A 40774-nucleotide genomic window follows, 5' to 3' on the forward strand; every position below is an offset into this window, starting at 1 on the left:
CGCGTACGTCGCCGAGCCGCAATGGCCTGCCGACGCCACCCCCGACGCCCGCGTCCTCCAGCTGACCTGCTCGCCGGTCCACAACTCCATCCCCCTCACGATGCGGCTCGGCTTCCGCTTCGGCTGGAGCGGACTGGGGCGGGCGATCGGCCGCCGGCTCCTGCGGCACGGTCGGGCGGCCGGTCCGGCCGTGGACTGGCGCCGGACGGGTGGCCCCTGGTTCGGCAACCAGCTGATGACGCTGACCATGCGCGGCCGGGAGGCGACCCTGCGACTCGAACAGGCGCAGGCCGTACGCGGTGGCAGTCCCCGTCTGACGACCGTGGAGGAGTCCCTGCTCACGCCCCGCCAGCCCCCTCCTCACACCCGATGAGCCCCCTGCCCACCCCCCGACCACCCCTTCTCGCGCCCCGATAAGCCCTTTCCGTCCCCCTGTTGCCCGCGTTGTCCCTGATGCTCGTGACGCATCCCACACCCGGTGCCGATCACCCGCACCGGGGGTCGGCTCGCGCACCGTACGACGGCATGATGAGGCGGACCGTCCGCTTCCAGTAGGCGGTTTGCTGCCCTGCGCCCCACATGCCCGGGAGTCACACCTTTGTCTGCAGCACCCGCGCAATCCGCACACGTCTCCGTCGCCCTGATCGGCGCGGGACCCCGTGGCACCAGCGTCCTGGAGCGCCTGTGCGCCTCCGCACCCGAGCTGCTCCCGCCCGGGGCGCGCCTCACGGTCCATGTGATCGATCCGTCGCCGCCCGGTGCCGGCCGCGTCTGGCGGACCGCGCAGCCGTCGGAACTGCTGATGAACACGGTGGCCTGCCAGGTGACGCTGTTCACCGACGAGAGCGTGGAGTGCGCGGGCCCGATACGCCCCGGGCCGAGCCTGTACACCTGGGCCGCCGAGACCGGCGCCGACGAGGTCGGCCCCGACGACTATCCGACCCGGGCCCAGTACGGGCGCTATCTGGAATGGGTCTTCGCCGAGGTGACCGAGCGCGCACCGGAGGGCGTCCGGGTCGAGGTGCACCCGGCCCGCGCCGTCCGTCTCGACGACGCCCCGGACGGCCGGCAGACGGTCACCCTCTCCACCGGCCACACCCTGGCGGACCTGTCCGCGGTGGTCCTCGCCCAGGGCCATCTGCCGGTCCTCGCCGACCCCGCGCACCAGCGCCTGGCCGCGTACGCAGACCGGCACGGCCTGCGCCATGTCCCGCCCGCCAACCCGGCCGACGTCGACCTCGCCCCCGTCCCGCCCGGGGAGGCGGTCCTGCTGCGCGGCCTCGGCCTCAACTTCTTCGACCACATGGCCCTGTTGACCACGGGCCGCGGCGGCCGTTTCGTCCGGACCCGCCAGGGCCTGCGCTACCGCCCCTCGGGCGCCGAGCCGCGGCTGTACGCCGGATCCCGGCGTGGCATCCCCCACCAGGCACGCGGCGACAACGCGAAGGGCCCGTACGGCCGTCACACCCCGCTCGTCCTCACGGACGGGGTGATCTCCCGCTTCCGCAAGCGGGCCGAATCCGGGGACGCCCCCGACTTCCTCGGCGAGATATGGCCCCTGGTCGCGAAGGAGGTCGAAACGGTCTACTACGAAGGCGTGTTGCGGCTCCTGGGCCCCGAAGGAGCCGTGCGGCGGGCCGACTTCCGGGAGCGGTTCCCGGCCACCGCGCACCGGAGCCCCGAAGAGGCGGCGCTTCTCGACGAGTTCGGCATCCCGGACGCCGACCGCTGGTCCTGGGACCGGATCTCCCGCCCGTACGGCGGACGGGTCTTCGCGGGACCGGAGACCTGGCGCGACTGGCTGCTCGCCCATCTCCGCGAGGACGCGGCCCAGGCGGCGCTGGGAAATGTGGACGGTCCGCTGAAGGCCGCTCTCGACGTACTGCGCGACCTCCGCAACGAGCTGCGGCAGATCGTGGACCACGGAGGGCTGTCGGGCGCCTCCCGGCGGGAGCATCTGGACCGCTGGTACACCCCGCTCAACGCCTTCCTCTCCATCGGCCCGCCCCGGCGGCGCATCGAGGAGATGGCCGCACTGATCGAGGCGGGCGTCCTGACGGTGGTGGGACCGCGCCTGGAGGTGCGGGCCGAGGACGGGGCGTGGGTCGCGCACTCCCCCGACGTACCGGGGTCCGCGGTACGCGCGACCACGCTCGTCGAGGCGCGGCTGCCGGAAGCGGACCTGCGCCGGACGGCCGACGAGCTGCTCGTCCGGCTGCTGAAGACGGGCCAGTGCCGGCCGCACACCGTGGACGGTTACGAAACCGGTGGCCTGGATGTAACACCGCGCCCCTACCGTCTGATCAACCGTCAAGGTCGCGCCCACGCCCGCCGGTTCGCCTTCGGCGTGCCGACGGAGGGGGTGCACTGGGTGACCGCGGCGGGGGCGCGGCCAGGGGTGGATTCGGTCACCCTTTCGGACGCGGATGCGGTGGCGCGAGCGGTTCTGCGTGCGGCGGGGCCCGAGTCTGAAGCGGAAGCGGAAGCGGAACCTTGGCCTAATGTTGAACTTGCAAGCATTGATTAGGTCCGCCTAACGTTGGCGGCTCACTCGGTTCCGTCCCCAGGACCGGTCCGCTCCCGGACCGGCCAGACCGAAGGAGTCCCCCACCATGACCGGACACCTCAACAGAGCCCAGCCCTATGCCGTCGGACTGTTCCGCATCGTCGTCGGCCTGCTCTTCGCCTGCCACGGTGCCGCCTCGATCTTCGGCGTCCTCGGTGGCGCGATGGGCGGCGGCACCATCCCCGCCGGCACCTGGCCCGGCTGGTACGCGGCCGTGATCCAGCTCGTCGGCGGCACCCTCGTACTGCTGGGCCTCGGCACCCGCGCCGCGGCCTTCATCTCGTCGGGCTCGATGGCGTACGCGTACTTCGACGTGCACCAGTCGCAGGCCCTGTGGCCGATCCAGAACAGCGGTGAACTCTCCGTCGTCTTCTGCTGGTCGATGTTCCTGCTCGTCTTCACCGGTTCCGGCGCGCTCGGCGCCGACCGGTTCCTCGGCAGCCGTACATCCCCGGCCGCCGAGGACAAGTCCCCCTCGGAGCAGACCCCGGTCGCGGCCTGACCCAGCGCACCACGGCGCCCGTCCCCTTCATCCGGGGGACGGGCGCCGCCGCTTGCGAACCACTAGGACCTGTCCGGTCGATCATGGTGGCGGGCCACGCGCGAGCCGCTCATGCCGGGCTGGTCGTGCAGCACCACGGAGGCGGCCCCACCGCGCCGGAACCCCCACTCGTGCCCGGCGTCCGCCCCCGCCGCGGCCCCGCCGGTCGGCGGTGAAGTCCAGCCAGATCTCGTTGCCCGGGTTCGCGTGCTCGGGGTCCGTCGACGGCTGGACCGGGTCCTTGCGGTGCTGGTAGGGCCCGCCCGCGTCGGCCAGGTTCGCGCCGCACGGCTTCTGGTGCACATGGACGCCGTACGTGTGCTCCGGCTTCACTTCGTCGGTTTCGTCCGTTTCGTTCGTGCGGGATGTCCGGGTCGTCCGCCCTTCTGACGGCGCAGCCGGGTGAACATCTCGTGGCGGACACATGAGCCCCCCGTGGATCTCCCGGCACGGTCCAGGCGTACGCTGTATGGCTGTCACAGGCCGCCCTGCCGCTCCCCCCGACGTCGCGGCGTGGTCGTGCCCACGGGGGAGTTCAGGGGAGTTTTTCAGTGCTTGAGAGTGTGGGGTCGCTGACCGGCAGCCCATGGATCTACGTCGTGGTGGCCGTATCCGTACTGCTGGACGTCTTCCTGCCCGTCCTGCCCAGCGGCGTCCTGGTCATCACGGCGGCAACGGCGGCCGCGGCGGGCTCCGCGACGGGGGCGGGAGTGCCGCACGAGGTCCCCGACATCCTGGCGCTGACCCTGTCCGCGGCCACCGCCTCCGTCCTCGGCGACCTGGTCGCCTACCGCCTCGCCTGGCGCGGGGGTGCGCGCCTTGACCGTGCGATCGCCCGTTCCCGGCGGCTGACCAGTGCGCAGGAACGTCTCGGCGCAGCGCTGTCGCGGGGCGGCGGCGCCCTCGTCGTGATCGCCCGCTTCGCGCCGGCCGGCCGCTCGGTGGTCTCCCTCGGCGCGGGCGCCGCGCACCGGCGGGTCCGGGAGTTCCTCCCCTGGTCCATCCTCGCGGGGGTCGCGTGGGCCGCGTACAGCGTTGCCCTCGGTTACTTCGGCGGACAGTGGCTGGGCGCGACGTGGATCGCGACGGCGGTGTCCGTCGCCGCCCTCTTCGCCGCCGGCGCGGGCGCAGCCTTCCTGGTCCGCCGCCCAGCCCTGCAGGACTAGGCCTGCGGCTTCCGGTCCCCGCTGCCCGGAGCGCGAGGCGGCGACAGCGGGCCGCTCACGCCCGCACCCCCCACGCACCCGCAGTCGCCCACGCACCGAAGGGGCCGTGCCGGTACATCACATGCCCGTCGCCATGCGTGAGGACGGGCAACCGAGCACCCCCAGAAGACAGCACAGCCGGTAGGGCGACGGGCGGATGTACCGGCACGGACCCGACCCACCCACCGGCGCTGGGCGACCACCCACCCGCCGGCACCGGGCGAGCACAGAACGAACCGACCCCGCTCAAGGCGCCCCCGCCAGCGAAACGCGCACGCCGGCCAGAGTCACCCCGCCCGCGAAACCGAAGCTCCCCGCACCTCCAGGCCACCCAGCAACTCCGCCGTAGCCGCCGCGACCGCCTCCACCGCCCGGTCGAAGACCTCGCGGTTGTGGGCGGCCGGGGCACGGAAGCCGGAGACCTTGCGGACGTACTGAAGGGCGGCGGCGTGGATGTCCTCCTCGGTGGCCTCTTCGGGGAGTACGGGCGGACGAAGGGTCTTGATGCTGCGGCACATACCTCCAGTCTCGCGCGCCCGCCCGGTTCCGGCCCGGGAATACCCCCGATACCCCGCCGATTGTGCAGAACATGACCAACGTGGAGATCACCTACGTCGGCGGCCCCACCGCCGTGATCGCGCTCGGCGGCCTCCGGCTGCTGACCGACCCGACCTTCGACGCCCCCGGCGAGTACCCCATCGGCTCGCGCAAGCTGGTGAAGACGGCCGGCCCGGCCCTCCCGGCGACGGAGATCGGCCCGGTCGACGCCGTACTGCTCTCGCACGACCAGCACCCGGACAACCTCGACACCTCGGGCCGGACGTACCTGGACTCCGCACCCCTGACCCTGTCGACGGCATCGGCGTACGACCGCATAGGCGCCCCCGTACGGGCCCTGCCCGCCTGGGAGCACGTCGGCCTCCGCCGCCCCGACGGCCGCACCCTGCGGGTGACCGCGGTCCCCGCACAGCACGGCCCCGACGGCTCAGAACCCCTCGTGGGCGAGGTCACCGGATTCGTGCTGACGGGCGAGGACCTGCCCAAGGTGTACGTGAGCGGCGACAACGCGTCGCTGGACGTCGTACGGGAAATCGCCCGCAGACAGGGCCCGTTCGACGTGGCCGTCCTGTTCGCGGGAGCGGCCCGCACCCCGCTCGTACCGGACGCCCCACTGACGCTCACGAGCGAGGCCGCCGCCCAGGCCGCCGAGATCCTCGGCGCCCGTGACGTCGTACCGCTGCACTTCGAGCACTGGGGCCACTTCACCCAGGACGGCGGCACCCTCACGAAGGCGTTCGCGCAGGCCGGACTCGCCGACCGGCTGCACCTGTTGGAACCCGGTGCGTCCGCGCGGCTGTAGTGGCTGGCATCATCCACGCCGAGGCGGCCACCGTTGCGGGGCCGACCGACGAGAGGACCGAACCGACATGACGAACACCCCACCCGCGGACCGGCTGACGGTGGCGGTACTGGGCCCCGGCGGCGTAGGCGGGCTGCTGGCGGCACTGGTGGCCCGGGCCGGACACCGGGTGATCTGCCTGGCGGGAGACGACACCGTACGGACGCTGCGCGCGGACGGAATCCACGTGCGCAGCGCCCATTTCGGCGACTTCACCGCGGTGGTCGAGGCGGACACGGAACTGCGCGAGCCGGTCGACGCGTGCCTGATCACGGTCAAGCACACGGCGCTGGACGCGGCCCTGGCCCGGGTGCCGGCGTCCGCGCTGGGTGAGACCGCCCTGGTGGTGCCGTTCCTGAACGGCATCGAGCACCCGGCGGCCCTGCGCGACCGCTACGGCAGGGACCGGGTGGCACCGGCCGTCATCCGCGTCGAGTCGACCCGCACCGGCCCCGGGATGATCGAACACGGCAGCCCCTTCGCGGAGATCGACCTGACCGGCGACACGGTGGCGCGCGGACGCCTGGACGCACTCGCCGGGGTCCTCGCGGCGGCCGGCCCCGTGGTCCGCGTACAGCAGGACGAGACGGCGACGCTGTGGGCGAAGATGTCGTTCCTGGCGCCGTTCGCACTGCTGACGACCCGTTACGGACTCCCGCTCGGTGACGTACGCACGCACCACCGCGCGGAGTTGACGGCTCTGGTCGAGGAGACGGCGGCCGTGGCCCGAGCCTGTGGCGCCCCGGCGGACCCGGCTCAGGCACTCGCCCGCTACGACGCGTTCCCTCCGGACACCAAGTCCTCCATGCAGCGCGACGCCGAGGCGGGCCGCGCCCTGGAACTCGACGCGATCGGGGGCGCGTTGCTACGCGCGGCGGACCGGCACGGCGTACCGACGCCGGCGGCGAGGGAGCTGGTGGAGGCCCTGAAGACGCGTTGAGCCGGGCCGGTCGTTGGCCGGTGCCGCAGGACGAGCGGCCGGCCGGTGCCGCATGGCGACCGGTCGGCCGGGACCACGTGACAGGTTGCCGGCCGGGACCACGTGACAGGTTGCCGGCCGGTGCCGCAAAGGCGCCGGCCGACGGACCGATCGGGTGCCGCGAGTCGGTCCCCCGAGCGCGCCAGCCGGTTCCGTCTGCCGAACTGGGGCCTCATACGCGGGGCTTACCGGTGTCGCCACCGGTATCGGCGTGGAGTCCACCGCCCGGGCAATGCCCTCGGCGTTCGCGCCCTTCACCCTCTCTGAATGGCGGCCACCGCCCGGCCCGAAGACTCGTTCGTGTGAAGTCCCCGAAGGAACTCGCATCCCAAAATCGAACAGGCGTACCATTGCCGCGTGGCTGCGACCTATGACTTTCCGAGTGACCTCCTGGCCGGCCAGGAGGAGCTGCATCAGGTCCGGGCGGAGCTCCTGGCCCTGCTCAAGCGGCTCCCCTGGTCGGTGGAGCCCCTGGACGGCTTCAGCGACATCCACGGCTGGCGCAAGGTGGAACGCCCCGCGTCCCCGGGCTGGACGGCCGACGAGCAGGCCGAAGTGGAGAAGCTCCGCCGGCGCGAGCGCGAGCTCGCCGTCTTCGTCACCTGCCACCGCTTCTGGGAGAACGTCACGACCCCTGAGAAGGTCGACGCCCGAAGCAGCCTGAAGCACGCCCACGAGAACCCGACCCCAACTCCGTAACCCCGCCAGGGATCCGCCCCGTTCCGAACGGTGGCCCGATCCCCCTCAACACCGAGACCCCTGACCGCAATCGGCCGGGGGTCTCCGCGTGAAGCGGGACGCAGGGACGAGACCCGGGATACGGGCCCCGGGGTGCGAGGCGAGGCGGAGCCACGGATGCCCAAAAACGAGTTCAGTGCGCCGGAAGGGGGCTGATGGCGCTCTTCGGTCCACGAATGGTCCGGATCGGGGGGCATCAGGAAACCGTCCAGTGTCCGTTCCTCGAAGAGCGGGCGGTGCGAGGCAGCGGGGCCCTCAGCTACCTGCTTCAGGCTCGTCGCCTGAGCGCGCGCCGTGTGCCCGAGCCGCCGTCATGCGCGGTCGGGCGTTGTTCACCTCAACCGCCGCCACCAGCAACACGATCGGTGCCACGGCCGCGATCGTCGCCGCGAAGTCTCCACTCATCCTCATCGCGGCAGTGTGCCCGTCGGCGGACGTGTGCGGGCCGGCTTTCCAGGCCAAGAAACGGTTGCACATCAGTCAGGCAGCGACGCGCGGCAACCACGGTGTGGGCCTTCGTAGGAGCCATTCTCATCGTGCCGGCGGTGGGTTGGTGCATCCGGATGGATCTCACCTGAGGCGCGATGCAGATTTTTCGGAGTTCGGCGGTCTGCGGATGTCGAGAACGTGCCACCGGCTCCGTCCCAGGGACATCAGCGGCCACCACCGGCCGCACGAGGAAGAAGGAGAAGCCAGCATGGCGATTCAGCGGATGGACAACGTCGGCATCGTCGTCGAGGACTTGGATGCCGCCATCGCGTTCTTCGTGGAACTCGGTATGGAGCTGGAGGGCAGGGCGCAGGTCGAGGGCCTCGTCGCCGACCAGTGCACCGGACTCGACGGCGTCCGCTGTGACATCGCGATGGTCCGGACCCCGGACGGTCACAGCCGGCTCGAGCTGGCGAGGTACCGCAGCCCCGCGGCGATCAGCGCCGGGCCGCGCAACCAGCCGCACAACATTCTGGGCACGCACCGCGTCATGTTCGCCGTCGACGACATCGAGGACACCGTGGCCCGCCTGCGCCCTCACGGCGCCGAACTCGTCGGCGAGATCGCCCGGTTCGAGGACAGCTATCTGCTCTGCTACGTCCGCGGCCCGGAGGGCATCATCGTCGGACTGGCCCAGCAACTGCACTGAGAAGCCCGGGAGTATCTGCCCGATTACTGACCTCCGCCCCGACCGGCGGCGCCCCCTTGCACCAGCCGATGCACCCCTCAGGCCCCTCCTCCGTGCCGGCCGCGCCAGTCCATCAGGACCTCGTCGACGACCGTGACCGCAGCCGAGAAGGACCAAGGCCCAGGTCCCCGGGCACCTACCCGCTGACCTGCGCCTCTCTCATGTCCCGAACCTGGTGGGCGCGGACGGTTTCGAACGGCCGACATCCGCCTTGTAGGTTCGATCGAGCGGCTCTGATACGGCCCTTGCAGTCCTACCGGCATGACGTGTGTGATCGCTCAAGGCCGCCTACGTTCGCGGTCGTTGATGTCAGCTGGTGATGTCAGGTTGGATGGTTCGATGGAGCGCATTGAGGCCGAGCTGTTCACAGACGGCGGCAACGACGCCGTGGTTCGCATGCCCGGCAGGCAGTTCCCCGGGATCCTGGTACAGGGCGACGCCCTTCACATCCTCCGCAGCGACGTTGCCGAGGTGGTGGAGGCCTGCGAGCGAGGCGACCTGGAGGAAGCTCGGGACTCCGCCGGCCTTCTTCTGGCGAACCTGGATGCTCTGCTGGCGCGGTACGAGGCTGCGTTGGGCGAGCACGAGATATCACGGCCGTATTGAGCTGTCGGGCCGCTGGTGTTCCTGGCCGATGCTGCTCACCGGCAGACTTGCCCCCATGAACGAGGGGATAGCAGCGATCGCCGGTGCGCTGGCAGGATCGCTGGGGACGATTGCAGCAGCGGTTGCTACTGGTCGGGCGAGCCGGGAGCAAGCGAGGATTGCAGCGCGTGCAGAGTCCCTGCGCCAACGCGAGAGCCACGGGAAGCTGCTTACCGCAAGGTGATAGAAGCGGTCGGTGCGGTACGTGAGCACCGGCGAACGCATCGGCGCTCACGACAGAGAGGGCACCTCCCTGTTGTCGTCGCACTCCATGTGGGCATCGCTTCCGTCGCTCATGCACCACACCGCTGACGCACTGGAATCCGGTCACATGCTGGACCGCTACCGCCGCCCCAGCGACGAGGACGACTCGCTGTTGTGGGAAGTGTTCCCCGACATAGCCGACAGGTGACCACGCAACACTCATGAGCGCATGGCGCTCCGCAACGTCTATCGGTCGTTCACGCGGATCGCCGGAAACGCCGGCCTGCGAGTCATCCGGGTCCACCGCGCCCGGCACGGCTGCGCGACCCTGCTCACCGCGGCCGGTGTGGCTCCCCGCGCCGTGATGGAGATCCTCGGGCACAGCCAGATCGCCGTAACGATGAACGTGTACGCCCACGTCGTCCAGGACACGCAGCGCGAGGCCGCCAGCCACATGGACCGGCTGCTCACGCGTCGACTGCAGCGCGAGTAGCTCAGGCACTGATGTCAGACCTGGACGTCAAAGACCCCCAGCCATGATCGGCTGGGGGTCTTTTGCCTGGTGGGCGCGGACGGTTTCGAACCGCCGACATCCGCCTTGTAAGGGCGGAGATGACGGGTGGGACCCTTTTCCAGGTCAGTCCAGTTGTAGCGGCAGCCCAGGCGAACGGCGCATCTCGACTGTGGTGAGCCGTCGTTGACCGTGGTTGACCGCACGATGTGGCACGGCTGTGGCACGGGCATCCACGGCCACGACTCTGCCCTCCGTCACCTCAGGTGCGTGGGAGCGATCGGGAGCTGTTCCTTGTAGGGCCATGTGAAGGTGCGGTCGGGTTCGAGGTGCGCGTCTCCCCAGTGGATGGCATGGATGCCGTTTTCGGCATCGGCCGTGAAGAACACACAGACCAGCCTGGTGGACGCTCCCAGCTCCTCGAAGACTTCGTGCAGCCCCAGGTACTCCTCGGTCGCCAAGTCCTCGTCAACGTCGAACAGGCCTTCCAGAGGCTGCGGCCCGTGCGCCCGGAACAGCCGGTGCCGCGTGGGCGACGCGTTCGCCGGCAGCCGGGCTCGGTCCAGAGGCCTCGGCCTGTCCGCGTAACGGAACGGAAAGAGTGCGTGATCATTGATCACCGCGTACTCGTACCCGCGCACGTCTCGCACGGCTTCCCCCAGCTCCCGCGCCGTCTCCGCCAGGTTCTCGCGCACCACTCCTGCAAGGGCGACGCCGTACGGACTCCGCTTCTTCAGCCCCGCAGCAAGGTGCGCGGCATGAGCCTTCCCGTGCGCCTCGGCCAGTTGCCTCGGAACCGCAGCGGCAAGGCCGCCGGCATGCCGCCCAAACCGCTCTACGGCCCAGGCCGACGGTCCTACCGGATAGCCACCCAACACCGACATGCAGCGCACCCCTCCCCCAGGCCTCGCCTCTGAACTGTGTGACACGTAGACGAAGGGCGCACAAGGGTGCGATCTGGCCAGCGCGCGACCTAATGCACCCGCTGCCAGAACAGCCACAACTGATCACGGGCGGCCGTGACCTGCGGCTGCCTTATCGATCAACGCCGTGACCTGCTGCTGAGCTGTCGGCAGTTGTCGACGTTGGTCACCATTGAGCGCCCTTCCACGGCCCGAGGACGGCCCGGGAGGGCGCTCGTACGTTGGGGAGACAGCCGCCTTGTAAGTTCGCTGTCGTCCTGGTGCCGTCTCCGTCCACCACGACTACGGGGGTCGTACATGGCTGTCGGTTGGTGCTGCTATTCGGGGTCGTCGACGTCAGCGTTGGATGCCAGCGGGGACCGCGGCGCCTTAGCACATCGGGGCCAGGTTCGGCTACATCGTCTGCTCGATGTCAGTGCCTTCTGCCATGCTCGGCAGTGTCATATCAAGACGTAACCCAGGGGGGGCTGTGGCGAAGAAGACGCGGCAGCAAACACGGAAAAAGAAGCAGCGAAAAGGCGTAGCGATCTATCATGACATGAAGGTATACGAAAACTTCGAACGCTGCGCCATTCGGATTTTCGAGTGCATTAAGCAAGCAGAAAAGAGTTCACCCGGCGCCCCGCGTTCTCTCTACATCGACATCCAGGGACACAGGAATGAGGCTGGCGGGTTTGATCATGACGCGTTTGAACTGATCAAGGACTTTGCACTCGGATTCCTCGGGGATTATCTAACGGAGATTCACACTCCGCTCTACCATGTCCGGAATCCGGGTAAGCAACGCAATGACATCCCGGAGGTCTTGCAGATCAGCCATCCGGATGATGGCAGCAAGTACGGGTACGACGCTGGATCCCTAGGCATCCAGCCTCGCGAGAAGAAACCAGTCACTCGGAAGACGGCGCCGACGGTTCGGGCGATTGCCGACTATCTAGGCCTAGAGGAAGCCGCCTGCTTGGTGTGCTGGCGCAATCCTGTGGAGCGGGCGCACGTAGTACCCAGCGCATTGGGAGGCTCCATGGATGTCAGGAACTTCGCACTACTATGCCCCGAGCATCACGCCGAGGCCCCAGATGTGGCAGATGCAGAGAGCTTCTGGGCCTGGATTGACTACGCCGAACTCAGAGACAGTCCAGACAAGTGGGTAGACGCCTCCGACGAAGTGAAAGACTTCCTCCGAAAGCATAATGTCCAGATAGGGAAGGAGCCTCGTGAGTCTCTGCCTTTTTTCTCCGCTGCGAAGGGCGAACTGAAGTCACTCTACGGCTGGACGGATAACGATCTAAAGAAGGCCGATTGGCTGGAGCTTATGGATGAGTTCCACCGCGTCTTGGACACTGCAACGGGACGACACTTCTCTATCGACAAAAAGGCCTCCACCTACGCCTGGGCCTACGACATCGCTCTGCGGAGAATTAAGGGAAACGGCAGCTCTGTCATACGTGACAGCCCATGACGGAGGTCGGCGGAGCGGCTTTGGGCGGGAGCTGCTTTGGGGCGAGTGATCATGGCCCCGTAAGCTCATCGCGAGTCGGGCAGTCTGTGGACCTGCCCGTTAAAGCACGACGTTGGGGCCATGATCTTCGAGGCTCGCCCCAAAGTGGCTGCCTAAAGCCGTGGAGCCGACCGCCCCAGCCAGAGAGGGTTTTTTTCTACCTCTGCCCGCATGCACGCAGCGCGCCGCCGGGCGCGGTCAGCCGGGGCGCAGACAGGAGGCAGGCCGCGCCGCAGAGGCGGCGCGCGCCCGCGCTGTGCGCGGGCCTTGATGAAGTAGGGAAAGTTCTACCGCGCTGCGATCAGGCTCTTCCCGTCATGGCTCCGCACGTGAGGCCCGTTGCCGTCCAAGGCGTCCAGGAGCCGGATCGCGAAGACCTCGGCCATGCGCTCGCTGACCTCTTCGGGTGTGAGCCAGTCGACCGCGGTTGATTCGCTGGACGTGCGTTCCGTGCCGCCGGAGGGCTTGCAGCGGAAGACCAGGGCGACGATGCCCCTGGTGGTGTTCTTGTAGACCCCGGTGAGCTGGTCTACCTCAACGTGGATGCCCGTCTCCTCGAATACCTCGCGGGCGACGCCGGCCTCGGGGGTCTCGTCGAGTTCGAGTACGCCGCCGGGAAGTTCCCAAGTGCCGTTGTCCGCGCGGCGGATCGCCAGGAGTCGGCCGTCTTCGCCGATGACCACTCCGGCTACGGACACGGAGTGGAGCGGCGTTGACTCGCCTTCCTGGGCACTGTTACTCATGTGCAGGAGCATAGGAGGAAGAGAAGGACTATGGGAACAGCAGTAGGAGGTGAGCGGTCCGTACCTCGCTACGTACAGATCGCCGACGAGATCGTGCAGCAGATCCGGGCCGGCGTCCTGGCGCCCGGCGACATGGTGCCCAGTGAGTCCGAGCTGGTCGACCGCTACGGCGTATCAGGCGGCACGATCCGTAAGGCCATGGTCGAGGTGCGTGCGAGCGGGCTGGTCGAGACCCGGCATGGCAAGGGCTCGATCGTGAAGGATCGGCCGCCTGTGCGCCATCGGTCCTCCGACCGCTTCCGGCGCTCCCTTCGGCAGGGTGGCAAGGCCGCCTATCTCGCCGAGTCCGTGCAGTCCGGCGCCACGGCCAAGGTAAGCGTCCTCTACATCGGCCCGATGGAGGCCCCGGAGGATGCCGCGGAGCGGTTGGGCGTTCCCGCCGGCACTCAGGTGCTCGCCCGGCGACGGCTCTACTTCCGCAACGGCACGCCGGTCGAGACGGCTACGTCGTACCTGCCGTGGGATGTCGTGAAGGACATCCCCGAGCTGTTCGCCGAGAACCCCGGCGGTGGCGGCATTTACGCCCGACTCGAAGACCACGGGCACGAGTTCGAGGAGTTCGTCGAGACCCTGCAAGGGCGGCCGGCCTCCAAGGCGGAGTCCTCCGAGCTGGCCCTCAGCCCTGGCGCCCCGGTCATCCACCTGATCCGTGAGGCCCGTACGACCGAGGGCCGCGTGGTAGAGGTCTGCGACACGCTCATGGCCGCTGACCAGTTCGTTTTCGAGTATCGGATCCCGGCCGTCGACTGACGCATCCTCAACTCCCCTCAGCCCGTCGCGAGTTCTTTCTCGCGGCGGGTTGACTCATGTACAGGAGCCATGCACTCTTCTTCATGTCACTCATGTACATGAGTGACGGAGTCCAGCCTCTATAGAGGAGTGAATCGCTGTGCGTCAGATTCCCGTCGACACCACGAACGCGACCGTGATGGTCGCCAAGGCTCCGCAGCCGAAGGTCAAGGACCGCCGAACCGGTGAGATCGCCCTCGACAAGGACGGCGTCACCCTGATGACGGTGGAGGTCATGTTCTCCACACCGGACGAGGTGGAGATCCTCAAGCTCACCGTTCCGGCGCCGGGCGTCTCCGAGGACCTGGCCATGGGCACTTCCGTCGCGCTCACGGGCCTGGTCGCCTCGGCGTGGGAGAACGAGTTCAACGGCCAGAAGCGGCACGGGATCGCCTTCCGCGCGGTCGCCGTCACCTCGCTCGCCGCCGCTGGCTCGGCGTCCAAGGCGGCCTGATCATGAAGGTCTTAGCCGTCGCGCTGGTGCTCGTCGTCGCTGCCGCAGTGATCCTGCGGTGGCGGCGCCCCGCCTGGTACTGGCTGGCCTTCGGTGCCGCCTTCGCCATCGGGCGGGTGCTGGTCAACTACACCTCGGTGATGGACGCGTGCAGGCTGACCGTCCCGCCCTCGCGCTGGCGCCTGGCCCTCGCCCGCATCGCCAACCGGCCCGTTCCGGAGTCCCGGGCCCCGCGCATCCTGCGCCTGCGGCCGACCCGGACCGGCCTGGTCCTTCGCCTCAAACTCCGCCCCGGACAGGACGCCTTCGACGTCTCCGCCGCCACAGACCGGTTGCGCCACTCTTTCGCCATGTACGGCGTGACCTCACGTGAGCTGCGCTCGGGTGTGGTCGAGGTGCGGATGACGGGCTACGACGTCCTCAAGCGAGTCCACATGCCCGCCAAGACCGATCCCGCTCCGATGCGCGTTCCGGTCGCCCTGCGCGAGGACGGTGCGGTGCACTACCGGGACTACCGGGCCGTCCCGCACGGTCTGATCCTCGGGGCCACGGAGTCCGGGAAATCCGTATTCCAGCGCAACCTGGTCGTCGGACTCGCACCGCTGGACGTCGCGCTGGTCGGCATCGACTGCAAGCAGGGGGTCGAACTCTTCCCGCTGGCCCGCCGGTTCTCCGCGCTCGCTGACAACCCGGACGCTGCCCTCGACCTGCTAGAAGCCCTCGTCACGCACATGGGAGACGTCTACCAACTGATCCGGGCTGAGCAGCGGATCACGGTGAACGTCCCGGACGCGGAGATCGCCTCCGACATCTGGGACCTCCCCGACCACCTGCGCCCGGTCCCGATCGTGGTCTTGGTGGACGAGGTCGCCGAACTGGCCCTGTTCGCCTCCAAGGACGAGGAGAAGCGGCGGGACCGGATCATCACCGCCCTGGTCCGGCTCGCCCAGCTCGGCCGGGCCGCCGGCATCTATCTGGAGATCTGCGGGCAGCGCTTCGGCTCCGAACTCGGCAAGGGCATCACGATGCTGCGGGCCCAGCTCACCGGCCGCACCGCCCACCGCGTCAACGACGAATCCTCCGCCAACATGGCCTTCGGCGACATCGCCCCCGACGCCGTCCTCGCCGCCATCCAGATCCCCACCGAGACCCCCGGCATCGCCGTGACCGGCGACTCCTCCGGCGGCTGGGCCCGTATCCGCGCCCCGCACACCTCACTGCGCCAGGCCGTGAACATCTGCAACCGGTACGCCGACCGCACCCCGGACGTCCCCGCGCTCGCGCCCTTCCGGCCCGTCGTCGGGTCCCTGGCCCCGGCCTCCGAGCCGCTCGCCAAGACCGCTCCCGCGACCGCCTGACACCTCCCGCTCCTCGGCCGGCGTGACCGTCTCGCGCCAGGTCCCTACCCCCTCCATGCCTGAAGGGAGACCGATCCCCATGTGCGAACACATCGAGGACTTCCACCGCACCGTGCTGATGCTCGGAGCACTGGCCCTCTACGCGGACATGCCCGGTGCCGACGACGCGTTCATCGACACCATCGGCCCGTGCCTGGCCGCATCGCTGCCCGAGCCGCCGCCCGGCATGTTCCCGCCGGGCTACGACCCCGCTGGCGGCCCCGACTTCCCCGGTAGGGCGTGATGGCTCGCCCTGCGTTCCGCGTCGACGCCGTCCTCGTCCAGGCCGTCATCGCCGGTGCCCTGTCCTTCGCCCATCTCCACGACCTGGCCGATGCCGCCGGGCAGGACGGCTGGAAGGCCTGGGCCTACCCGATCAGCGTCGACCTGCTCCTCGTCGCTGCCTGGCGTCGGCTCCGCTCGGACGGTCCGTCGCGGCTGGCCTGGTGCTGGTTCCTCATCGCCCTGGTGGCCTCGCTCGGCGCGAACGTCGCCACCGCCGGGTTCCTCGACCTCGCTCATCCCCCGGCCTGGCTGCGCTTCGGCATCGCCGGATGGCCCGCGCTCGCCTTCCTCGGCGGCACCCTCCTCGCCCACTCCCACCCGTCCGAGGATCCCGAGCCCCTTCGGCCGGCACCTGCAGCACCGGTTCCGGCGCCGGAGGTGGAGCAGGAATCCGCCCCCCACCCAGAGCCCGAACCAGCTCCGCTCCCCGCGGTCGAGGACACCCCGGCGCTCGCCCCCGCTGCCCCGGCGTCACCGCCTCCGACAGTCCCGGCCGCGCTGGTCGACCACGCTCGCAAGCTCGCCGCCGACCACCACACCCGTACCGGGTCCCCGATCGACACCGAGACCCTGCGTGCCCGGCTCGGCGTCCCGCCCCAGCTCGCCGACGCCATCGCCGCCCAACTCGCCTGAAACGAAGGGAGAACCGCCATGCCTGCCCGTGACAACTTCCACTCCCTGATGCGGATCGGCCCCGTGCAGATCGGTACCCACCGCGACCGCCACGGCCACACCAAGCACGCCGCCGTGTGCACCAACGACCACTGCGGCTGGTCCGCCGACTACTCCAGCCAGACCGCCGCCCAGCTCGCCGCCCGCACCCACCGCTGCCCCGCCCGCTGAGGAGACACCCGTGCAGGTTCCGCTCTGGCTCGCCCTGATCGTCGTCGGCTCGCTCGGCGTCAAGCTCATCCGCCCGCCCTGGTGGCTCGTCGCCGTCCTCCTCCTCGGCGGCTACCTCCTCGCCGACAGCCTGCTGGCCCCCGTCATCGACACCGCCGTCAAGTAGCCGCCCTCGAAGGGAGATCCACCATGCTCCGCCCCAAGGTCCCGACCATGCCCCAGCCCACCGGCCAGCTCGCCCCGCCCGCCGCCGTCGAGCCGACCACCATCATCCAGGCCGCCCCCGCCTCCACGCTGACGCCGACAGCGGCACGGCCGACTGTCCAGCTCACCCCCGGCGCCGTGATCGCCCTCGTCGGTGGAGGGACGGCCGTGGTCCTGGTCGTCGGCACCGTCCTGGTCTCCATGCTCCTCGCCATCGCCATCACGGGTGCGTCCGTCGCCATCTGCGCGCTGGTCATCCGCTCGCTGATCACCTCCGAGAACAGGCGCCGCTGACCGGCCTCCGGACGGCGCCACAAGCCGCCAAGCATCGCCGCCGTCCGGACGGCTCACGCACCCCTTCCAACCGCCACAGAAGGAGAACCGTGGACACCCAATCGCTCGCCGCCGTCCTGCCGTTAGTCGGCTGGGCCACCCACTCCGGGCTCCTCGCCCACCGCCTCGCCGCCGCCCGCCGCGACCCGCTCACCGGCCTGCACACCCGAGCCGGATGGACCGCCCGCACCATCCGCTTCATCCGCCGACACTCGGACGCGATCGTCGTCCTGGTCGACCTGGACGGCTTCAAGACCCTCAACGACTCCTACGGCCACGCCGCCGGGGACTCCGCCCTCGCCGCGACTGGCGCCCGCCTCACCCACTGGTGCGGTCGGCACGGCATCGCGGGACGGCTCGGAGGTGACGAGTTCGTCGCCGTCGTCGATCCCCTCGCCGGGCCCCAGCTGGGGGACTTGAGCCGCGATCTGCACCGGCCCTTCCTCCATGCCGGACAGATGCTGCCGCTCGCCGCCTCGTTGGGCTCGTGCCGCCTTGCCGACCTGCCCACCCGAACTCTCCCCGACGCCCTGGCCGCTGCCGACGCCGCCATGTACGCGGCCAAGGGACGCGCCACCCGCCGCGGGCAACGCCCCGCCTCCACCTGACCGGCCTCCGGGCGGCGCACAAGCCGCCAAGCATCGCCGCCGCCCGGACAGTCCGGCCCCTTCCAACCGCAATCGAAAGGAACTCCCAGCATGACGCACCGCACCCGAGCCCGGTCCCGGATCTGCCCCAACTGCGACGGCTTCGCCTCCGCCGCCATCACCCTCGGCGGCCGCGACCGCCGTGGACACCTGCGCACGGTCACCGCCCGCTGCCCGGCCTGCCACGGCACCGGCACCACCACCCGCCCCGCCGTGCGCCAGGCGGTGAGCGTCTGATGCCCCGCAACTGGAGCCGAGGAGTCGACCGCATTCCGCCGGACCCGATCGACGGCGACTACGACCGCCTGAAGAAGATCGCCAAGGCGCACCACCTGCACGACAAGGACCGCGCCGCGAAGGGCACCCCCGCCGGCCGCTCCTCCAACGAGGCATCCAGCCGCAACGCCAGCACCCCTCAGAAGCGGGGATGGCGCCGTTGAACCTCGCAACCCAGCTCGACCCGGTCACCCTCGGCGATCTGCTGAGGGTGGCTTCGGCCGACGACTTCGACCGCTGGCACGAGCAGATCCGCCGTACCGGCGGCTGCGCCGACCCCATCCACCTCACCGGCTGGACCCTCAGCAAAGACAAGACAACCGGCGAGACCCTCCACCACTACTCGACCGAATCCGAGCCCGGCGGACGGCTGCGGGTCGCGTGCGGCAACCGCCGCGCCTCCCGCTGCCCCTCCTGCGCCTGGACGTACGCGGGCGACACCTATCACCTGATCCGCGCGGGCCTGGCGGGCGACGACCGCCGCGACATCCCCTCCACCGTCCGCGATCACCCCAGGGTCTTCGCCACGCTCACCGCCCCGTCCTTCGGCCCCGTCCACAACCGCCCCGACCGAGGCATCTGCCGCTGCGGCACCCGCCACCCCGCCGACGACCCCACCCTCGGAACGGCACTCGACCCAGCCACCTACGACTACTCGGGGGCGGTCCTCTTCAACAACCACGCGGGCGAACTCTGGCAGCGCTTCACCAACCGGCTACGCCGCGAACTCGCTGCCCGCGCGGGCCTGTCACAGCGGGAGTTGAAGGAGTCGGCCCGGCTCTCCTACGGCAAGGTCGCCGAGTTCCAAAAGCGCGGCGCCCTCCATTTCCACGCCGTCATCCGCCTCGACGGACCGGACGGACCCGACACCCCGCCACCGTCTTGGGCGAGCGCCGGCCTTCTCACCGACGCGATCCACGCCGCCGCGGCGCACTCCTACACCTCGGTCTCCGTCCCGGCCGTCCAGGGCGAGCCCGCCCGCACCTTCCGGTGGGGAACGCAGCTCGACGTGCGCCCCGTGAAGGCGTTCGGCGACGGCTCCGACATCACCGAGCAGGCAGTTGCCTCCTACGTCGCCAAGTACGCGACCAAGGGGGCAGAGAACACCGGCAGCCTCGACCGGCGCATCGGCGAACTCTCCGAACTCGACCGCCACCAGATCCCCGACCACACCCGCCGCCTCATCGAAGCGTGCAAGCACCTCGATCCGCTCTACCCCGAACGACGGCTGTGGGCCTGGGCGCACATGCTCGGCTTCCGCGGCCACTTCTCCTCCAAGTCCCGCCGCTACTCCACCACCCTCGGCGAACTCCGCCAGGCCCGCGCCGACTTCCGCGCCGCACAGGAACGCGAAGCCCTCGGCCTGGACGACCGCGAGCCGGACACCGTCCTCGTCCTGGCCGACTGGCAGTACGCCGGCCACGGCCACACCCCCGGCGAATCCGCCCTCGCCGCCACCATCGCCCGCGACCTCCAACACAACCGCGAAACCGCCCGCGAAGCCCTACGCGACCAGCTCGTACCGGAAGGAGCCGCCGCATGAAAGACCGATACCTCAGCGTCGACCAGGTGGCCGAAGTCCTTGGCACCTCCGCGCGCTTCCCCCGGCGACTGATAGCCGAGCGACGCATCACCTTCGTGAAGGTCGGTCGCCACGTCCGCATCCCGGAGAGTGCCGTGGATGCCTACATCACGGAGCACACCGTGGAGCCGATCACGGTCCGTGCCTCGCGCCTGAAGGCGGTGGCCTGATGCCTAACTCCAAGAGGCGCCGTCGCCGCTTCGGCTCCGTGCGCAAGCTGCCCTCTGGCCGCTTCCAGGCTCGCTACCGGGGTCCGGACGGTCTGATGCGGACGGCTGACGCGACGTTCGCGACGCAGACAGATGCGGACCGCTGGCTCGTCAAACAAGAGGCCAAAATCCTCGACGGTGACTGGACGAACCCGGACGTGAAGATTGCGTTCGGTGACTTCGCGCAGTCGTGGTTCAAGGATCGTGACTACGCGGCCACCACACGAGAGCGCAACGCCGGCGTGCTCAACCGGCACATCCTGCCGACGTTCCGTGCGGTCCCCCTGCGGGAGATCACCACTCCGCAGGTGAGGCGCTGGCGTACCGATCTCCTCGACGCGGGGGTCGGGTCGGCCACCGTCTCTAAGGCGTACCAAGTCCTCAGGGCCATCATGAACACCGCCGTGGATGACGGGCTGATCGAACGCAATCCTTGCCGGGTCAAGGGCGCGGGCACGGTCACCCACACCGAGCGGCCGTTCCTCTCCGTGCCCGAGGTGTACCGGCTCGCCGACGCGGTCCCCCCTCACTGCCGCGCCCTGGTGCTCCTGGCCGCGTTCGCCGCACTCCGCTTCGGCGAGCTGGCCGCGCTCCAGCGCCGGGACATCGACCTGGAGGCCCGAACCGTCTCCGTCCGCCGTTCGTACGCCGAGACCCGAACCGAAGGCCTCACGGTCAAGGCGCCCAAGAGCGCGGCGGGTGTCCGCACCGTGGCGTTCCCGGCCTCGATCGTGCCCGAGCTGGCGCAGCACCTGGCCGAGCACGCAGAGGCCGGCCGGACTGGGCTCGTCTTCATCGGGGCCCGTGGCGGTGTTCTCCGACGGAACAACTTCCGGCGGATCTGGCTCCGCGCCCTTGCCGCGGCCGGCCTCGGTGACGTCCACTTCCACGATCTCCGGCACACCGGGAACACGCTCGCCGCGACCGGCGGCGCCACCACCCGTGAGCTGATGCACCGCATGGGCCACTCGTCGGTGCGGGCCGCGCTGATCTATCAGCACCTCGTCAACGGCCGCGACCACGAGATCGCGGACTACGTGGACGGTCAGATCAAGAAGGTGAAGCGGCCTCCGCACGGACCATCTGGCACGTGAGTGGCACGGCGGCGAAAAGTCGCCGAAAAAGATCAAGGCCCAGGCATCCGGCTTCACACCGGCTGACCTGGGCCTTAGTCGTGTCCTGGGACTGGTGGGCGCGGACGGTTTCGAACCGCCGACATCCGCCTTGTAAGGGCGGCGCTCTACCACTGAGCTACGCGCCCAGGACGAGTCGACAGCCTACATTGCCCGAGGCCCTGTCCCGCAAACCCGTATCCGGGGCCCGGGCGGGGGGTTATCCCCACCCCTGATCGGGGAGCGGACCGGATCCCGCGCGCGGCCGCCGCTCCGTACGGTCGAAGGACGTCGAAGGGCATCGGCGGACGTCCGCGGACGTCCGCGGGCGTCGGCGGCACGCGGCCCGACGGGCCAAGCGCACGTCGCCGTTCTTATCAGGGGCCTACCAGGGGCTTACCAGGGGGAGATTCGCATGACTCGCACCGCCCGTACTACACAGGCCCGTTCCACCCGGCGCACCCTACGCGCCCGCACCCTGCGCCCCCGCAGCCGCCGCACCCGGATCGTGGCCGCCTCCGCCGTGGTCGTGGCGCTCGTCGCGACGGCCACCGCCTGTGGGGCCGACGCCGGGGACGACAAGGATCCGGATCACCGTTCCTTCGCGCTCCAGGGCCGCACGCTCACCATCGACTCGGACGACTCGGCGCTCGACCTGGTGGTCGCGGACTCCGCGGCGGCCGACAAGGTGGAGGTCACCCGGTGGTTCAAGGGGCACGTCGTCGTCGGCGGGGACCCGCGGGCGACCTGGTCCATGAAGGACGACCGGCTCGTCCTGCGGATGAAGTGCTCGGGCGTGGTTTCCGACTGCGCGGCCAGGCACCGGATCGAGGTGCCGCGCGGGGTCGCCGTCACCGTGAAGGACAGCGACGGACGCGTGACGGCGCAAGGTTTCAAGGAGGCGCTCGCCATTCGTACGTCGGACGGCGCCGTCCGCGTGACGGAGTCCTCGGGCCCGCTGGACCTGGTCACCGACGACGGTTCGGTCACCGCGCTCGGCGTCGGCTCGCGCCGCGTGAAGGCCAACACGCAGGACGGCTCCGTACGGCTCGAACTCGGCGTCGTACCGGACCTGGTGGAGTCGCGCAGCAAGGACGGCTCCATCACCATCGGGCTCCCCCACGACACCTACCGGGTGACCACCGAGACCGGCGACGGCGCCGTCCGGGTGTCGGTGCCCCGGAACGACTCCAGCTCCCATGTGGTTTCCGCCCGGACCGACGACGGGAAGGTCACCGTGCGAACCGCGAACTGACCGGCCCGTGTGTTCGTCCCTATCGGGTGGGAGAATGACACCGGGCAGGGCGGACCACAGCACGGGAGAGGGATGTGACGGCGACACCTTCGCAGCCGTACACGCCGTTTGTGCCATGCGCGCAGCGAGTACGTCGCCCTCAGAGGCCCCGGGCCGGCCGCGCCGCCGGCCCTTCGCGTGCGGCTCGTGACGCGCTGGCCCTGATGGCCCTTCCGCTGCTCGCCGCGCTCGCGCTGCCCGCCGCCTTCGCCGGCGGCGGTACCCGGCGCTGGTTCGGCGGGCGCTCCGAGAGCCAGCGGGCCGAGGCACAGGCAGCGAAGGACGCCGCCGCGGCCGCCTTCTACGAGCTGGACACCGCCCAGCGCGATCTGCGGATCTCGATAGAGACGATCACCGCGGTCGACGACTCCCCCGCGGCCCGCCGCGCGGTCGCCGACTTCGACGCGCTGGGCCGGCGCATCGACGAGGCCAGTCACCAGTACATCGAAGCGGTCGACGCCCACGACCTCGACCGGGACGGCCTGGAGGCGTCGGCCGCCGCGCAGGCCCGCACCGAGCTGACCGCCGCCAAGGACCAGCTGGGCCGGGTCAAGCAGGAGCTGGACCGGTTCACCCAGGGGCTCGGGCCGCTGCTCGGCAAGGCCGAGACCCAGCTGGCCCGGCTCGCACCGGCTGTCGAGCGCGCCCGCCAGGCCCTGCTCGCCGCCTCGAACGCCCTCGATGCCGTACGCGGCTCGGGGCTGAAGGCCGACGACCTCGCCGCCCGGCTCGCCACCCTCGGTCCCGAGCTGACCAAGCTCAACCAGGGCGCCGGCCAGCACGGCGTACCGGAGACGCTGGAGCGCGCCGAGCGGGTCGCCCGCGAGGCCGAGGCCGTACGGGCGGAGGCCGAGCGGCTGCCCGAGCGGGCCGCCGAGATCGACCATCGGCTGGTCTCGCTGCGCACCCGCGCGCAGGCCCTGACCACCCGCTCCGGGCAGGTCGAGCCGGTGCTGAGCGAGCTGCGCCGCCGGTTCGCCGCCGCCTGCTGGCAGGACCTCCAGCACGTACCGGACCAGGCCGAGGAGAACGTACGGCAGGCCGAGCTGAAGCTGAAGGAGGCGCGGGCCGCGCGCGACGAGCAGCGCTGGCCGGACGCGACCTCCCTGCTGTCCACGGTCCGGGCGCTGCTGAACCACACCGACGAGGCCGTCTCGGCCGCGGGCGACCGGCTGCAGCGGCTGAACGCGGTCGCGAAGGACCCGCAGCAGGAGATCGACCGCACCCGCTTCGCGATCCGCGACGCCCAGCGCCTCGCCATGAGCGGCCGCAGCACCCCCGACCCGCGGCACGCCGGGCCGCTGGACGACTCGGTGGCGCGCCTCGACCGCGCCGTCGCCACGCTGGAGGGCCGCCATCCCGACTACTGGCACTTCCTGACGGAGACGGAGGCCGTCCGCCGGACGGTCACACGCGTGGTCACACAGATCCGGGAGGAGCGGGGTTCCGGGGCCTGAGCCCGGGAGCGCGGGGTTCCGGGGCACCGGAGCCCAGGAACGGGGTCCCCCGGGCGCCTCAGCCCCAGAACACCGATCCCGGGGCGCCTAGGGGCGCCAGAGCCGGAAGCCCCGGCCACCGGCTCCCCTCCGTGCGGGAACGTGCGGGAACGTGCGAAAGCGTGCGGGAACGTGCGAAAGCGTGCGGGAACGTGCGAAAGCGTGCGGGAGCAGGGCCGTCGCCCGGTTCCACCGGGTTCCGCGCGCCTTGATGTTGCCGGTCCGGGCCCGGCGGGCGGATCCTGAAGACGACGTACGGGAAGTCTCCGTACGGGAAGAGTTCGTACGGCAAGAGTTCGTACGGGAAGACCGCGTACGGGAAGCCTTCGTACCGTACGTACGACCTCCGCCAGTGGCAGAGGGAGGCGGACATGGCCACTCACGTACTTCATCCGGAGTCGAGACGGCGTATCCGACTGGACGAGCATCTGCCGGTCGACCACCGGCTCAGCAAGTTCTACCGGGTCGGCGCGGGTCTCATGGGCCTCGTGCTGCTCGCTTTCGGCATCCTGGGCCTGATCGACAAGGTCGGCTTCTTCGACACCCGTGGGGACACCGTCGCGGGGCTGAACACCAACGGCACGCTCAGCGTTCTGTCGATCTGCGTCGGTCTGCTGCTCTTCGCCGGCATGGTCATCGGCGGGAACTTCGCCTCGACACTCAACATGATCGCCGGCGTCGTCTTCATCCTCAGCGGCTTCGTGAACCTGGCGCTGCTCGACACCGACGCGAACTTCCTCGCCTTCCGGATCCAGAACGTGCTGTTCAGCTTTGTGGTCGGCGTGATGCTGATGTTCTTCGGCATGTACGGGAGAGTCGGCTCGGCCCTGCCGCACGACAACCCGTACTGGCGCTCCCGCCATCCGGAGCAGGCCGAGGCCGAGGAGCGGACGCACGGCCGGATCCACGGGGCCCAGCGGGCGGGGTTCGCCGGGCAGCTGCCCGGGAGCACGCACGACGACTCCGGGCCGGGGCGCGGCCGAGGCTCCGGCTGACCCTCGCCGCCGACGAGGGCGCCCGTTAACCTGTGCGTATGCCTCGCTACGAGTACCGCTGCCGGACCTGCGGCGACACCTTTGAACTGAGCCGTCCGATGGCGGCGTCCTCGGCTCCCGCGGACTGCCCCGCCGGCCACGACGACACGGTGAAGCTCCTGTCGACCGTGGCCGTCGGCGGCTCGGCCTCGGCTCCGGCGCCGGCGCCCCGCGGGGGCGGCGGAGGCGGGGGCGGCTGCTGCGGCGGGGGCTGCTGCGGCTGATCAACCGGGGGCCGTCCGGTGAGAAAGCTCGGGGGCCATCCGCTGAGAAAGCCCCACGCGCCCCCTACGCCTCCCTGACCTCCCTGACCTCCCGCAGGAATTCGCGCAGGATCCGCTCCCCGGCGAGTACCCCTCGCTCGGGCAGTGCGGTGATCGCGGGTGCCGTCCAGTCGGCCTCGGCGAGTTCGCCGTGGCCGGGGCGCCAGCCGCGGTCGGCCGCGAGCAGCAGATCCGCGTCGAGGAGCGAGTCACCGGCGGCGAGCGTGCGGACCGCGCCGGTACGGCGGGCCAGTTCACGCACGGCCGCGCTCTTGGTGAGCGGCTTGGGTACGGCGTAAATCTTGCGTCCCTGGAGGGAGACGGTCCAGCCGCGGTTCTCGGCCCAGACGGCGAGTTCCTTCACCCACTCCTCGGGGAGCAGCTCGCGCTCGACGACGAGATACGCGAACAGGTCCTCGGCGACCCGGTGTTTGCGGACCCAGACCGGGTCGGCGGTGGCGGCCAGATGCTCGCGCACCTCGGTGAGGGAGGCGCACTCGCTCGCCAGCCGCGCCGTCACCTGGGCATACCAGTCGGGGTCGGAGACACCGTCGACGAGCAGGTGGCCGCCGTTGGCGCAGATCGCGTACTTCGGCGGGGGACCCGGCAGGTTGATGCGCTGGTACTGCTTGCGCGTGCGGGTCGTCGTCGGCACGAAGAGTGCGGTGTCGCCGAGTTCGGTGAGGAGCCCGGCGGCCGTTTCGGTCAGGTACGACAGGGGCTTGCTCTCGTGCACCTCGACGCAGAGCAGCCGGGGAGCGCGTGCGTCGGGCATGGTGAGCGCGAGGGCGGCGGCGGAGTAGATGAGCGTGCGGTCGAGGTCGCTGGCGACGAGCACCTTGGGCGCGGACATCAGACCGTCACCGCCTTGCCGTCGGCGCCGGTCGCCCCGCGGGTGAACTTGGGGTGGATCAACCCCACGCAGGTGTACGGGAGTTCGCCGACCTCCTCGACGGGGACGCCGCGCTGTTCGGCGAGGAGCCGCACATGGTCGAGGTCGGCGCCGGCCCCGGCGCGGGCGAGAATCTTCCAGGGGACCCGGCGCAGCAGGACGCGGGTGGTCTCGCCGACCCCGGGCTTGACGAGGTTCACGTCGTGGATGCCGTACTCCTCGCTGATCCGCTCGACGGCGGCCCAGCCCTCCCAGGTGGGGGCGCGGTCGGCGGCGAGCAGTTCCTTGGCCTGTGCGTCGACTGCGTCGGAGACCTCGGGGAAGTGGGCGGAGACGGCGTCCAGGAAGGCGACGGAGACATCGGTGCCGGCGAGTTCGCGGTAGAACTTCGCGCCGTGGAAGTCGTGTTCGCCGACCAGGTCGGCACGGAGGACCGTGCGTGAAATCAGCCCCGAGACCGTCGAGTTGAGGCAGGCGGAGGGGATGAGGAAGTCCTCGCGGGTGCCGTAGGTGCGGACGCAGGAGCCGGGGTCGGCGAGGACGGCGATCTCCGGGTCGAAGCCGGTGATGCCGTCGGATGCCTCGAACTCCTGGACGGCCTGGGTGAGTTCGCGGGTGATCGCACCCTTGCCGGTCCAGCCGTCGACGAAGACGACGTCGGCGGGGTCGTGGTGGGCGGCCAGCCAGCGCAGCGCGTTGGCGTCGATGCCCCGGCCGCGCACGATGGACACCGCGTAGTGCGGGAGGTCGAGGCCGTGGCGGTGCCGGGCCCAGCGGCGCATCAGGACGCCGACGGGCGTGCCCGCGCGGGCGAGCGAGACGAGGACGGGTCTCGGTGACCGCTCGGCGAGCACCAGCTCGGTGACCGCGCCGACGGCCTGGGCGATCCGGGCCGCGGAGGTGTCCAGGGCCGCCTGGAAGAGCTGCTGGTACTGCTCGGTCGGCTGGTACTCCACGGGCAGCGACTCCGCGTAGTGGGCGCCGCCGCTCTGGATCGCCTCCTCGCGCTCCTCGGTCGGCGCCTCCAGGTGCACGTCCGAGAGGTCCCGCAGCAGCCACCCGACCTCGTCCGGCGCGTAGGAGGAGAAGGCTGGGCCGCGGAGGGGCTCGGGGAGCATGAAGCGCCTTTCGGTGACGTCCGGCCGCAGGGCCGCGTGCGTACTGTCGTCCGGCCGCAGGGCCGCGTGCGTACTGTCGTCCGGCCGCAGGGCCGCGTGCGAGGTGTCCGGTCGTACGACCGCGGACGAGGCGCCCGGCTCCCCCGCCGCCCGCGCCGTACTCGCGGGCGCGTACGAAGGTACGACGGCGAGCAGAACCGTCGGCGTGTGGGCCGCGAGTTGCGCCAACAGGCCGTCGGGGGCGTGCAGTTCGGGGGTGTCGGCAGCCGAGTCGACGACGGCGAGGACGGCGTCGAAGCCGGCGCCCGCCACGTTGTACGCGTACCGCTCGCCGGGGCCGTCGTCCGGGTGGTCGTGGGCGGGGAAGACGAGGCGGCTGCGTATCGCGTAGCCGGGGTCGTCGACGGCGAGGACGGGCGAGCGGGTGGTGGTGGAGAACCGCACCTCGGCGTCCACGGCCTGCTCCAGCTCGCGGGCGAGCCGCAGCGGCGCGTACATCAGCTCTTCGAAGCCGAGTACGAGGACGCGCCGCGCCCCTTCCGGGAGCGCGTCGGTGACCCGGGCCGCCATGGCGGGGAGCGCGCCCTCCAGCCGTATGCGGTGCTCGGGCGTGAAGCCGTGCCGGCCGCCGTCGGGCACGCCGTCCGGCCAGCCGAGCTCGACGCGGGTGACCGGTCCGGCGTGCGGCTGAACGAGGGGCACGGCCGAGTCGGACTCATGCCCGGCCACCGGCCCCCGCTCGTACGCGGCGACCAGCGCCTGCCCCTTCTCCAGGACGCCGTCCGGGAGCTTCACCGTGCCGGACGCCGCCGTGACCAGGTCGACGCGCGCGCCGATCTCACGGGCGAACTCCGCCAGGCGCCCCAGGTCGGCGGGGGAGCGCATGTCGACCAGGGCCACGACGACGTACCGCTCGCGCGGGAAGCGCTCGTGCAGGGCGCGGATCGTGTTGAGGACCGTGTTGCCGGTGGAGAACTCGTCGTCGACGAGGACGAGCGGGCCGGCGCCCGACAGCAGCCGCGGGTTCTCGGGCAGCAGCAGATGCGAGGTCGCGTGGGAGTGGGACTCCTCGAAGCCGCCGGCCTGGGCGACTCCGGGAACCCGGCGGCGGGTGGAGTGGAGGTAGGGCGCGAGGCCGACGCCGTCCGCCACCGAGTGGCCGAGGCCGGTGGCCGTCTCCGCGTAGCCGAGGACCACCGCGGCGCGGGCTTCGTCGGTGCCGAGCAGGTCGCGCACCCGGCGGCCGAGCGTGAACCCGTACCCGTGGACCACGGTCGGTGACTGCGGCACATGCTTGCCGAGCACGTTCGAGACGAGCAGATGGGCCCGCTTGGGGTTGCGCCGCAGCGCCAGCCCCAGCAGGTCGCTCAGCTTCTCGTCACCGACGAGTTCGACACCGAGCCGCCGCGCGACCCAGGTCCCCGTCCACACCACGTTGCTCATCGATTCCTTGCTGGTCGTCCGGCCCGGGGGCCGGTTGTTCGATAGGTCGGCCGGACGGGCCGGCCCGTCCCCGCCTCAGGCCGGAAGGCCCGCGGCGAGCAGCTCCACGAAGCCGATGTCCTCGTTGGCGACGCCGAAGACCTCGGCGCGCTGGAGGGTGCGCTCGGCCCAGGCGCGGTGCGGCTTCACCTCGTTCATCTTGTTCGTGTACGCGGACCGCAGGACACCCCCGCCGCACCGCTCGGGCCGGAGGATGTCCTGGGCGTCGCTGAACTCTTCGTGACTGACGACGGACAGTGCGTGCACGGGCAGTACGTGCGAGGGGTGGATGCAGGTCTTGCCCATCAGGCCGTTGGCGCGGTCGAGGGCGATCTCGCGCAGCAGCCCGTCCATGTCGTGCTCGATCAGTGCGGCACGCAGGTCCTCGGCCTCCGGGGTGAAGGGGCTGCGGCGCAGCTGCGGCTTGAACATGCGCTCCTGGACCCGGAAGTACTCCCACACGGGCCCGGTGACGGTGAATCCGGTGCCGTCGGACCGGCCCAGCACGTTCACCACGTCGGCGATCACGGAGGCCACGATCTGCACGTCGTACGCCGTCATGTCGGGCGCTCTGCGCAGTCCGTACGCGGAGCAGAAGTCGGTGACACCGAGCCGCAGCGCGAGGACTCTCTCGCGGTACTTGTCGACCGTGCGGGAGATGCCCTCCAGGGTCTCCCGGCGGGACTCCAGGTAGAGCAGGCCGGGCGATTCGAGGACGGGCATGGCGAAAAGCCGCCGTCCGCTCGCCGCCTCCGCGGACGTGAGCGCCTCCATGAAGGGGACGCCTCGCTCCTCGGTGAACTTCGGCAGGACGAATCCGGACAGCAGCCGGGCGGCGGGGCCGAGCCGGTCGACGAGGTCCGGGATCTGCTCGGGGGCGCGGACCCGCACGAACAGCAGCGGGAGCTCCGCGCCCGGCCGGCCGGCGAGGTCGGTGAACTGGCGGACCAGGTTCTCCTCGGCGTCCGCGACCTCCGCGTCGTCGATCGAGTCCTCCAGGCACAGGACCATGGAGATCACACCGCGTCCGCTCTGCTTGACGATGTCGTCGGCCAGCTGCGGCCGGGTCGCCGGGCTGTAGAGGGTGGCGCCGAGGGCCGCGGCGAGGACGCGCGCCGGGGACTGAGCCGTGAAGACGCCCGGCTCCTGGTGGAAGAGACGCTGTCGCTCTTCAGGGGCTATGTGCCCGAAATGACGCATGAGACTCCCCCGTGGCGGCTAGGCGGCCTGACGTGATGTGGCCGGTAATAGTACGTAGATTCCTATGTCAAGAGTTCCCACCGGGCATGAAGTTCTGGTAACTCAGCCGTGTCCGGCACACGCCCTTCCTGTGCGGGCACCGAGTACCCCGCATTGTCGTGACCAGCCGCGAGAGGGCAGGATGACCGCATGACGCACGCGATGCTGAAGGGGTCGAACGTCCCGCTGGACGCCACAGCAGTACGGGCGGTGCTGCGCTGGACGCCGGGGCAGGGCGTACCGGACGTCGATGCCTCGGCGCTGCTCCTCGGTCCCGACGGTCGTGTGCGATCCGACGAGGACTTCGTCTTCTACAACCAGCCCCGGCACCCGTCGGCCAAGGTCTGGCGGCTCGGCAAGAAGCGGGTCGCCGAGGGCCTCACCGACACGATCCAGACGGATCTGGCGGGTGTCGAGTCCGCTGTCGGACAGATTCTGCTGGTCGCTTCGGCTGACGGCGTCACCTTCGACCGCGTACGCGATCTGCGCATCCTGCTGTACGACGCGACGGTCGCGGACGGTGAACCGCTGACCTGTTTCGACATCAAGCCGGAGACCGGCGCGGAGACGGCGCTGATCTGCGGGGAGCTCTACCGCCGCGGCGAGGGGTGGAAGTTCCGGGCGCTCGGCGAGGGCTATTCGAACGGCCTGCAGGGCCTGGCGACCGACTTCGGCATCTCGGTGGACGAGTCGGAGACCACCGAGCCGACCCCGCCCGACGGCACCTGGGCGACGCCCCCTGCCACCCCGGAAGGCACCTGGTCCGCGCCCGCCGGCCCGCCCGAGACCTCGGTGCCGCTGCCTCCCGAGCAGCCCGCACCGGTGCCGCAGCAGGCCTCCCAGCCCGCCTACGGCTATCCCCCGGAGCCCGCACCGGGGCCGTACGGCTATCCGGAGCCCGCGGGCCGGCCCCCGAACCAGCCGGCCTACGGCTATCCGCAGCCCCAGACGGCGGCCGTCGAGCCGCCCGCCTACGGCTATCCGCAGCCCGTGGGCACGCTGCCGGACCCGGAATTCCGGCTGCCGCCTCAAGGGCCGCAGTTCATCGGACGCTGAGCCGCGCACGGCAGCGGGCGGCGGCTCAGCGGTCGGCCTTCGACTTGTAGCCCCGCCCCCACTGCAGGCCCCACCCGTAGAGACGGTCGAGCTCGGCCTGGAAGCCGTACACGAACTTCACCTCGCGGCGGACGGTCAGCTCGCCCTTGTTGTTCTCGATCATCACGACCGCGCAGGAGCGGGCCTGCGGGTGGCGCTCGTCGAGGCCGATCTCGATGCGCGGGCCGTTGCTCGGATAGAGGGTGACGATGGCGTGCGTACGGTCGAAGGCCGGCGTCTGGTCGTAGATGTAGACGAAGACCAGCAGCCGTTTGATGTCGTCGCGGTGGTCGAGATTGACGAAGATCGTCTCGCCGGAACCCGAGCCGAAGCGGTCGTCGCCGCTGAGCTTCACGAACGGCGGCGCGTTGAGTTCGCCGAAGAAGCCGCCCAGCGGCTGGACGACGCCCTTGGTGCCGTCCGCGAGCTCGTACATGCAGCCGAGGTCGAGGTCGACGTTGACCATGCTCTGGGTGTGCGCCTGGACCACTTCGGGCTTGAACGCCTGGAAGGGGTGGCGCAGCAGGCTGCCGCGCTCGGGCCCGCCTATGTCGGAGGTGCGCATCCGCCAGGACAGGTTGATGCGCAGGTTGCCGGTGGCGGCGCCCTGTTTGGTGAGTGAGACCTGACGGTGGCGCTTGGTCAGCTCGATGGCGTTGGTCGACGCGCTGCCCGAGTCGAAGTCCGCCGAGCGTCCGCGCCAGAGGTCTTCCCAGAATCCCATTCCGCCCCCCACGTGCCTAGATATGCGGCGGGGCGGCCGCGAGGATTCGTCCTCACGGCCGCCCCGTTCAGAGCGTTCCGCACCCGGGCCCGGTTCACACCGAAGAGTCGGCGCCCTGTGGCGAGCGGGCCGAAGGGGCGCGCCGGTGTCGAGGGCGCGAGCGCGCGGAGTGCCCGCCGAAGGAGGGTCGAGCACGGTCGCGCCCTTTCGACACCGGCTTTGCCGCCCCGGAGGCGAACCGAGCCTGAAAAAGAGGGGCTGTTTCAGACCCCGGACGAGACCTCAGCCTTCTCGTCCGAGGCTTCCCCTTTTCCCTCGGCTTCCGCCAGCGCCTTGTTGCGGCGTACCGACGACCAGAAGGACCAGGCGATCAGGACCACGCCGACGAGGCCCGTGATGACCTCGTGGATCTGGTACTGGATGGTGACGAGCAGGATCACGGCGAGGGCGCCGATCGCGTAGTGCGCGCCGTGCTCCAGGTAGACGTAGTCGTCGAGGGTGCCCTGGCGGACCAGGTAGACCGTGAGCGACCGGACGTACATCGCGCCGATGCCGAGGCCGAGGGCCATCAGGACGATGTCGTTGGTGACGGCGAAGGCACCGATCACGCCGTCGAAGGAGAAGGACGCGTCCAGCACTTCCAGGTAGAGGAACATGAAGAACGCGGCCTGGCCGGCGAGGACGATGGCCGGCTTCTTCTTGCCGGACCGCTGGGCCTCCTCCTCCGCCTCGTGCTCGCGCTCCTCCTCTTCCTCGAGCTTGTCCTCGAAGTAGCCGGAGAGACCGCCGACGACCATGTACGTGATCAGGCCCGCGATGCCGGAGATGAGGACCGTCTGCGCCTTGTCGACGTGCGCGCCGCCGTGCTGGTGGGCGTGGGTCGCGAAGGTGAACGCGGTGACCAGCAGGACGACCAGGGCGATGCACACCGACAGCATGTCGACCTTGCCGAGCTTGGCCAGCGGCCGCTCGATCCAGCGCAGCCACTGGATGTCCCGGTCCTCGAAGATGAAGTCGAGGAAGATCATCAGCAGGAACATGCCACCGAAGGCCGCGATCGCCGGGTGGGCGTCGGTCACCAGCTGCTGGTACTGGTCCTTGTCGGTCAGCGCGAGGTTGACCGCCTCGATCGGGTTCTTCTTGGCGGTCACCGCCACGATGACGACAGGGAACACCAGTCGCATACCGAAGACGGCGATCAGCACACCGACCGTGAGGAAGATCTTCTGCCAGAAGGCAGACATCTTCTTCAGGATTCCGGCGTTGACCACCGCGTTGTCGAAGGACAGCGAGATTTCCAGGATGGAAAGGATCGCCACGATGCCGAGAGCGGTCCACCCCCCGTAGAAGCCCGCCGCGACCAAGCCGAGCGCGGTGACCGCAAACGACCAGCCGAAGGTTTTCAGAAGCACTGGCTACCCAATCGTGTATGTACGGGTCTCCCCCGCGCCGTACTCGGCTTTACCTAACGTTGACCACGAAGTGTAGAGCGCAGTCCCTCCGGCCGGCGCGGGCGGCCCCCACAAGCGCTAGGAGACGTTGACTCCGAAGTCCAGGGCGATGCCCCGCAACCCTGATGCGTACCCCTGGCCGACCGCGCGGAACTTCCATTCCGCGCCGTACCGGTAGACCTCGCCGAAGATCATCGCCGTTTCGGTGGACGCGTCCTCGCTGAGGTCGTATCGGGCGAGCTCCTGGCCGTCGGCCTGGTTGACGACGCGGATGAAGGCGTTGCTGACCTGGCCGAAGGTCTGGCCGCGGTTGTCGGCGTCGTGGATCGAGACCGGGAAGACGATCTTGTCCACGGTGGCGGGCACCTTGGAGAGGTCGATCAGGATCGACTCGTCGTCGCCCTCGCCCTCACCCGTGAGGTTGTCTCCGGTGTGCTCCACCGAGCCGTCCGGGCTCTTGAGCTGGTTGTAGAAGATGAACCACTCGTCACCGAGCACCCGGCCCGCGTTGCACAGCAGGGCGCTGGCGTCGAGGTCGAAGGGGGCTCCGGTGGTGGAGCGCGCGTCCCAGCCGAGCCCGACCATCACCTGAGTGAGGTTGGGTGCGGCCTTGGAGAGGGAGACATTGCCTCCCTTGGCGAGCGTGACGCCCATGATGCTGGTCCTCCCCGAGGTCTTACTTCAGTTGTCCAGCGGTCCGCCGCCGCTGTCGAGCGCGTCCGGCGCCGCACTGGATGAAGTGCGGCGCCGGACGGGTGAGCCAGAGGCCACAGGGCCTGCCGTCGGCTCAGACGTTCACGCCGAAGTCCTGCGCGATACCGCGCAGGCCCGAGGCATAGCCCTGGCCGATGGCACGGAACTTCCACTCCGCACCATTGCGGTAGAGCTCGCCGAAGACCATGGCGGTCTCCGTCGAGGCGTCCTCGGAGAGGTCGTACCGCGCGATCTCGGCCTCGCCCGCCTGGTTCACCACGCGGATGAACGCGTTGCGGACCTGGCCGAACGACTGCTGGCGGTTCTCGGCGTCGTAGATCGAGACCGGGAAGACGATCTTGTCGACATCGGCCGGAACGGCGGCGAGGTTGACCTTGATCTGCTCGTCGTCGCCCTCGCCCTCACCGGTGGTGTTGTCGCCGGTGTGCTCGACCGAGCCGTCCGGGCTCTTCAGGTTGTTGAAGAACACGAAGTTGGCGTCACTGCTGACCTTGCCCTCCGCGTTCGTCAGGATGGCGCTGGCGTCGAGGTCGAAGTCGGTACCGGTGGTGGTGCGGATGTCCCACCCCAGACCGATGATGACCGCGGTCAGGCCCGGGGCCTCCTTCGACAGCGAAACGTTGCCGCCCTTGCTGAGGCTGACTCCCACGAGTCCTCCATTGGTGTTCAGGGGCGGGATGCCCCGACTGCGTTCGGTATCGGATCAACGTGTCGATCCTAGTGACGGGTTCCCGCACCCTGCAGGGCTTGGGGCCGAAGAATCACAGGGTGTCGAGCGCCTTCACGTAGTCATTCAGGTCGCGTGCGTCCGGCAGGCCGTTCACGACGGTCCACTGGACGACGCCTTCCTTGTCGATGATGAAGGTGCCGCGCACCGCGCAGCCCTTCTCCTCGTCGAAGACGCCGTACGCGCGCGAAGTGTTGCCGTGCGGCCAGAAGTCGGACAGCAGGGGGTACTCCAGGCCCTCCTGCTCGGCGAAGACGCGCAGGGTGTGGATGGAGTCGTTGGAGACGGCGAGCAGCTGGGTGTCACGGTCGGTGAACCTCGGCAGCTCGTCGCGCAGGGCGCACAGCTCACCGGTGCACACGCCGGTGAAAGCGAACGGGTAGAAGAGCAGCACCACGTTCTTCTCGCCGCGGAAGTCGGACAGCTTCACGGTGGCGCCGTGGTTGTCCTTGAGCTCGAATTCCGGGGCCTTGGTGCCGACCTCGATCGCCATAGTCACGCGTTTCCCTTCCAGGGGGCTGTTCGGGTGAGACCACCCTACGCAGCGGTCACCGCACGCCGTGCGGGTGGCGGCCGTGGGCACGCGCACGGGGAGGCCGGGACACAGAACGCCGTACGGGCCGAGGCTCGAAACGCCGTACGGGATGGGACGGGACGGGACGGGACGGGACGGGAAACGAAACGCCGGACGGGCTGAGAAACGTCTCTCAGCCCGTCCGGCGTTCGTGGACGAGGCCCTTCAGGCCGAATGTCCGAGGGTCCGGAAGCGGAAGCTCCCGGCAGAGGTGCCCGGCCCGACCCGGCGGGGCGTCACCGCTTCGACTTGGCCGCCTTGGGCGTGGCCAGCCGGCTGCCGCTCCAGTCCTTGCCCACACTGACGGTCTTCGTCTGGGACAGACCCGCGGTCGTCGCGGCTTCGGCGATGTCGCTGGCCTCGACGTAGCCGTCACGGCCCGTCTTCGGCGTCAGCAGCAGGATGGTGCCACCCTCTTCGATGTACGTGGTGGCGTCCACCAGGGCATCCGTCAGGTCGCCGTCCTCGTCGCGGAACCACAGCACCACGGCATCGGCGACGTCGTCGTACTCCTCGTCCACGAGCTCGGTGCCGATGACTTCCTCGATGGCCTCGCGGAGCTCCTGGTCGACGTCCTCGTCGTAGCCGATCTCCTGGACCACCTGCTCGGGCTGGAACCCCAGCCTCGCGGCAGGGTTCGTCCTCTCCTCCGCGTGGTCCGCGGTCGCGCTCACGGGTTGCCTCCTGATCATGTTCGGTTGGGGGTCTCCCCCGTCTCCGTCGGGAGCTGGGGGAAGTCTTCAGCCACGCGCGTGCGCGAAGCATTGGCCGTAGTCCACACGGGCGGGGCGGATCGCGCAAGTACCCGGCCGTCGAGACCGCCGAAACGGTGACGATCCTGGCCGTGTCGACGCAACTCCAGGCATGGAATCACAGCCCCGAGTGATGCACACCACACCTTTCTGCCCGGTTTGCGGAATTCGGAACCCTCCGAGGGTACGGGAGTCGAAAGGCTTTGCGGAACGCGAGAAGGGCTGGGCGTATCGTTGCGATTTGGCCGGGCCCGCCCCTCTGGGGCTGGACAAACGTCCTGATTACCCCGCAGTAGAGATGACGTTTCCGTTCCCGAGGTACACGATGGGGAACGGTGCAGACACCTGGAATACCAGCGAAAAATGGCCCTCTGACAGTGAAGGAACAGCGTGGCTTCCGGATCCGATCGCAACCCGATCATCATTGGCGGCCTTCCGAGTCAGGTTCCTGACTTTGATCCTGAAGAAACCCAGGAGTGGCTCGACTCCCTGGACGCCGCCGTCGACGAGCGTGGCCGGGAGCGGGCCCGCTACCTGATGCTGCGACTCATCGAGCGGGCCCGCGAGAAGCGCGTGGCCGTGCCCGAGATGCGCAGCACGGACTACGTCAACACCATCGCCACCAGGGACGAGCCCTTCTTCCCGGGCAACGAGGAGATCGAGCGCAAGGTCCTCAACGCGACCCGCTGGAACGCGGCCGTGATGGTGTCCAGGGCACAGCGCCCCGGCATCGGCGTCGGCGGCCACATCGCCACCTTCGCCTCCTCCGCCTCGCTCTACGACGTCGGCTTCAACCACTTCTTCCGCGGCAAGGACGAGGGCGACGGCGGCGACCAGATCTTCTTCCAGGGGCACGCGTCCCCCGGTATCTACGCCCGCGCGTTCCTCCTCGACCGGCTCTCCGAGCAGCAGCTCGACGCGTTCCGGCAGGAGAAGTCGAAGGCGCCGTACGGCCTGTCCTCGTACCCGCACCCGCGGCTGATGCCGGACTTCTGGGAATTCCCGACCGTGTCCATGGGCCTCGGCCCGCTCGGCGCGATCTTCCAGGCGCGGATGAACCGCTACATGGCGGCGCGCGATGTAGCGGACACCTCCAAGTCCCACGTCTGGGCGTTCCTCGGTGACGGCGAGATGGACGAGCCGGAGTCGCTCGGCCAGCTGTCGATCGCGGCGCGCGAGGGCCTGGACAACCTGACCTTCGTTGTCAACTGCAACCTCCAGCGGCTCGACGGCCCGGTGCGCGGCAACGGCAAGATCATCCAGGAGCTGGAGTCGCAGTTCCGGGGCGCCGGCTGGAACGTCATCAAGCTGGTCTGGGACCGCACCTGGGACCCGCTGCTCGCCCAGGACCGCGACGGTGTGCTGGTCAACCAGCTGAACACCACGCCGGACGGCCAGTTCCAGACGTACGCCACCGAGACCGGCGCGTACATCCGCGAGCACTTCTTCGGTCACGACCACCGGCTGCGCGCGATGGTCGAGAACATGACGGACGACCAGATCCTGCACCTGGGCCGCGGTGGTCACGACCACAAGAAGATCTTCGCGGCGTTCTCGGCGGCCAAGGAGCACAAGGGCCAGCCGACGGTGATCCTGGCGCAGACGGTCAAGGGCTGGACGCTCGGCCCGAACTTCGAGGGCCGCAACGCCACGCACCAGATGAAGAAGCTGACCGTCGCCGACCTCAAGGGGTTCCGCGACCGGCTGCACCTGCCGATCTCCGACAAGCAGCTGGAGGACGGCGCGCCGCCGTACTACCACCCGGGCCGCGACTCGGAGGAGATCCAGTACATGCACGACCGCCGCAAGGGCCTGGGCGGGTACGTCCCGACCCGCGTCGTGCGGTCGAAGCCGCTCGTGCTGCCCGAGGACAAGACGTACGCGAGCGTGAAGAAGGGCTCCGGTCAGCAGTCGATCGCCACGACCATGGCGTTTGTCCGCCTGCTCAAGGACCTCATGCGGGACAAGGAGATCGGCAAGCGGTTCGTGCTGATCGCGCCCGACGAGTACCGCACCTTCGGCATGGACTCGTTCTTCCCGAGTGCGAAGATCTACAACCCGCTCGGCCAGCAGTACGAGTCGGTGGACCGCGAACTGCTGCTCGCGTACAAGGAGTCGCCGACCGGGCAGATGCTGCACGACGGCATCTCCGAGGCGGGCTGTACGGCCTCGCTGATCGCCGCGGGTTCGGCGTACGCGACGCACGGCGAGCCGCTGATCCCGGTGTACGTCTTCTACTCGATGTTCGGATTCCAGCGCACCGGCGACCAGTTCTGGCAGATGGCCGACCAGTTGGCGCGCGGTTTCGTCCTCGGTGCGACCGCCGGCCGTACGACCCTGACCGGTGAGGGTCTGCAGCACGCGGACGGCCACTCGCAGCTGCTCGCCTCGACCAACCCGGGCTGTGTCGCGTACGACCCGGCGTACGGCTTCGAGATCGCGCACATCGTGCAGGACGGTCTGCGCCGGATGTACGGCTCCTCCGAGGAGCACCCGCACGGCGAGGACGTCTTCTACTACCTCACGGTCTACAACGAGCCGATCCAGCACCCGGCCGAGCCGGAGAACGTGGACGTCGAGGGCATCCTCAAGGGCATCCACCGCTTCTCCGCAGGGACCGCGGGGACGATTCCGGCGCAGATCATGGCGTCGGGTGTCGCGGTCCCCTGGGCCGTCGAGGCCCAGCAGATCCTGGCCTCGGAGTGGAACGTCAAGGCGGACGTCTGGTCGGCGACCTCCTGGAACGAGCTGCGCCGCGAGGCGGTCGACGTGGAGCGGCACAACCTGCTCCACCCGGAGGAGGAGCAGCGCGTCCCGTATGTGACGCGCAAGCTGTCGGGCACCGAAGGTCCGTTCGTGGCGGTCTCCGACTGGATGCGCTCGGTCCCCGACCAGATCGCGCGCTGGGTACCGGGCACGTACCAGTCCCTGGGCGCGGACGGCTTCGGCTTCGCGGACACGCGCGGCGCGGCCCGGCGCTTCTTCCACATCGACGCGCAGTCGATCGTGGTCGCGGTGCTGACCGAGCTGGCGCGCGAGGGCAAGGTCGACCGGTCGGTCCTGAAGCAGGCGATCGACCGCTACCAGCTGCTCGACGTGACGGCGGCCGACCCGGGCGCGGCGGGCGGCGACGCGTAGCGCTCCGCGCGAGTACCGGCGCTCTTCGAGGCCGGTGATTGTCTGCGGGGGCGTGGGGGCTGGTCGCGCAGTTCCCCGCGCCCCTGGCGGGGCGCCTCGGTCGGGCGCGTCCGTGGGGCGTTGTTTTCTACGATGCGCGTATGAAGGATGAATCGGCGCAGGGGCGTTGGGAACGGCTCAGTCAGCGGCCTCTGCTGGCGCTCGCGGTGGCGTTCGCCGTCGCCTATGCCGTGCCGATCGTGGACAGCGACGCGAGCCGCTCGCTGACCACCGGGTGCACGGTGGTGGAGTGGGTGGTCTGGGGCGCGTTCGCCGCCGACTACGTCGTACGGCTGGCCCTGGTGCGGGACCGGCCGGCCTTCGTCCGCACCCACTGGCTGGACCTGTGCGCGGTGATCCTGCCGATCCTCCAGCCGCTGCGGCTGCTGCGGCTCGTCTCGACGCTGATGCTGGTGGGCCGCCGGGCGCGGATGGCCTCGCAGATCCGGCTCACCACATATGTCGCCGGCGCGGTGGTCGGGCTGCTGATGTTCGGCTCGCTCGCCGTGCTCTCGGTGGAGCGGAACTCACCCAACGGGAACATCAAGACGCTGGGCGACGCGGTGTGGTGGTCGTTCACGACGATGACCACGGTGGGGTACGGGGACCACGCCCCGACCACCGGTCTGGGCCGCGTCATCGCGGTCGGCCTGATGCTCTCCGGCATCGCACTGCTCGGTGTCGTCACCGCCAACATCGCCGCGTGGTTCATCGCGCGGTTCGAGAAGGACGACGTGGAGGAACGCCGGCAGACCGCCGCGATCGAGGCCCTCACGGACGAGGTACGCGCCCTGCGGGCGGAGCTCGCCGAGTTGTCCCGGGTGCCGCAGGCGGTACCGGGGCCGACCGAGCCCTCGCAGCCGGTGTAGCTTTCGCCGGCCCGACCCGGCGCCGGCCCGTTGCCGGGACCGGGCCGGGATCAGAGCAGTCCGTTGCCCATCGGCGACGTACCGGCCAGCCAGATGACGGCCAGCAGGGTGTCGATCGCGCCCAGGACCACGGCGATGAGCGCCGGGAGTGGGCGGGCGCCGCCCCAGCTGCGACCCATGCCGAGCCAGCCGCAGACGATCGCCACCGGGCCGAGGATGATCCCCAGCACGAAGAATCCGGCGACCGCGCAGATGACACCGACGATTCCGAGCGTCGCGCGATCCGGCCCGCTCCGTGACCACGTCCGGCCACGTGAGCGGGGGTACCTGCGCGTGCCGTTTCCGAAACCCGCCATCATCAACTCCTGAACTTCCAGACCGTGTCGGTCAGTTCGGGTTCGATGTGCGGGTACCCCCGATCCCCTCGCACAGACCTGTCGGGGGGGGGGGCCCCCCCCCGCCCCCCGCCCCCAGGGCCGCGGGGGGCAACATGGGGGGGGGGGCTGAAACAACGATAACAATGGACACGCCCACACCGGCGCGCGGGAAGGGC

Annotated in this window: 46 protein-coding genes and 1 tRNA gene (1 of these 47 running past the window's edge); 32 read left to right on the top strand and 15 right to left on the bottom strand. The window is 70.0% G+C overall.

Going from position 1 to position 40774, the window contains the following annotated elements:
- The 3 genes from ACFVYF_RS03290 to ACFVYF_RS03300 form a co-directional block, all read left to right on the top strand.
- Positions 1 to 373, top strand: partial view of an alkaline phosphatase D family protein gene (locus ACFVYF_RS03290; RefSeq protein ID WP_389449962.1) — the end only. 1289 nt of this gene lie to the left of the window's left edge; the window shows 373 of its 1662 coding nt (coding positions 1290-1662); its start codon lies off the left edge, out of view; the stop codon is at positions 371 to 373.
- 225 nt (positions 374 to 598) lie between these two features.
- Positions 599 to 2527, top strand: a complete 1929-nt coding sequence (locus tag ACFVYF_RS03295) for an FAD/NAD(P)-binding protein (protein WP_389449965.1) — start codon at positions 599 to 601, stop codon at positions 2525 to 2527.
- Between the two features lie 85 nt (positions 2528 to 2612).
- Positions 2613 to 3068 (top strand): DoxX family protein, encoded by a 456-nt coding sequence (locus ACFVYF_RS03300; RefSeq protein ID WP_389449967.1) that lies wholly within the window; start codon positions 2613 to 2615, stop codon positions 3066 to 3068.
- An 81-nt stretch (positions 3069 to 3149) separates the two neighbouring features.
- On the opposite strand, the gene ACFVYF_RS03305 is transcribed toward ACFVYF_RS03300, so the two are convergent.
- Entirely contained in the window at positions 3150 to 3440 is a 291-nt protein-coding gene (locus ACFVYF_RS03305; RefSeq protein ID WP_389449970.1) for a hypothetical protein, read from the bottom strand.
- Positions 3441 to 3658: 218 nt separating this feature from the next.
- Here ACFVYF_RS03305 and ACFVYF_RS03310 point away from each other — a divergent pair, with 218 nt between their 5' ends.
- The gene (locus tag ACFVYF_RS03310; protein WP_389449973.1) at positions 3659 to 4273 is read left to right on the top strand and encodes a DedA family protein; all 615 of its coding nucleotides are present in this window, start codon (positions 3659 to 3661) and stop codon (positions 4271 to 4273) included.
- Positions 4274 to 4599: 326 nt separating this feature from the next.
- Here the strand turns inward: ACFVYF_RS03310 and ACFVYF_RS03315 are convergent, their stop codons facing one another.
- Positions 4600 to 4830 (bottom strand): DUF2277 domain-containing protein, encoded by a 231-nt coding sequence (locus tag ACFVYF_RS03315; RefSeq protein WP_389449976.1) that lies wholly within the window; start codon positions 4828 to 4830, stop codon positions 4600 to 4602.
- A gap of 71 nt (positions 4831 to 4901) precedes the next feature.
- Between ACFVYF_RS03315 and ACFVYF_RS03320 the strand changes: the two genes are divergently transcribed.
- From ACFVYF_RS03320 to ACFVYF_RS03345, 6 genes are all read left to right on the top strand, one after another.
- Positions 4902 to 5672: an MBL fold metallo-hydrolase gene (locus ACFVYF_RS03320; protein WP_389449979.1), complete on the top strand. Its 771-nt coding sequence runs from the start codon at positions 4902 to 4904 to the stop codon at positions 5670 to 5672.
- Positions 5673 to 5739: 67 nt separating this feature from the next.
- The gene (locus ACFVYF_RS03325) at positions 5740 to 6651 is read left to right on the top strand and encodes a ketopantoate reductase family protein (RefSeq protein ID WP_389449982.1); all 912 of its coding nucleotides are present in this window, start codon (positions 5740 to 5742) and stop codon (positions 6649 to 6651) included.
- 396 nt (positions 6652 to 7047) lie between these two features.
- Entirely contained in the window at positions 7048 to 7389 is a 342-nt protein-coding gene (locus tag ACFVYF_RS03330; protein WP_389449985.1) for a hypothetical protein, read from the top strand.
- A gap of 736 nt (positions 7390 to 8125) precedes the next feature.
- The gene (locus ACFVYF_RS03335; protein WP_389449989.1) at positions 8126 to 8566 is read left to right on the top strand and encodes a VOC family protein; all 441 of its coding nucleotides are present in this window, start codon (positions 8126 to 8128) and stop codon (positions 8564 to 8566) included.
- 378 nt (positions 8567 to 8944) lie between these two features.
- A complete protein-coding gene (locus ACFVYF_RS03340) occupies positions 8945 to 9211 on the top strand; it encodes a DUF6959 family protein (RefSeq protein ID WP_389449992.1) in 267 nt (88 codons plus the stop codon).
- A gap of 472 nt (positions 9212 to 9683) precedes the next feature.
- Entirely contained in the window at positions 9684 to 9947 is a 264-nt protein-coding gene (locus tag ACFVYF_RS03345; protein WP_389449995.1) for a tyrosine-type recombinase/integrase, read from the top strand.
- 275 nt (positions 9948 to 10222) lie between these two features.
- Here the strand turns inward: ACFVYF_RS03345 and ACFVYF_RS03350 are convergent, their stop codons facing one another.
- Positions 10223 to 10849 (bottom strand): hypothetical protein, encoded by a 627-nt coding sequence (locus ACFVYF_RS03350; protein ID WP_389449998.1) that lies wholly within the window; start codon positions 10847 to 10849, stop codon positions 10223 to 10225.
- Positions 10850 to 11357: 508 nt separating this feature from the next.
- Here ACFVYF_RS03350 and ACFVYF_RS03355 point away from each other — a divergent pair.
- On the top strand, positions 11358 to 12347 hold the full coding sequence (locus tag ACFVYF_RS03355; protein WP_389450001.1) for an HNH endonuclease: 990 nt from the start codon (positions 11358 to 11360) through the stop codon (positions 12345 to 12347).
- 326 nt (positions 12348 to 12673) lie between these two features.
- Here the strand turns inward: ACFVYF_RS03355 and ACFVYF_RS03360 are convergent, their stop codons facing one another.
- On the bottom strand, positions 12674 to 13141 hold the full coding sequence (locus tag ACFVYF_RS03360; RefSeq protein ID WP_389376797.1) for an NUDIX hydrolase: 468 nt from the start codon (positions 13139 to 13141) through the stop codon (positions 12674 to 12676).
- A gap of 18 nt (positions 13142 to 13159) precedes the next feature.
- Between ACFVYF_RS03360 and ACFVYF_RS03365 the strand changes: the two genes are divergently transcribed.
- The 14 genes from ACFVYF_RS03365 to ACFVYF_RS03430 all read left to right on the top strand — a co-directional run bounded on the left by ACFVYF_RS03365 (position 13160) and on the right by ACFVYF_RS03430 (position 21302).
- A complete protein-coding gene (locus ACFVYF_RS03365) occupies positions 13160 to 13939 on the top strand; it encodes a GntR family transcriptional regulator (RefSeq protein WP_389450005.1) in 780 nt (259 codons plus the stop codon).
- Positions 13940 to 14078: 139 nt separating this feature from the next.
- Positions 14079 to 14432: a hypothetical protein gene (locus tag ACFVYF_RS03370; RefSeq protein WP_389450008.1), complete on the top strand. Its 354-nt coding sequence runs from the start codon at positions 14079 to 14081 to the stop codon at positions 14430 to 14432.
- Between the two features lie 2 nt (positions 14433 to 14434).
- The gene (locus tag ACFVYF_RS03375; protein ID WP_389450011.1) at positions 14435 to 15790 is read left to right on the top strand and encodes an FtsK/SpoIIIE domain-containing protein; all 1356 of its coding nucleotides are present in this window, start codon (positions 14435 to 14437) and stop codon (positions 15788 to 15790) included.
- Positions 15791 to 15869: 79 nt separating this feature from the next.
- The gene (locus ACFVYF_RS03380; protein ID WP_190034183.1) at positions 15870 to 16073 is read left to right on the top strand and encodes a hypothetical protein; all 204 of its coding nucleotides are present in this window, start codon (positions 15870 to 15872) and stop codon (positions 16071 to 16073) included.
- A complete protein-coding gene (locus tag ACFVYF_RS03385) occupies positions 16073 to 16747 on the top strand; it encodes a DUF2637 domain-containing protein (protein ID WP_389450014.1) in 675 nt (224 codons plus the stop codon). Before ACFVYF_RS03380 ends, ACFVYF_RS03385 begins: the two co-directional genes overlap by 1 nt.
- An 18-nt stretch (positions 16748 to 16765) precedes the next feature.
- Positions 16766 to 16957, top strand: coding sequence for a mobile element transfer protein (locus tag ACFVYF_RS03390; RefSeq protein WP_190034181.1), 192 nt, complete (start codon positions 16766 to 16768; stop codon positions 16955 to 16957).
- 10 nt (positions 16958 to 16967) lie between these two features.
- Positions 16968 to 17123 carry a hypothetical protein gene (locus ACFVYF_RS03395; protein WP_190034180.1) on the top strand — a complete coding sequence of 52 codons (156 nt, stop codon included), beginning with the start codon at positions 16968 to 16970 and terminating at the stop codon, positions 17121 to 17123.
- Positions 17124 to 17146: 23 nt separating this feature from the next.
- Positions 17147 to 17455 carry a SpdD-like protein gene (locus tag ACFVYF_RS03400; RefSeq protein WP_389450017.1) on the top strand — a complete coding sequence of 103 codons (309 nt, stop codon included), beginning with the start codon at positions 17147 to 17149 and terminating at the stop codon, positions 17453 to 17455.
- 89 nt (positions 17456 to 17544) lie between these two features.
- Positions 17545 to 18102, top strand: coding sequence for a GGDEF domain-containing protein (locus ACFVYF_RS03405; protein WP_389450020.1), 558 nt, complete (start codon positions 17545 to 17547; stop codon positions 18100 to 18102).
- A gap of 90 nt (positions 18103 to 18192) precedes the next feature.
- On the top strand, positions 18193 to 18378 hold the full coding sequence (locus ACFVYF_RS03410) for a hypothetical protein (RefSeq protein ID WP_389450023.1): 186 nt from the start codon (positions 18193 to 18195) through the stop codon (positions 18376 to 18378).
- Positions 18378 to 18581: a hypothetical protein gene (locus tag ACFVYF_RS03415; RefSeq protein WP_329188288.1), complete on the top strand. Its 204-nt coding sequence runs from the start codon at positions 18378 to 18380 to the stop codon at positions 18579 to 18581. Before ACFVYF_RS03410 ends, ACFVYF_RS03415 begins: the two co-directional genes overlap by 1 nt.
- Complete coding sequence (gene repSA, locus ACFVYF_RS03420; protein ID WP_389450026.1) at positions 18569 to 19960, top strand: replication initiator protein RepSA; 1392 nt, start codon at positions 18569 to 18571, stop codon at positions 19958 to 19960. The genes ACFVYF_RS03415 and repSA overlap by 13 nt, the downstream gene beginning before the upstream one ends.
- Positions 19957 to 20169 (top strand): helix-turn-helix domain-containing protein, encoded by a 213-nt coding sequence (locus ACFVYF_RS03425; protein WP_164375647.1) that lies wholly within the window; start codon positions 19957 to 19959, stop codon positions 20167 to 20169. Before repSA ends, ACFVYF_RS03425 begins: the two co-directional genes overlap by 4 nt.
- The gene (locus ACFVYF_RS03430) at positions 20169 to 21302 is read left to right on the top strand and encodes a site-specific integrase (RefSeq protein WP_164375646.1); all 1134 of its coding nucleotides are present in this window, start codon (positions 20169 to 20171) and stop codon (positions 21300 to 21302) included. The genes ACFVYF_RS03425 and ACFVYF_RS03430 overlap by 1 nt, the downstream gene beginning before the upstream one ends.
- Before the next feature lie 92 nt (positions 21303 to 21394).
- On the opposite strand, the gene ACFVYF_RS03435 is transcribed toward ACFVYF_RS03430, so the two are convergent.
- Positions 21395 to 21469, bottom strand: a tRNA-Val gene (locus ACFVYF_RS03435).
- Between the two features lie 266 nt (positions 21470 to 21735).
- On the opposite strand from ACFVYF_RS03435, the gene ACFVYF_RS03440 reads away from it, so the two are divergent.
- From ACFVYF_RS03440 to ACFVYF_RS03455, 4 genes are all read left to right on the top strand, one after another.
- Positions 21736 to 22575: a DUF4097 family beta strand repeat-containing protein gene (locus ACFVYF_RS03440; protein WP_389450029.1), complete on the top strand. Its 840-nt coding sequence runs from the start codon at positions 21736 to 21738 to the stop codon at positions 22573 to 22575.
- Positions 22576 to 22649: 74 nt separating this feature from the next.
- Positions 22650 to 24071 (top strand): hypothetical protein, encoded by a 1422-nt coding sequence (locus ACFVYF_RS03445; protein WP_389450032.1) that lies wholly within the window; start codon positions 22650 to 22652, stop codon positions 24069 to 24071.
- Between the two features lie 410 nt (positions 24072 to 24481).
- Complete coding sequence (locus ACFVYF_RS03450) at positions 24482 to 25105, top strand: DUF4383 domain-containing protein (protein WP_389450035.1); 624 nt, start codon at positions 24482 to 24484, stop codon at positions 25103 to 25105.
- Between the two features lie 38 nt (positions 25106 to 25143).
- Positions 25144 to 25368 (top strand): zinc ribbon domain-containing protein, encoded by a 225-nt coding sequence (locus tag ACFVYF_RS03455; RefSeq protein ID WP_389450038.1) that lies wholly within the window; start codon positions 25144 to 25146, stop codon positions 25366 to 25368.
- Between the two features lie 64 nt (positions 25369 to 25432).
- Here the strand turns inward: ACFVYF_RS03455 and ACFVYF_RS03460 are convergent, their stop codons facing one another.
- The 3 genes from ACFVYF_RS03460 to ACFVYF_RS03470 form a co-directional block, all read right to left on the bottom strand.
- Positions 25433 to 26260 carry an HAD family hydrolase gene (locus tag ACFVYF_RS03460; RefSeq protein WP_389450041.1) on the bottom strand — a complete coding sequence of 276 codons (828 nt, stop codon included), beginning with the start codon at positions 26258 to 26260 and terminating at the stop codon, positions 25433 to 25435.
- Positions 26260 to 28860 (bottom strand): phosphoribosyltransferase, encoded by a 2601-nt coding sequence (locus ACFVYF_RS03465; protein ID WP_389450043.1) that lies wholly within the window; start codon positions 28858 to 28860, stop codon positions 26260 to 26262. The genes ACFVYF_RS03460 and ACFVYF_RS03465 overlap by 1 nt, the downstream gene beginning before the upstream one ends.
- Before the next feature lie 75 nt (positions 28861 to 28935).
- Positions 28936 to 30099: an HpcH/HpaI aldolase/citrate lyase family protein gene (locus ACFVYF_RS03470; protein WP_389450046.1), complete on the bottom strand. Its 1164-nt coding sequence runs from the start codon at positions 30097 to 30099 to the stop codon at positions 28936 to 28938.
- Positions 30100 to 30288: 189 nt separating this feature from the next.
- On the opposite strand from ACFVYF_RS03470, the gene ACFVYF_RS03475 reads away from it, so the two are divergent.
- Positions 30289 to 31194, top strand: a complete 906-nt coding sequence (locus ACFVYF_RS03475; protein WP_389450049.1) for a TerD family protein — start codon at positions 30289 to 30291, stop codon at positions 31192 to 31194.
- Between the two features lie 25 nt (positions 31195 to 31219).
- On the opposite strand, the gene ACFVYF_RS03480 is transcribed toward ACFVYF_RS03475, so the two are convergent.
- From ACFVYF_RS03480 to ACFVYF_RS03505, 6 genes are all read right to left on the bottom strand, one after another.
- Entirely contained in the window at positions 31220 to 31957 is a 738-nt protein-coding gene (locus ACFVYF_RS03480) for a Tellurium resistance (RefSeq protein WP_389450052.1), read from the bottom strand.
- Between the two features lie 263 nt (positions 31958 to 32220).
- Positions 32221 to 33369 carry a DUF475 domain-containing protein gene (locus ACFVYF_RS03485; RefSeq protein WP_389450055.1) on the bottom strand — a complete coding sequence of 383 codons (1149 nt, stop codon included), beginning with the start codon at positions 33367 to 33369 and terminating at the stop codon, positions 32221 to 32223.
- A gap of 117 nt (positions 33370 to 33486) precedes the next feature.
- Positions 33487 to 34062 (bottom strand): TerD family protein, encoded by a 576-nt coding sequence (locus tag ACFVYF_RS03490; RefSeq protein ID WP_389450057.1) that lies wholly within the window; start codon positions 34060 to 34062, stop codon positions 33487 to 33489.
- A gap of 133 nt (positions 34063 to 34195) precedes the next feature.
- A complete protein-coding gene (locus ACFVYF_RS03495) occupies positions 34196 to 34771 on the bottom strand; it encodes a TerD family protein (RefSeq protein ID WP_389450060.1) in 576 nt (191 codons plus the stop codon).
- Between the two features lie 112 nt (positions 34772 to 34883).
- Entirely contained in the window at positions 34884 to 35342 is a 459-nt protein-coding gene (locus ACFVYF_RS03500) for a peroxiredoxin (RefSeq protein ID WP_389450638.1), read from the bottom strand.
- 317 nt (positions 35343 to 35659) lie between these two features.
- Entirely contained in the window at positions 35660 to 36097 is a 438-nt protein-coding gene (locus tag ACFVYF_RS03505) for a DUF3052 domain-containing protein (protein WP_383282988.1), read from the bottom strand.
- A gap of 468 nt (positions 36098 to 36565) precedes the next feature.
- Here ACFVYF_RS03505 and aceE point away from each other — a divergent pair, with 468 nt between their 5' ends.
- Both aceE and ACFVYF_RS03515 read left to right on the top strand, forming a co-directional pair.
- Positions 36566 to 39313, top strand: coding sequence for a pyruvate dehydrogenase (acetyl-transferring), homodimeric type (gene aceE / locus ACFVYF_RS03510; RefSeq protein ID WP_389450063.1), 2748 nt, complete (start codon positions 36566 to 36568; stop codon positions 39311 to 39313).
- Positions 39314 to 39453: 140 nt separating this feature from the next.
- A complete protein-coding gene (locus ACFVYF_RS03515; RefSeq protein WP_389450066.1) occupies positions 39454 to 40221 on the top strand; it encodes a potassium channel family protein in 768 nt (255 codons plus the stop codon).
- 50 nt (positions 40222 to 40271) lie between these two features.
- Here ACFVYF_RS03515 and ACFVYF_RS03520 read toward each other — a convergent pair whose 3' ends face one another.
- Positions 40272 to 40580, bottom strand: a complete 309-nt coding sequence (locus ACFVYF_RS03520; RefSeq protein WP_389450069.1) for a small hydrophobic protein — start codon at positions 40578 to 40580, stop codon at positions 40272 to 40274.
- Positions 40581 to 40774: the final 194 nt, after the last annotated feature.

The sequence above is a fragment of the Streptomyces sp. NPDC058274 genome (assembly GCF_042881375.1).
Classification (GTDB): Bacteria; Actinomycetota; Actinomycetes; order Streptomycetales; family Streptomycetaceae; genus Streptomyces.

Coding starts and splice junctions, on each gene's coding strand:
- ACFVYF_RS03415 (WP_329188288.1), top strand. CDS start 18,378: ATGCCCCGCAACTGGAGCCGAGGAGTCGACCGCATTCCGCCGGACCCG.
- repSA (WP_389450026.1), top strand. CDS start 18,569: ATGGCGCCGTTGAACCTCGCAACCCAGCTCGACCCGGTCACCCTCGGC.
- ACFVYF_RS03475 (WP_389450049.1), top strand. CDS start 30,289: ATGACGCACGCGATGCTGAAGGGGTCGAACGTCCCGCTGGACGCCACA.
- ACFVYF_RS03385 (WP_389450014.1), top strand. CDS start 16,073: ATGGCTCGCCCTGCGTTCCGCGTCGACGCCGTCCTCGTCCAGGCCGTC.
- ACFVYF_RS03325 (WP_389449982.1), top strand. CDS start 5,740: ATGACGAACACCCCACCCGCGGACCGGCTGACGGTGGCGGTACTGGGC.
- ACFVYF_RS03470 (WP_389450046.1), bottom strand. CDS start 30,099: ATGCGTCATTTCGGGCACATAGCCCCTGAAGAGCGACAGCGTCTCTTC.
- ACFVYF_RS03460 (WP_389450041.1), bottom strand. CDS start 26,260: ATGTCCGCGCCCAAGGTGCTCGTCGCCAGCGACCTCGACCGCACGCTC.
- ACFVYF_RS03300 (WP_389449967.1), top strand. CDS start 2,613: ATGACCGGACACCTCAACAGAGCCCAGCCCTATGCCGTCGGACTGTTC.
- ACFVYF_RS03315 (WP_389449976.1), bottom strand. CDS start 4,830: ATGTGCCGCAGCATCAAGACCCTTCGTCCGCCCGTACTCCCCGAAGAG.
- ACFVYF_RS03450 (WP_389450035.1), top strand. CDS start 24,482: ATGGCCACTCACGTACTTCATCCGGAGTCGAGACGGCGTATCCGACTG.
- ACFVYF_RS03440 (WP_389450029.1), top strand. CDS start 21,736: ATGACTCGCACCGCCCGTACTACACAGGCCCGTTCCACCCGGCGCACC.
- ACFVYF_RS03375 (WP_389450011.1), top strand. CDS start 14,435: ATGAAGGTCTTAGCCGTCGCGCTGGTGCTCGTCGTCGCTGCCGCAGTG.
- ACFVYF_RS03365 (WP_389450005.1), top strand. CDS start 13,160: ATGGGAACAGCAGTAGGAGGTGAGCGGTCCGTACCTCGCTACGTACAG.
- ACFVYF_RS03390 (WP_190034181.1), top strand. CDS start 16,766: ATGCCTGCCCGTGACAACTTCCACTCCCTGATGCGGATCGGCCCCGTG.
- ACFVYF_RS03410 (WP_389450023.1), top strand. CDS start 18,193: ATGACGCACCGCACCCGAGCCCGGTCCCGGATCTGCCCCAACTGCGAC.
- ACFVYF_RS03455 (WP_389450038.1), top strand. CDS start 25,144: ATGCCTCGCTACGAGTACCGCTGCCGGACCTGCGGCGACACCTTTGAA.
- ACFVYF_RS03480 (WP_389450052.1), bottom strand. CDS start 31,957: ATGGGATTCTGGGAAGACCTCTGGCGCGGACGCTCGGCGGACTTCGAC.
- ACFVYF_RS03500 (WP_389450638.1), bottom strand. CDS start 35,342: ATGGCGATCGAGGTCGGCACCAAGGCCCCGGAATTCGAGCTCAAGGAC.
- ACFVYF_RS03360 (WP_389376797.1), bottom strand. CDS start 13,141: ATGCTCCTGCACATGAGTAACAGTGCCCAGGAAGGCGAGTCAACGCCG.
- ACFVYF_RS03490 (WP_389450057.1), bottom strand. CDS start 34,062: ATGGGCGTCACGCTCGCCAAGGGAGGCAATGTCTCCCTCTCCAAGGCC.
- ACFVYF_RS03350 (WP_389449998.1), bottom strand. CDS start 10,849: ATGTCGGTGTTGGGTGGCTATCCGGTAGGACCGTCGGCCTGGGCCGTA.
- ACFVYF_RS03320 (WP_389449979.1), top strand. CDS start 4,902: ATGACCAACGTGGAGATCACCTACGTCGGCGGCCCCACCGCCGTGATC.
- ACFVYF_RS03515 (WP_389450066.1), top strand. CDS start 39,454: ATGAAGGATGAATCGGCGCAGGGGCGTTGGGAACGGCTCAGTCAGCGG.
- ACFVYF_RS03465 (WP_389450043.1), bottom strand. CDS start 28,860: ATGAGCAACGTGGTGTGGACGGGGACCTGGGTCGCGCGGCGGCTCGGT.
- ACFVYF_RS03400 (WP_389450017.1), top strand. CDS start 17,147: ATGCTCCGCCCCAAGGTCCCGACCATGCCCCAGCCCACCGGCCAGCTC.
- ACFVYF_RS03520 (WP_389450069.1), bottom strand. CDS start 40,580: ATGATGGCGGGTTTCGGAAACGGCACGCGCAGGTACCCCCGCTCACGT.
- ACFVYF_RS03335 (WP_389449989.1), top strand. CDS start 8,126: ATGGCGATTCAGCGGATGGACAACGTCGGCATCGTCGTCGAGGACTTG.
- ACFVYF_RS03380 (WP_190034183.1), top strand. CDS start 15,870: ATGTGCGAACACATCGAGGACTTCCACCGCACCGTGCTGATGCTCGGA.
- ACFVYF_RS03340 (WP_389449992.1), top strand. CDS start 8,945: ATGGAGCGCATTGAGGCCGAGCTGTTCACAGACGGCGGCAACGACGCC.
- ACFVYF_RS03425 (WP_164375647.1), top strand. CDS start 19,957: ATGAAAGACCGATACCTCAGCGTCGACCAGGTGGCCGAAGTCCTTGGC.
- ACFVYF_RS03345 (WP_389449995.1), top strand. CDS start 9,684: ATGGCGCTCCGCAACGTCTATCGGTCGTTCACGCGGATCGCCGGAAAC.
- ACFVYF_RS03430 (WP_164375646.1), top strand. CDS start 20,169: ATGCCTAACTCCAAGAGGCGCCGTCGCCGCTTCGGCTCCGTGCGCAAG.